This window comes from Salipiger sp. CCB-MM3 (assembly GCF_001687105.1).
Classification (GTDB): Bacteria; Pseudomonadota; Alphaproteobacteria; order Rhodobacterales; family Rhodobacteraceae; genus Salipiger.
In genome coordinates this window covers 57,672-114,301 of record NZ_CP014598.1, presented here as the reverse complement: position 1 = coordinate 114,301, position 56,630 = coordinate 57,672, and the positions used below count along the sequence as shown (strand labels likewise).

The 56,630-nt window shown below is 66.6% G+C and carries 49 protein-coding genes (2 of these 49 cut by a window edge); 23 read left to right on the top strand and 26 right to left on the bottom strand.

What is annotated here, in order from left to right; genetic code table 11:
* The 5 genes from AYJ57_RS22410 to AYJ57_RS22390 form a co-directional block, all read right to left on the bottom strand.
* Positions 1-29: the start of a GFA family protein gene (locus tag AYJ57_RS22410; RefSeq protein WP_066111255.1), read on the bottom strand. 334 nt of this gene lie to the left of the window's left edge; only the first 29 of its 363 coding nucleotides appear in the window; it begins with the start codon at positions 27-29; its stop codon lies beyond the left edge, outside the window.
* 83 nt (positions 30-112) lie between these two features.
* A complete protein-coding gene (locus AYJ57_RS22405) occupies positions 113-2,260 on the bottom strand; it encodes a pyrroloquinoline quinone-dependent dehydrogenase (RefSeq protein WP_066111253.1) in 2,148 nt (715 codons plus the stop codon).
* Positions 2,257-2,601 (bottom strand): hypothetical protein, encoded by a 345-nt coding sequence (locus AYJ57_RS22400; RefSeq protein ID WP_066111251.1) that lies wholly within the window; start codon positions 2,599-2,601, stop codon positions 2,257-2,259. The genes AYJ57_RS22405 and AYJ57_RS22400 overlap by 4 nt, the downstream gene beginning before the upstream one ends.
* 152 nt (positions 2,602-2,753) lie before the next feature.
* Positions 2,754-3,674, bottom strand: coding sequence for a TatD family hydrolase (locus tag AYJ57_RS22395; RefSeq protein WP_083191491.1), 921 nt, complete (start codon positions 3,672-3,674; stop codon positions 2,754-2,756).
* Complete coding sequence (locus AYJ57_RS22390; RefSeq protein WP_066111247.1) at positions 3,674-4,417, bottom strand: EboA domain-containing protein; 744 nt, start codon at positions 4,415-4,417, stop codon at positions 3,674-3,676. Before AYJ57_RS22390 ends, AYJ57_RS22395 begins: the two co-directional genes overlap by 1 nt.
* 108 nt (positions 4,418-4,525) lie before the next feature.
* Between AYJ57_RS22390 and AYJ57_RS22385 the strand changes: the two genes are divergently transcribed.
* Positions 4,526-5,911, top strand: a complete 1,386-nt coding sequence (locus AYJ57_RS22385) for an alkaline phosphatase family protein (RefSeq protein ID WP_066111245.1) — start codon at positions 4,526-4,528, stop codon at positions 5,909-5,911.
* Here AYJ57_RS22385 and AYJ57_RS22380 read toward each other — a convergent pair.
* From AYJ57_RS22380 to AYJ57_RS22360, 5 genes are all read right to left on the bottom strand, one after another.
* Positions 5,908-6,765: a UbiA family prenyltransferase gene (locus AYJ57_RS22380; RefSeq protein WP_066111243.1), complete on the bottom strand. Its 858-nt coding sequence runs from the start codon at positions 6,763-6,765 to the stop codon at positions 5,908-5,910. The genes AYJ57_RS22385 and AYJ57_RS22380 overlap by 4 nt on opposite strands.
* The gene (gene eboE, locus AYJ57_RS22375) at positions 6,762-7,952 is read right to left on the bottom strand and encodes a metabolite traffic protein EboE (protein WP_066111241.1); all 1,191 of its coding nucleotides are present in this window, start codon (positions 7,950-7,952) and stop codon (positions 6,762-6,764) included. Before eboE ends, AYJ57_RS22380 begins: the two co-directional genes overlap by 4 nt.
* The gene (locus tag AYJ57_RS22370) at positions 7,952-9,853 is read right to left on the bottom strand and encodes a 3-dehydroquinate synthase (protein ID WP_066111239.1); all 1,902 of its coding nucleotides are present in this window, start codon (positions 9,851-9,853) and stop codon (positions 7,952-7,954) included. Before AYJ57_RS22370 ends, eboE begins: the two co-directional genes overlap by 1 nt.
* A 235-nt stretch (positions 9,854-10,088) precedes the next feature.
* On the bottom strand, positions 10,089-11,531 hold the full coding sequence (locus AYJ57_RS22365; RefSeq protein ID WP_237220285.1) for a sensor histidine kinase: 1,443 nt from the start codon (positions 11,529-11,531) through the stop codon (positions 10,089-10,091).
* Complete coding sequence (locus AYJ57_RS22360; protein WP_066111237.1) at positions 11,528-12,259, bottom strand: response regulator transcription factor; 732 nt, start codon at positions 12,257-12,259, stop codon at positions 11,528-11,530. Before AYJ57_RS22360 ends, AYJ57_RS22365 begins: the two co-directional genes overlap by 4 nt.
* 216 nt (positions 12,260-12,475) lie before the next feature.
* On the opposite strand from AYJ57_RS22360, the gene AYJ57_RS22355 reads away from it, so the two are divergent.
* The 7 genes from AYJ57_RS22355 (at position 12,476) to AYJ57_RS22325 (ending at position 20,909) form a co-directional block, all read left to right on the top strand.
* Positions 12,476-13,720, top strand: coding sequence for an ABC transporter substrate-binding protein (locus tag AYJ57_RS22355; protein WP_066111235.1), 1,245 nt, complete (start codon positions 12,476-12,478; stop codon positions 13,718-13,720).
* Between the two features lie 87 nt (positions 13,721-13,807).
* Positions 13,808-14,680, top strand: a complete 873-nt coding sequence (locus AYJ57_RS22350; protein ID WP_066111233.1) for a carbohydrate ABC transporter permease — start codon at positions 13,808-13,810, stop codon at positions 14,678-14,680.
* Entirely contained in the window at positions 14,673-15,578 is a 906-nt protein-coding gene (locus AYJ57_RS22345) for a carbohydrate ABC transporter permease (RefSeq protein WP_066111230.1), read from the top strand. The genes AYJ57_RS22350 and AYJ57_RS22345 overlap by 8 nt, the downstream gene beginning before the upstream one ends.
* A 5-nt stretch (positions 15,579-15,583) precedes the next feature.
* Positions 15,584-16,681: an ABC transporter ATP-binding protein gene (locus AYJ57_RS22340; protein WP_066111228.1), complete on the top strand. Its 1,098-nt coding sequence runs from the start codon at positions 15,584-15,586 to the stop codon at positions 16,679-16,681.
* A 255-nt stretch (positions 16,682-16,936) separates the two neighbouring features.
* Positions 16,937-18,076 (top strand): isochorismate synthase, encoded by a 1,140-nt coding sequence (locus AYJ57_RS22335; protein ID WP_066111226.1) that lies wholly within the window; start codon positions 16,937-16,939, stop codon positions 18,074-18,076.
* A 19-nt stretch (positions 18,077-18,095) separates the two neighbouring features.
* Positions 18,096-18,743 (top strand): isochorismatase family protein, encoded by a 648-nt coding sequence (locus AYJ57_RS22330; protein ID WP_066111224.1) that lies wholly within the window; start codon positions 18,096-18,098, stop codon positions 18,741-18,743.
* A gap of 453 nt (positions 18,744-19,196) precedes the next feature.
* A complete protein-coding gene (locus AYJ57_RS22325) occupies positions 19,197-20,909 on the top strand; it encodes a hypothetical protein (protein WP_083191472.1) in 1,713 nt (570 codons plus the stop codon).
* A 61-nt stretch (positions 20,910-20,970) separates the two neighbouring features.
* Here AYJ57_RS22325 and AYJ57_RS22320 read toward each other — a convergent pair whose 3' ends face one another.
* Positions 20,971-22,092 carry a quercetin 2,3-dioxygenase gene (locus AYJ57_RS22320; RefSeq protein WP_083191471.1) on the bottom strand — a complete coding sequence of 374 codons (1,122 nt, stop codon included), beginning with the start codon at positions 22,090-22,092 and terminating at the stop codon, positions 20,971-20,973.
* A gap of 97 nt (positions 22,093-22,189) precedes the next feature.
* On the opposite strand from AYJ57_RS22320, the gene AYJ57_RS22315 reads away from it, so the two are divergent.
* The gene (locus AYJ57_RS22315) at positions 22,190-23,065 is read left to right on the top strand and encodes a LysR family transcriptional regulator (RefSeq protein WP_066111222.1); all 876 of its coding nucleotides are present in this window, start codon (positions 22,190-22,192) and stop codon (positions 23,063-23,065) included.
* Here the strand turns inward: AYJ57_RS22315 and AYJ57_RS22310 are convergent.
* Positions 23,062-24,024, bottom strand: coding sequence for a GlxA family transcriptional regulator (locus AYJ57_RS22310; protein ID WP_237220284.1), 963 nt, complete (start codon positions 24,022-24,024; stop codon positions 23,062-23,064). The genes AYJ57_RS22315 and AYJ57_RS22310 overlap by 4 nt on opposite strands.
* 112 nt (positions 24,025-24,136) lie before the next feature.
* On the opposite strand from AYJ57_RS22310, the gene AYJ57_RS22305 reads away from it, so the two are divergent.
* The 6 genes from AYJ57_RS22305 (at position 24,137) to AYJ57_RS22280 (ending at position 31,684) form a co-directional block, all read left to right on the top strand.
* A complete protein-coding gene (locus AYJ57_RS22305) occupies positions 24,137-25,417 on the top strand; it encodes a sarcosine oxidase subunit beta family protein (RefSeq protein ID WP_066111220.1) in 1,281 nt (426 codons plus the stop codon).
* 9 nt (positions 25,418-25,426) lie between these two features.
* Positions 25,427-25,717, top strand: a complete 291-nt coding sequence (locus AYJ57_RS22300) for a sarcosine oxidase subunit delta (RefSeq protein ID WP_066111218.1) — start codon at positions 25,427-25,429, stop codon at positions 25,715-25,717.
* Positions 25,714-28,659 carry a sarcosine oxidase subunit alpha family protein gene (locus AYJ57_RS22295; protein ID WP_066111216.1) on the top strand — a complete coding sequence of 982 codons (2,946 nt, stop codon included), beginning with the start codon at positions 25,714-25,716 and terminating at the stop codon, positions 28,657-28,659. The genes AYJ57_RS22300 and AYJ57_RS22295 overlap by 4 nt, the downstream gene beginning before the upstream one ends.
* Entirely contained in the window at positions 28,652-29,209 is a 558-nt protein-coding gene (locus AYJ57_RS22290; protein WP_066111214.1) for a sarcosine oxidase subunit gamma, read from the top strand. Before AYJ57_RS22295 ends, AYJ57_RS22290 begins: the two co-directional genes overlap by 8 nt.
* Positions 29,210-29,263: 54 nt before the next feature.
* Positions 29,264-30,148, top strand: a complete 885-nt coding sequence (gene purU / locus AYJ57_RS22285) for a formyltetrahydrofolate deformylase (protein ID WP_066111212.1) — start codon at positions 29,264-29,266, stop codon at positions 30,146-30,148.
* A 252-nt stretch (positions 30,149-30,400) separates the two neighbouring features.
* Positions 30,401-31,684, top strand: a complete 1,284-nt coding sequence (locus AYJ57_RS22280; protein ID WP_066111210.1) for an NAD(P)/FAD-dependent oxidoreductase — start codon at positions 30,401-30,403, stop codon at positions 31,682-31,684.
* Between the two features lie 35 nt (positions 31,685-31,719).
* Here the strand turns inward: AYJ57_RS22280 and amaB are convergent, their stop codons facing one another.
* The gene (gene amaB, locus AYJ57_RS22275; RefSeq protein ID WP_066111208.1) at positions 31,720-33,240 is read right to left on the bottom strand and encodes an L-piperidine-6-carboxylate dehydrogenase; all 1,521 of its coding nucleotides are present in this window, start codon (positions 33,238-33,240) and stop codon (positions 31,720-31,722) included.
* 183 nt (positions 33,241-33,423) lie between these two features.
* On the opposite strand from amaB, the gene AYJ57_RS22270 reads away from it, so the two are divergent.
* From AYJ57_RS22270 to AYJ57_RS22250, 5 genes are all read left to right on the top strand, one after another.
* Positions 33,424-34,326, top strand: a complete 903-nt coding sequence (locus tag AYJ57_RS22270; protein ID WP_157374374.1) for a LysR family transcriptional regulator — start codon at positions 33,424-33,426, stop codon at positions 34,324-34,326.
* A gap of 363 nt (positions 34,327-34,689) precedes the next feature.
* Positions 34,690-35,784, top strand: coding sequence for a phosphotransferase (locus AYJ57_RS22265; RefSeq protein WP_066111206.1), 1,095 nt, complete (start codon positions 34,690-34,692; stop codon positions 35,782-35,784).
* A 1-nt stretch (position 35,785) separates the two neighbouring features.
* Positions 35,786-37,066: an aspartate aminotransferase family protein gene (locus tag AYJ57_RS22260; RefSeq protein ID WP_066111204.1), complete on the top strand. Its 1,281-nt coding sequence runs from the start codon at positions 35,786-35,788 to the stop codon at positions 37,064-37,066.
* Entirely contained in the window at positions 37,059-37,766 is a 708-nt protein-coding gene (locus tag AYJ57_RS22255; protein ID WP_083191469.1) for a GntR family transcriptional regulator, read from the top strand. Before AYJ57_RS22260 ends, AYJ57_RS22255 begins: the two co-directional genes overlap by 8 nt.
* A gap of 37 nt (positions 37,767-37,803) precedes the next feature.
* Entirely contained in the window at positions 37,804-38,742 is a 939-nt protein-coding gene (locus tag AYJ57_RS22250; protein ID WP_066111200.1) for an aminotransferase class IV, read from the top strand.
* A gap of 54 nt (positions 38,743-38,796) precedes the next feature.
* Here AYJ57_RS22250 and AYJ57_RS22245 read toward each other — a convergent pair whose 3' ends face one another.
* The 10 genes from AYJ57_RS22245 to AYJ57_RS22200 form a co-directional block, all read right to left on the bottom strand.
* Positions 38,797-41,457 (bottom strand): Hint domain-containing protein, encoded by a 2,661-nt coding sequence (locus AYJ57_RS22245; protein WP_066111198.1) that lies wholly within the window; start codon positions 41,455-41,457, stop codon positions 38,797-38,799.
* A gap of 179 nt (positions 41,458-41,636) precedes the next feature.
* Positions 41,637-42,026, bottom strand: a complete 390-nt coding sequence (locus tag AYJ57_RS22240; RefSeq protein WP_066111196.1) for a RidA family protein — start codon at positions 42,024-42,026, stop codon at positions 41,637-41,639.
* 17 nt (positions 42,027-42,043) lie between these two features.
* The gene (locus tag AYJ57_RS22235) at positions 42,044-42,655 is read right to left on the bottom strand and encodes a TetR family transcriptional regulator C-terminal domain-containing protein (protein ID WP_066111194.1); all 612 of its coding nucleotides are present in this window, start codon (positions 42,653-42,655) and stop codon (positions 42,044-42,046) included.
* Complete coding sequence (locus AYJ57_RS22230) at positions 42,630-43,274, bottom strand: NAD(P)H-dependent oxidoreductase (protein ID WP_066111192.1); 645 nt, start codon at positions 43,272-43,274, stop codon at positions 42,630-42,632. The genes AYJ57_RS22235 and AYJ57_RS22230 overlap by 26 nt, the downstream gene beginning before the upstream one ends.
* 18 nt (positions 43,275-43,292) lie before the next feature.
* Positions 43,293-44,303 carry an ABC transporter substrate-binding protein gene (locus AYJ57_RS22225; RefSeq protein ID WP_066111190.1) on the bottom strand — a complete coding sequence of 337 codons (1,011 nt, stop codon included), beginning with the start codon at positions 44,301-44,303 and terminating at the stop codon, positions 43,293-43,295.
* Between the two features lie 26 nt (positions 44,304-44,329).
* Positions 44,330-45,721, bottom strand: coding sequence for an FAD-binding oxidoreductase (locus AYJ57_RS22220; protein WP_066111188.1), 1,392 nt, complete (start codon positions 45,719-45,721; stop codon positions 44,330-44,332).
* Complete coding sequence (locus AYJ57_RS22215) at positions 45,718-46,893, bottom strand: amidohydrolase family protein (RefSeq protein ID WP_066111186.1); 1,176 nt, start codon at positions 46,891-46,893, stop codon at positions 45,718-45,720. The genes AYJ57_RS22220 and AYJ57_RS22215 overlap by 4 nt, the downstream gene beginning before the upstream one ends.
* Before the next feature lies 1 nt (position 46,894).
* A complete protein-coding gene (locus AYJ57_RS22210; RefSeq protein WP_066111481.1) occupies positions 46,895-47,740 on the bottom strand; it encodes an ABC transporter permease in 846 nt (281 codons plus the stop codon).
* 10 nt (positions 47,741-47,750) lie between these two features.
* A complete protein-coding gene (locus AYJ57_RS22205) occupies positions 47,751-48,566 on the bottom strand; it encodes an ABC transporter ATP-binding protein (protein WP_066111184.1) in 816 nt (271 codons plus the stop codon).
* Between the two features lie 10 nt (positions 48,567-48,576).
* Complete coding sequence (locus AYJ57_RS22200) at positions 48,577-49,377, bottom strand: creatininase family protein (protein WP_066111182.1); 801 nt, start codon at positions 49,375-49,377, stop codon at positions 48,577-48,579.
* 405 nt (positions 49,378-49,782) lie between these two features.
* Here AYJ57_RS22200 and AYJ57_RS22195 point away from each other — a divergent pair, with 405 nt between their 5' ends.
* The 3 genes from AYJ57_RS22195 to AYJ57_RS22185 all read left to right on the top strand — a co-directional run bounded on the left by AYJ57_RS22195 (position 49,783) and on the right by AYJ57_RS22185 (position 54,654).
* Positions 49,783-50,706 (top strand): helix-turn-helix domain-containing protein, encoded by a 924-nt coding sequence (locus tag AYJ57_RS22195; RefSeq protein WP_066111479.1) that lies wholly within the window; start codon positions 49,783-49,785, stop codon positions 50,704-50,706.
* Between the two features lie 44 nt (positions 50,707-50,750).
* Entirely contained in the window at positions 50,751-52,865 is a 2,115-nt protein-coding gene (locus tag AYJ57_RS22190; protein WP_066111180.1) for a TonB-dependent receptor, read from the top strand.
* 88 nt (positions 52,866-52,953) lie between these two features.
* Complete coding sequence (locus AYJ57_RS22185; RefSeq protein ID WP_066111178.1) at positions 52,954-54,654, top strand: ABC transporter ATP-binding protein; 1,701 nt, start codon at positions 52,954-52,956, stop codon at positions 54,652-54,654.
* A gap of 66 nt (positions 54,655-54,720) precedes the next feature.
* Here the strand turns inward: AYJ57_RS22185 and AYJ57_RS22180 are convergent, their stop codons facing one another.
* The 3 genes in view from AYJ57_RS22180 to AYJ57_RS22170 are tightly spaced (at most 5 nt apart) and all read right to left on the bottom strand, a layout consistent with a single transcriptional unit that may run on beyond the window.
* Positions 54,721-55,374 carry a MotE family protein gene (locus AYJ57_RS22180; protein ID WP_066111176.1) on the bottom strand — a complete coding sequence of 218 codons (654 nt, stop codon included), beginning with the start codon at positions 55,372-55,374 and terminating at the stop codon, positions 54,721-54,723.
* Positions 55,375-55,379: 5 nt separating this feature from the next.
* Positions 55,380-55,745 carry a flagellar motor switch protein gene (locus tag AYJ57_RS22175; protein ID WP_066111174.1) on the bottom strand — a complete coding sequence of 122 codons (366 nt, stop codon included), beginning with the start codon at positions 55,743-55,745 and terminating at the stop codon, positions 55,380-55,382.
* Positions 55,729-56,630 carry the 3' portion of a flagellar motor switch protein FliM gene (locus AYJ57_RS22170; RefSeq protein WP_066111172.1) on the bottom strand. Its footprint extends 40 nt past the window's final position, so the window shows 902 of its 942 coding nt (coding positions 41-942); its start codon lies beyond the right edge, outside the window; its stop codon occupies positions 55,729-55,731. The genes AYJ57_RS22175 and AYJ57_RS22170 overlap by 17 nt, the downstream gene beginning before the upstream one ends.

Below are 56,630 nucleotides of genomic sequence, written 5' to 3'. Positions count from 1 at the left end.
TGGCAGGAGATCGCGAAGGGCTGGGGCATCGGGGCGCGTGTCCCTCGGGGTGTCGTCGCAGGATGCGCCCCGCCCGGATGTGGCTCCGGGCGGGGCTTGAACGGGGCTTGGATCAGCGCGGCAGGCGGTAGACCGAGACCATGTCGCCGACCGAGGGCTTCAGGATCGAGTTGCCGCCCGAGACAAAGGCCACATATTCGGCGCCGTCATGCTCGTAGATCGCCGGGTTCGACACCGAGGGCGCCTCTGTCAGGTCGCTCCACAGCTCTTCGCCGCTTTTGAGGTCATAGGCGCGGACCATGCCGTCCATCGTGGCGCCGATGAAGATCAGCCCGCCCGCGGTGATCGCCGGGCCGCCGATGGTGGGCGAGCCCCATGCTTCGGGCATGTAGAAGCCGTAGCGCTGCGACATGCCGAAGGGTTTGCGCCAGAGCGGCTCGCCGGTGGTCATGTCGATCGCCATGATCTCGCCGAACGGAGGCTCCCAGCAGGGCATGCCCCAGCGGTTCATCGCGGTCTTCAGCGACATGCCGTAGGGCGCGCCGGTCTGCGGGTGGAAGCCGCTTTCGCCGACCCCGGCCTCGCCGTTGATCTCGTCGTATTCCTCGCGCTCGTAGAGCTGAATGTACTGCACCACATGCGACAGGTTCACCACGGCGATCTGATTTTCGGGGTCATAGCCGACGCCGCCCCATTGCACGACGCCCGCCGAGTTCGGATAGGCGCCTGCGCCTTCGCCCTCGGTGGTGGGCGCGGTATACATGCCGTCGTAGATCAGCTTGCTCCACAGGTCCGAGCATTCCCCGAAAGAGGCGATGTCGGCGATGTTCCACACGTCGGGCATCTTCGACTGGTCGAGCAGCGGCGCGGGCGTCGTGGGGAAGGGCTGGGTCGGCGCGTAACGCTCGCTCTCGATTGTCCCCGCGGGGACAGGGCGTTCTTCGATCGGCCAGATGTCCTCGCCGGTCTCGCGGTTCACCACGAAGAGAAAGCCCATCTTGGTGGCCTGCATCAGCGCCGGGATTTCTTGCCCGTTCACCGTGATGTCCATCAGGGTGGGGGCGGAGTTGATGTCATAGTCCCAGATGTCGTGATGCACCCATTGCCGCGACCAGATCACCTCGCCGGTGTCCACGTCGAGCGCGGTGGTCGAGGTGGCATAGGGGATGTCCTCGGTGCGGTTGCCGCCCCAGTAGTTGGGCGAGGGCGAGGCCACGGGCAGATAGACGATGCCGCGTTCCTCGTCGGCGCTCATCGCGGTCCAGACGTTGGCGGTGCCGGTCTTTTCGCGGATCTCCTCGGGGATGGTGTCGAAGGTCCACTCAAGCTCGCCGGTCTGCGCGTTCACCGAGAAGACCGAGCCCGGAGGCGCTTCGGCCCAGTCCCAGTCGTTGCCGGCCCAGCCGATGATCACGTGATCGCCGACGATGGTCGGCGGCTGCAGCAGCGACAGCGGCCAGCGGTCGTTGACCGTGTTCCACTGGTTGACGTCGAGCACGCCGCCATCGGCGAAATCCTCGCAGAGCGCGCCGGTGTCGGCGTCCATGGCAAAGAGCCGCGCGTCCATCGTGCCGAGATAGACGATCTTTTGGCACGCCTCGCCCTCGGTGGGGTTCGCGGCTTCCCAATAGGCCACGCCGCGGTTTTTCAGGGCGGGCTGGGTGAGCGCCTCGAGCGTGGATTGGGTGTCGTAGGACCAGATCTCTTCGCCGGTCGCCGGGTCGAGCGCCAGCACGCGATAAAAGGGCGTGCCGATGTAGAGCATGTCGTTGGCGTAGATCGGCGTGGCCGACCAGACGGTGGCAGGCAGATCGCCCGAGCCGTCCGAGACGTCGCCGGTCTCGACCCGCCATGCCAGTTCCATGTCGCCGACGTTCTCGGGGGTGATCTGGGTCAGCGGCGAATATTTCGCGCCAGAGACCTGACCGTGGAAGCTGGGCCAGCCGGTGCCGGGGCTAGGCACTTTGGCATCCGACGAGGGGCGCGCGGCGGGCACTTCGACCACCGCCGTTTCGGCGTTGGGTTCGGGCTCGCTGTCGTCCTGCGAGGCGGTGTCTTCAGAGCTTTCCGGCTCTTCGACTTCGGCGGGTGTTTCGCCGCCCTCAGTGGCGGTTGCGCCGGGGGGCGGGGTTTCAGGGGCGTCGGTCTCCGGCGCAGCGCTTTCGGGCGCGGCAGGCGGGGTCGGCGTGTCGGCCTGCTGCGCGAGGGCAGGCCCGGCAAGCAGGGCAAGAAGGGCGGTGCTGCGGAGCAGATGGGTCATGCGTAAGCTCCTTCTTCGGGACCGGAGAGTGCCGCGATCCAGCCCAAGGCGCAGACGCCGAGCGCGGCCAGCATCACCCACTGGTGCATCAGGAAGGCGGCGAAGGCGGTCAGCACGATTCCGATGGCCAGCAGCAGCATCAGAATGACCCGTGCGCCGCGGCTGCGCGCCTTGACCATCAGCGCACCGCCGATCAGCAGGCAGAGCGCACCGAAGGCGGCGGCGAGGGGACCCCAGACACCGGTGACACCGGTGAGCGGGACGAAATAGGCGTAAAGGCCGCATCCGATGGCGACCAGTGCCGAGACCATTATGACGGTCAGGCCGGTTCGATAGGGCATGAGAGTGTTCCCGTTCAATTTCGCGGCGGGCCGCGCTGCGGGAAGCTCGCGACCGCGTCACAACAAGGAGTAGTGCGCGCGAGCGAACGGGCAAATTTTCGTGTGGAATTTGTGAGGTCTGCGCCCGCCCGAGGGCAGGCGCAGGAGGGGCGTTACTCGATGGTCAGTCCGGCACGGCGCTGCGCGCCCGGCTCTTCGATCACCGGCTCGCGACCGCCGCGCAGGATCGAATTGCCTTCGTAAAGCGTGCGCTGGTCGATCGCCGGAGGTTCGAGCCAGTCGCTTTCCTTCATCTGCCCGCTTTGGCCATAGGCCGCCAGCGCATTGCCATAGCAGACCGCGCGCACGGTGCTTTCGGGAACGCCGCTCTGCAGCGCAAGCTGCGCGGTTTTGGCGACGCCGAGGCAGTCGGAAATGCCCCAGTCGCAGGCGCTGTCGACGATGATGCGTTCGGACCCGTATTGCTTGAGCAGTTCGACCATCCGCGCGTTGCCCATCTTGGTCGAGGGGTAGATCGAGAAGCCCGCCCAATAGCCGCGCTGCAGCACCTCGCCGACGGTTTCCTCGTTGTTGTGGTCGATGATCACCATCGACGGGTCGAGCCCCATCTCTTCGCAGACATCCATGGAGCGGGTGGTGCCCTGCTTCTTGTCGCGGTGCGGCGTGTGCACCATCACCGGCAGGTCCAGTTCCTTGGCCAGCGACAGTTGCAGGCGGAAGTATTTGTCCTCGAGCTCGGTCTGCTCGTCATAGCCGATCTCGCCGATCGCCACGACGCCTTCCTTGAGGGCGAAGCGCGGCAGCCATTCCATCACGCCCTCGGCCAGTTCCTCGTTGTTGGCCTCCTTCGAGTTGAGCCCGATGGTGCAATAGTGGCGGATGCCGAACTGCCCGGCGCGGAACCGCTCCCAGCCGACGATGGTCGAGAGGTAATCTACGTAGGTGCCCACGAAAGTGCGCGGCTGGCCAACCCAGAAGGCGGGCTCGATGAGCGCCACGACACCGGCGGCGGCCATCGCCTGATAGTCGTCGGTGGTGCGCGAGATCATATGGGCGTGGGGGTCAATCAGCATCATGATACAAGATCCTCAAATGTACGGCCTTCGGCGCGGGCCCGGTCGAGCTCGGCACGGATTTCAGGGGTTTCGGCAAAGGGCGCCACGAGCGGCCAGAGCTCGGGCATGACGGGCCGTCCGGCGGCCCAGCGTTCGCGCGCATATTGCACGAGGATGCGCGCCAGTTCGGGGTTGGCGCGGGCCGCAAGCCCGGTGATCGGGCCAAGCTCGGCCCCGATGAACAGCGCCTTCAGGACCATGTGGTTCCAGCGGTGCTCGTCGAAATGATCTCGCGGGTAGGGGTTGTTGTGGGCGATCGCCTCGAACACCGGCTTGAGGTTCGAGCGCAGCCCCTCGCCAACCTCGAAATGCAGGCTCTCGGGCGCGGGGTAGAGCGGCAGGCCGCGATAGAGCGCGATCATCTCGGCAGCGTCCGACGTGCGGCGCAGGTCCTTGAAGGTCTCGGCGAAGGGACGGGTGCCGCTGTAGGTCAGCAGCCCCAGAATGCGCGCGGCACCGTCGATGCTCCAGCCCGAGGGGTCCCAGCCAGAGCGCGCGGCATCGGCCTGCGCCAGATCGTCCGGCGTCAGCGCGAGATCGGCCTTGCCGAGCCTGCGCGGCGCAAAGCCGAGGTACATATGCAGGTCGCGCTCGGTCGCGTCCGGCGCGGCGAGCTGCGCCAATTGCGCGTCGAGCCAAGGCCTTTCGTCCCCGGCGCGCTCACGTATCCATCCATACAAAAGGTCTTTCGGATCGGTCATCAAACTCTCTCCCGAATAATCAATGAAACACTGGACTGAGGGGATGGCGGCGCGTCATAGTTGCGCCCATATTCTTCTTGTTTTTTCGAATGGATTTTGGTTCACAGCATGAAACCGACCCTTGTTATTCTTGTCGTCGGCCTGACACCCAAACTTGTCGGAGCTCATACCCCCCACCTTGCAGCCCTTGCCGAACGCGGCGGAATGCGCCCGCTGGAGACGGTCACACCGGCGGTCACCTGCACCGTGCAGGCAACGCTGGCGACCGGCTTGCCGCCCTCGGGCCATGGAGCCGTGGCCAATGGCTGGCTGTTCCGTGATCTCAAGGAGGTGCTGCTGTGGCGGCAGCCCAACTCGCTGATCGAGGGAGAGAAAATCTGGGACGCGGGGAAGGCGCGCGATCCGGGTTTTACCTGCGCCAAGATGTTCTGGTGGTACAACATGTACGCCACCGCCGATTACTCGGCGACGCCGCGCCCGATGTATCCGGCGGACGGGCGCAAGATCCCCGACCATTACGCCTATCCGCCCGAGCTGCATGACGAGTTGGATGCCAAACTGGGGCGCTTCCCGCTTTTCACCTTCTGGGGGCCGACGGCGGATATCACCTCCTCGGCGTGGATCACCGAGGCGACGCTGCATGTGATGCAGACGCGGCAGCCCACGCTGACCCTGACCTATCTGCCGCATCTGGATTACGACCTGCAGAAGTTCGGCCCCGATCTGGCGCATCCCGAGGTGCAGAGCTCCCTCAAGGACATCGATGCGCTGGTCGGCAAACTGGTCGCCGCGGCGGATGCCGAGGGACGCCGGGTGCTGGTCGTGTCGGAGTACGGCATCACCCCGGTCAGCGAGGCGATCCACATCAACCGCGCCCTGCGCAAAGCCGGGCTGATCGCCGTGCGCCCCGAGGAACATGGGCGCGAGATTCTCGACGCAGGCGCTTCGGCGGCCTTTGCTCTGTCGGACCACCAGCTTGCGCATATCTACGTCAATGACGCTGCGCGTCTGGCCGAGGTGAAGGCGCTGGTCGAGGGGCTCGATGGGGTCGAGACGGTCTGGGACGAGGACGGCAAGCGCCAGAATGGCCTCGACCATCCGCGCTCGGGCGAGCTTGTGGCCGTCTCGAAGCCCGACCGCTGGTTCAGCTATTACTACTGGCTGGACGACGACAAGGCCCCGGACTTTGCCCCCACCGTCGATATTCACCGCAAGCCCGGCTATGACCCGGTCGAGCTGTTCCTCGATCCCAACCTGCGGTTTCCCAAGCTGGCGGCGGGCTGGAAACTGGCCAAGCGCAAGATGGGCTTTCGGCAGCTTCTCGACGTGATCTCTCCCTCGCGGACCGATCTGGTGAAGGGCAGCCACGGGCGGCTCACCGATGATCCCGGCGACGGGCCGCTGGTGATCTCCTCCGAGGCGGGCCTGCTGCCGGAAGGATCGGTCCGGGCGGTGGATTTCAAGGCGCTGACGCTGAGCCATATCTTCGACTAAGTCCCCGCAATGACCCGCTGCAGCGCGCGGGTGAGGCCAAAGCCGAGAACCGTCAGCAGCGCCGGGATCCATCCTCCGTGGACCCCGGCGATCAGCGCGGCGTCATAGAGCGAGATGGCGGCAATCAGCAGGGTGACGGCCTTCGGCACGTCGCCCTTTGCCCGGCGAAAGAGATAGTGCAGCGCCAGCCCGGTGGCGGCGAAGAACCCCAGCGCAATCAGCAGCGCCAGCGCGCTGCCCCAGCTGAAGATCAGCACCAGCAGGCAGGGAAAAGCCATCACCGCCAGCGGCCACGCGCGCTCGATCCGGTCGTAGGCCTCTTGTTTGGCGGCGTAGGTGAGGCCGACCACATAGGCCAGCAGCCCCAGCGCGCCCCAGATCGCCACGCCCGGAAAGCTGCCCGTCGCGCCGAAGGCAGCCAGCGCATAGCAAAAGAACCGGGTGACCCCCATGATCACCGGCGCCAGCGCAGTGCGTTTGTGCAGCCAGTCGTAGAGGAAGATGCTGATGCTCAGCAGCACCGCCGAGACCAGCGCCCAGCCTCCGAGCAGCAGGGTCAGCAAAATGCCGGTGCCCAGCATGACGAAACCGCCGACGAAAACATCGCCCTGACGGATGTCGCCGCGGGGGATGGGGCGGTCGGCCTTTTGCGTGCGGTCATGCTCGGCGTCGAAAGCATCGTTGAGCCACATGCCGCCCACGTAAAAGAGGGTCAGCGCCAGTGCGCTCAGCACGATTGGCCAGAACGCCGTGCCCGGGGCCGCCGAGAGCGCCAGCAGCGCCCCCGCCATGGCATTTGTCCAGACCGTCGGCAGGTTGGACACGCGGCCCAGTTCCAGAGCGGTGCGGATCATTGGCCCAGCCTTTCCAGAACCCAGCGCAACTCTCGCGCAATGGCGGCATCGACGCTGGAGGTGCGCAACTCGGGCGGCAGAACGTCCCAAGTGTAGGTCTCGACCTCGAGATGCGGCGAGATCGGCGCGGCGCGGTGCAGGTCGAGGATTTCCTTCAGAAACTCCTGTGTGCTGTCGAAGAGCCCAAGCGAGGCCAGAAACACCGGTACATGGAAGTGGATGCGCCACTCCTCGCCATCCGCCTCGGCGCCGCGCGCCAGTGCCTCTGGCAGATCGGAATAGGCGGTGATCGGCCCGTCGCCGCGCCGTGTCAGCACCTGATGCAGGTAGGTGGGTTCCGAGAAGGGTTGCAACGCCTCGCGCACCTTGGGCGAGACCTCGGCTGCCCGCAGCGCCGAGCTGAGCTGCAACTTATGGATCGGAATGCCCGCGGTTTTCAGCGCATCGAGGCTGCCTGCCGCATCCTCATATTCCACCGCCGCGTGGCAGACGTCGTAGCACAGGCCCAGATGGCGGCGCAGTGCCTCTTCGGCGGTCTCGCCCTTCAGCCCGGTAAGCTCTGCAAAGCGGGCGACAGCGGCGGAGGAGTAGAGCCAGTTTTCAAAGAAATCGACGCTGCCGGCGATGGTCTCCAGAAAGCAGAAAGGCTCGGGCTCGATCGCCAGCGCGACCGCCACCCCGGTGTGTTCGCGCACCGAGAGGCAATGCGCCGCGGCGCGCAGATAGTGCTCGGCCATCTCGGCCTCAGCACCGCCAGCGAGGGTACGGAAGGTGCCCGGCACGGTGCTGAGGCTGACGTTGGCACCCGGCTCGGCCAGTTCGGCCATCAGTTCGGTCAGCCGGTTGGTGTAGGCCAGCCGCTCTTCGGTCCGCCAGTCGGGCTGATAGACCTGCTCCTTCACGCGGGTGCCGTGGAAGGGGCCATAGGGAAAGCCGTTCATCGTCAGCGGGATCAGGTCGTGGCGGGTCAGAAACTCGCGCAGCGCGGCACGCCGTCCGCCCTTGTCCAACCCTTCCAAGGCCTTGGCCGAAAGGCGCAGACCCACGGCGAAGGGCGCGTCGGGGCTCAGCTCTTCCTTTACCGCCAGCAGCGGACCGGTGAGCGCGGCGGAACATTCCTCCCAAGTCTCTGTGGGATGGATGTTGAGGCAGTACGTCAGGCTGCCCAGCCCGTTGCCGAGCTGCATCAGTCCTGTCCCTGCGCCGCCAGCCAGCCGAGCGCTTCGGCCACCAGTTCCGGCTTCATCTCGTGCATCTCGACGCCCGTGCCGAGCCCGAGCAGCAGCGTGACGGTCAGCTCGCCGCCCAGATGCTCGCGGAATTCCTCAAGGCCGTTGAGAATCTCCAACTGGCCGCCCGCATCACGCTGTTCCAGTGCCGGATGCCAGACCGGCAGATCAAGCGCCTGCAGCAGCGCCAGCACGCGCTCTTCTCCGCCTTCGGGCAGCAGCCCGGCCAGAACCGAGTAGCGGGTGTCGAGGGCGATGCCCATGGCCACCGCGTCGCCGTGACTGACCGCGTAGTGCGTCAGCCCCTCGAGCTTGTGCGCCGACCAGTGACCGAAGTCCAAGGGCCGGGCCGAGCCGCGCTCGAACGGATCGCCGCCATGGGCGATCTGATGCATGTGCAGCTCTGCCGAGCGCCGGATCATATACTCTTCGGCGGCGGGCTCGAAGCGGCGCAGCGCCTCGGCGTTCGTCTCCAGCCATAGGAAGAACTCGGGATCGCGGATCAGCGCCACTTTCACCGCCTCGGAGATACCGGCGCGGCGGATGGCGGGCGGGAGAGTTTCGAGCATGTCGAAATCGTTGAGCACCGCCCAAGGCGGCGCGAAGCTGCCGGCGAAATTCTTCGAGCCCTCGAAGTTCACCGCGTTCTTCACCCCCACGCCGCTGTCGTTCTGCGACAGCACGGTGGTGGGCACGCGGATGTGGCGGATGCCCCGGTGAGCGGTGGCGGTGGCCATGCCCACCGCGTCGAGCACTGCGCCGCCGCCGATCGCCATCACGTAGCAGTGCCGGTCGATGCGGTGGCGCAGGATCAGGCGGTAGATCTCGAAGACCTGTTCGAAGCCCGCCTTGATATCCTCGCCGCCGGTAATCGGACGCGGCGCGGTGGCCAGCGTGGCCTCTGTGCCGAGACGGTCGAAACAGGCGGTGATCTCATCTGCCAGCGCGGGGCGCTGGCGCAGCATGTCGGCATCGACGAAGACGAGGCAGCGTTGCGCCCGGCCATCGGAGGCCTCGCGAAAGACCTCGCCCAGCGTGTCGTTGCCCGGCGCAAAGAGGCCGCGGGTGAAGACCACGCGATAGCTGTAATCGACGCTGAAGCGCTGCAGCACCGAGGTGCCCTGAGGCGGCGCGGTGGGGCGCAGCGCCGGACGGGTGATCGGCGTGGGATCGGGTGCTTCGGCCATGGCGAGCGTGCCGCTGAGCGGCTGGCTCTCGGGGCGCATCTGCGCGTAGATCAACCGCCCGCCGAGGCCCGCCACCGGCAGGGCCAGCGCGGCGCAGAACGCGAGCAGGAAGGAGTCGGCCTCGACGGCCATGGCGCCCAACGTGGCGTAGGCGGCGGCGATGCCGAGGTTGGCCAGCGCCACCACACCAAGGAAACGGCGCAGCGGCAGCCGGGCGATCCCGGCGGCGATGGTCGAGGTCTCGGCCAGCACCGGCACCGCGCGCAGCAGCAGCAGCGAGCCAAAGGCGAAGCGGTTCGACATGCGGGTCGAGCGGGCCAGTTCCTCGGCGCCGAGCAGCCTGCGCAGCGCGCTGGTGCCGCCGGTGGCGCCGATCCAATAGCCCAGCAGACAGCTCAGCGTCATGCCAAGCCAGCAGGTCAGCGTGCCGCCCGCAACCCCCAGAACGGTGCCAGCGGTGACATTGACCACGCTCGAGGGGACCGGCAGCGCCACATCAAGCGCCAGTGCCCCCACGATGAGGGCGGACAGCCCCGCAAGGCTCTGCGCGCCGGACATCATGCCCAGCACGATCTGTTGGGTCTTTCCCTCGAAGAGCAGGAACGAAAAGGCGATCACGAGCGCCGGAATCCCAAGGATCGCAAGCCGGCGCAGGGTGAGGGAAATTGACATGTAAAATATCCTTTCTAAACCTCACAAGGTTGCCCGACATGCTGCGGCCAACCGTAAAACAAATGCATTCAAATACTTATCGTATACTCCGGAGAGAAAATTCCGGGGCGGGCGGGCAATAAACCGCTGATTCCGCACAATCAGGTTAGGCAAGACTGAGGCAGCAAGCCAGAAGTATCGCGGCTTTGCCTGCGGGAATGCGCATATGAGCGGCGTCGGTGCCCGCCTTCGCGGCTCAGGCGCGCTGGATGGTCAGCACCGCGCGCAGCCCTTTGGGCGCGGTTTCGAAACGCAGCGTGCCCCCGTGCAGCATGGCGATGGTCGACACGATGCTGAGGCCGAGCCCGGTGCCGTCGCTGGAGCGCGCATTGGCACCGCGCCGGAAGGGGGCCATGAGCGCCTCGATCTGTTCGGTGGAGCGCAGGCCGCTTTCATCCTCGACGATGATCGTCGCGGTGTCGGCGGTGGCCTCGAGGTGCAGCTCTGCCCGGCGCCCGTATTTCAGCGCATTGTCCACGAGGTTCGAAATCGCGCGCTGGATCGACACGGGCCGGGCGGTGACGAGGATGCGATGCGCGCCCTCGATCACCTGTGCGCCGCGCCGCGCCGAGAACAGCGAGCGCCCGCCGCGCAGCACCATCGGTTCGACACGGGCGAGGGTCACCGGATGGCCCATGTCCTGATAGTCGTCGACCAGCGCCTCGACGAGCGCCGAAAGCGACAGCTGGCGCGGGTCTTCGACGCTGAGCTCGGCGCGGGTGTAGGTCAGCGCGCTTTCGATGATCGCGGTCATCTTATCGATGTCGGCCTCGAATTTGCCGCGCAGCGCCTCGTCCTCGATCAGCGCGCTGCGCAGCCGCAGGCGAGTGGCCGGGGTGCCGAGGTCATGGCTCACCCCCGACAGCACCACGGCGCGTTTCGCCAGTTGCTCGCGCTCGTCTTCGAGATAGGCGTTCACCGCGTCGACGATGGCGCGCAGTTCGGCGGGGCCTTCGGTCTCATAGCTTTCCGGCCCGCCGAGCCGCCGCCGCGTGGCCAGCGCCTGCGCGAAGTCCGAGAATTGCGCAGCGGTGCCGGTAACGCGGGTGAAGAACACGCCAAGGGTGATCAGTGCCAGCGCGATGGCGGGCAGACGCAAATCGCGCGGCGCCGCCTCGCAGCCCCAGACGCCGGGCGCCTCGACGCGCTGCCAGCCGCTTTCGCCCGAGCGGGCGATGATCTGCGGGTGCGAGCAGTAACGCGCCATCAACCGGGTGAGCTGGCCCAGCGTCTCTTCGGGGCGCTGGCCGGGACGCGAGGGCAGATCGGCGACGCGGTATTGCAGCCCGTCCGAAATCACCGCCAGTTCGATCCCCTCGCCGCCAGTGCCGTCGGGCAGGATCGGGGCGAGCGTCACATAGCGCGGTTTGGGCAGGCCCGAGACCAGTGAGAAATTACCGACCGCGGCGGCATTGGCGTCGATCTCGGCCAGCGGCGTGACGGTAACGCCCTCGGGCGGGGCCGCGCCGCGGGTCAGCGTGTGGTGGAGCAGGATCCCGGCCCGCTCGGCGTGGTCGAGATGGCTGGTCCAGCGGGTCTGCGACAGGCTCCACATGCCGGTGATCACCATGCCCGCCAGCGCCGCGCCGATCATCAAGACGAGGCCCGAGACGCGCAGAGAGAGGCTGCGGCGGCTCACGTCTCTTCCGTCGTCACGTCGACCGCGAAGACATAGCCGACACCGCGTTCGGTGCGCAGCATCTGCGGGTCTTTGGGCGACTTCTCGATCTTCGAACGCAGGCGCCCCACCAGAACGTCGATGGCGCGGCCCTGCGTCTCTTCGGCCCCCTCGCCGGTGACGTCGAGCGCGGCGGCGATCTCGTCGCGGGTGAGCGGGATGAAGGGATTGGCCAGAAGCGCCTGCAGCAGCATCGTCTCGCGCCGCGACAGCGCCACTTGGAACCCCTCGGGCGAGATCACCTCGTCCCGCTTTGCGTCATAGCGCCAACCCGCAAAGCGGAAGGTCTGGGTGCGCCGCCGGTGCACCAGCGAGGCCGAGCGCCGGGCGCGCGCCAGCACGGCGCGCACGCGGGCGACCAGCAGCTCGGGGTTGAACGGTTTGGCGATATAATCGTCGGCGCCGACCTCATAGCCTGCCATGCGCTGGTGATCCGCCGACAGCGCCGAGACCATGATGATCGGCACATCCTGCTCGCGGCGCAGGCGCGCGCAGATCTCGATGCCGCTTTCGTCGCCGAGCATCACGTCGAGCAAGATGAGATCGATCCGGCCCGCGTCCATCGCGGTGGCGATCTCGGCCATGGACTGCGCGCCAAGCGCGATGAAGCCCTGCTTTTGCAGGAACTGGGTCATCATCATGCGCATCTCGGAATCGTCGTCGACGACCAGTAGTCTGAAGATGCTCACTTGACCCTCCGTCGCAAGTGCCCGGCCAGACCGGATTTTTCGCCGCAGCGCAGCGATTTCCGCCGCCCTGTAACAGCCTGTAACAGATCGCCGCTATTTTAGCGCCACCAGCGTTCTGGCGGTGGGTCTACACCCTTGCGAAGGCGGCGGCCAGCAGCGCAGGATTTATGCCACATCTGCCCCGGGGAGGGGCAAGACCAACGGGAGGACTACCTGATGAAATTCACCGCTAAGGCGGCAATCTCTGCCGCTGCCCTGTCGATTGCGGGCGCAGCCTATGCCGAGCCGCAGGCCGAAGTTCTGCACTGGTGGACCGCGGGCGGCGAGGCCAAGGCCGTGGCCGTGCTGCAGCAGGAATTCTCGGACCAGGGCGGCACCTGGACCGACATGCCGGTCGCGGGCGGCGGCGGCGATGCCGCGATGACCGCGCTGCGCGCCCGCGTGCTGTCGGGCAATGCGCCCACCGCCGTGCAGCTGAAAGGCCCGGCGATCCAGGAATGGTACGAAGAAGGTGTGCTGGCGGATATCTCGTCGGTGGCCGAAGAACAGGGCTGGGCCGACGTGCTGCCCGCGCAGATCGCCGAGCATATGAAGTGCGAAGGCAGCTGGTGCGCGGCGCCGGTCAACGTGCACCGCGTCGACTGGATCTGGGCCAATAAATCCGTGCTCGAAGACAATGGCATCGAGATGCCGACCACCTGGGACGAGTTCAACGCCGCGGCCGAGAAGCTGCAGGCGGCGGGCGTGATCCCGCTGGCGCACGGCGGCCAGTCCTGGCAGGACGCGACCGTGTTCGAGACCGTCGTTCTTGGCCTTGGCGGCCCCGAGTTCTTCCAGAAGGCGCTGGTCGATCTCGATCAGGACGCGCTGACCTCGGACACGATGGTGCAGGTGTTTGACCAGATGCGCACCCTGCGCGGCTTTGTGGATGACAACTTCTCGGGCCGTGACTGGAACCTCGCCACTGCCATGGTGATGAACGGCGAAGCCGCCTTCCAGATCATGGGTGACTGGGCCAAGGGCGAGTTCCTGGCCGCGGGCAAAGTGCCGGGCGAGGACTTCCTCTGCGCCTCCACGCCGGGCGATGGCTTCCTCTACAACGTCGACAGCTTCGCCATGTTCGAAGTGGACGGCGACGCCAAGAAAGCCGGTCAGAACCTGCTGGCAGAGCTGATCGTCGGCCCCAACTTCCAGAAGGTGTTCAACCTCAACAAAGGCTCGATCCCGGTGCGCACCGACGTGTCGCTCGACGAGTTCGACGAATGCGCGGTGAAATCCTCCGAGGACATGAACGCCGCTGCTGAAAATGGCGCGCTGCTGCCGTCCTACGCCCATGGCATGGCGCTGCGCGGTGCGCAGTCCGGCGCGATCACCGATGTGGTGACGGCGCATTTCAACTCGGACATGAGCTCCGAGGACGCGGTGCAGATGCTCTCCGACGCTGTCGCGAACTCCATGTAACCGTCCCCGGTCTCGGGCTTAACGTCTCTGACCAAACTCACGCGGGCCCGTCTCCGATCCGGGGCGGGCCCGTCATAGGAGAACACCATGGCCAAATGGTTCGAAACCCATTTGCCGAAGATCGTGCTGGCGCCCAGCTTCATCGCGGTCCTGATTTTCGTCTACGGTTTTATCGGCTGGACCGCATGGGTGTCGCTCACCCGCTCCAAGCTGCTGCCCAAATACGAAATCGACGGCTTCATCCAATACGAACGGCTTTTCGCCTCGCCGCGCTGGGATACGGCGATGGACAACCTCTACATCTTCGGGGGCATGTTCATCGTGATCTCGATGCTGCTGGGGCTGATCCTCGCGATCCTGCTCGACCAGCAGATCCGCGTCGAGGGCGCGATCCGCACTATCTACCTCTACCCGATGGCGCTTTCGATGATCGTCACCGGTACCGCGTGGAAATGGATCCTCAACCCCGGTCTCGGGGTGCAGGCCATGGTGCAGGGCTGGGGCTTCGAGAACTTCAAGTTCGACTGGCTGGTGAACCCCGACATGGCCATCTACACGGTGGTGATGGCGGCGATCTGGCAAAGCTCGGGCTTCGTCATGGCGCTCTTCCTCGCGGGGCTGCGCTCGGTCGACACCGAGATCATCCGCGCCGCGCAGATCGACGGCATCCCGACGTGGCGCGTCTATACCGCGATTATCATTCCCTCGATGGCGCCGATCTTTCTGTCGGCCTTCATCGTGCTGGCGCACCTCGCCATCAAGAGCTTTGACCTCGTCATCGCACTGACCGGCGGCGGCCCCGGCTATGCCACCGATCTTCCGGCCACCTACATGTACGCCATGGCGTTCTCGCGCGGCGACGTGGGGCAGGCGGCAAGCTCGGCGATGATCATGATGATGGTGATCTTCATCATCGTGGTGCCCTATCTCTACTCCGAACTGAGGGCGAAAAATGACTGATGTCTCGACAACGCCCGCCGCAGGCGCGGCCCGCCGACAGGGCGCGGGCATGAAGACCGCGCTGCGCTGGGGCCTCTATGTCATCCTCGGGCTCTTCGCGATCTACTACCTGATGCCGCTCTTCGTGATGCTGACCACCTCGCTCAAAAGCCTCGAGGAGATCCGCACCGGCGATCTCGTGGCGCTACCGCGGGAGGTCACCTTTGACGCATGGGCCAAGGCATGGTCCGGCGCCTGCACCGGCATCCAATGCGAAGGCGTGCGGCCCTACTTCTGGAACTCGGTGCTGATCGCGGTGCCGGGCGTGCTGATCTCGACCCTGCTGGGGGCGGTGAACGGCTATGTGATCGCGCAATGGCGCTTCAAGGGCGCCAACATCATCTTTGCGCTGATGCTCTTTGGCTGCTTTATCCCGTTCCAGGTGGTGCTGCTGCCCATGGCGCGGCTGCTGGGTCTGCTCGGCATCGCCGGCACCATTCCGGGGCTGATCTTCGTGCACGTGATCTACGGGCTCGGGTTCACCACGCTGTTCTTCCGCAACTACTACGTCACGATCCCGCAAGAGCTGGTGAAGGCGGCCAAGGTCGATGGCGCGGGCTTCCTGCGCATCTTCTGGTCGATCTTCCTGCCGCTCAGCGTGCCCATCGTCGTGGTCAGTGTGATCTGGCAGTTCACCCAGATCTGGAATGACTTCCTGTTCGGTGTGTCCTTTAGCTCGGCCGGCACCCAGCCGGTGACCGTGGCGCTCAACAACATCGTCAATTCGACCACCGGCGTGAAGGAATACAACGTCGACATGGCTGCCGCGATCATCGCCGCGCTGCCGACGCTCCTCGTCTATGTCGTTGCCGGCAAATATTTCATCCGCGGCCTGACCGCCGGATCCGTCAAAGGATGATCCCCATGGCTCCCATTCTCGACATCCAGAACCTCTATAAGAACTACGGCGCGACCGAGGTCCTCAAGGACATCAACGTGTCGATCGAACCGGGCGATTTCCTCGTGCTCGTCGGCCCCTCGGGCTGCGGCAAGTCCACGCTGCTGAACTGCATCGCCGGGCTCGAGCCGATCTCGGGCGGCACGCTGAAGATCGGCGGCGAGGACATGACCCATGTCTCGCCCAAGGACCGCGACATCGCCATGGTGTTCCAGTCCTACGCGCTTTACCCGACGATGAGCGTCGCCAAGAACATCACCTTCGGCATGAAGGTGCGCGGCGTCGATCAGGCCACGCAAGAGAAGAAGCTCGCCGAGGTGGCCCGCCAGCTGCAGATCGAGCCGCTGCTCAAGCGCCGTCCCGGCCAGCTTTCGGGCGGCCAGCGACAGCGTGTGGCCATGGGCCGGGCGCTGGTGCGCGATCCCAAGCTGTTCCTCTTCGACGAGCCGCTGTCGAACCTCGACGCCAAGCTGCGGGTCGAGATGCGCACCGAGATCAAATCGCTGCACCAGCGTCTCGGCGCGTCGATGGTCTATGTGACGCACGACCAGATCGAGGCGATGACGCTGGCCACCAAGATCGTCGTCATGAAGGGCGGCATCATTCAGCAGATCGGCACCCCGGCGGAGATCTACAACCAGCCCGCCAACCTGTTTGTCGCCGATTTTATGGGCTCGCCCGCGATGAACCTGATCCCGGCCAAGGCGCAGGCGGGCGGCAATGGCACGCAGATCGAGATCGCCCGCGACGGCGCGGCGCCCATCGTGCTGACCGATCCCGGCGCGGCGGGTCTGCCCGAGGATGTGATCCTCGGCCTGCGCCCCGAGGACATTTCGGAGCCGGGCTTCCGCAGCGGCACGGCGGTGCAGCAGGCCGAATGCCAAGTCGAAATCGTCGAGCCCGCGGGCGCCGACACCTACGTGATGACCACGCTGGGCGGCAAACAGGTGACCGCACGCCTGCATGCCGAGACCGAGGCCAAGCCGGGCAGCGCCCATACCTTCGCCTTCGATCTGGGCAAGGTCTCCTACTTCAATCCGGGCACCGGCGAGCGTATCGCCTGACCCCGCGTTCAGTGCCGAACCAAAGGCCTCGCGCGTGATCGCGGGGGGCCTTTTCATGTCGCGCGGCGTGTCCCGAATGGGGCGGGCGTAAGACCGGATTGCGGAATGTCGCGCAGGCACGGTAATTCCCGACTTATTTACTTGCCTACTCCCCTCCTGATTGCGTACCACGCCCCCGGCAGCCAAGCGGCTCTCTTCGAGTCGGTCAGCCTCCAAGCCACCCAGATCCGTAACGGTCATGATGGAGGAGGACTGATGACGCGCCCTCTCACGCATTTCGACACCCGTCCCGAGTTGCCCGGCCCGGGCCTTGCCTTTCTGAACGGTCGCGACACACGCATCGCGCGCGGCCCCCTGCAGCCCGTGCCGCGCGGCGATGCGGCGAGTCTCGGCGCGCGGCTGGCACCGGCGCTGGCGGCTCTGCCGCAGGGCGGGATGATCGGCGGCGCCCTGCCGTTCGACCGGGCGGCGGAGGATTGCCTCTGGAGCGCCGAGGCGCAGGGCGGGCACCTGCCTGTGGGCGCGCCCGCGCCAACGGGCCAGCTGCGCCTGACTCCGGAGCCGCAGGCGCGGGACTATGCTGCGGCGGTCGCCGCCGCGCTGGCCGAGATGCAGGCCAACCCCGCGCTCGAAAAAGTGGTGCTGGCCCGGACCCTGAGGCTTGAAAGCACGCGTCCCATCGACCGCGCCGGATTGCTCGCCCGGCTCGCCGCTGACCCCGCGGTCACCGCCTTTGACGTGGCGCTGCCCGGCGGGCGGCACCTCGTGGGGGGCACGCCCGAGCTGCTGCTGGACAAGCGCGGCGCGGAGATCCTCTCGCATCCGCTGGCAGGGTCGGCGCGCCGCAGCACCGATGCCCGCGAGGACCGTGCCGCCGCCGAGGCGCTCGCAGGATCCGAGAAGGACCAGCGCGAACATGCGCTGGTGGTCGAGTTCATCCTCGACACGCTGGCACCGCTCTGCCGCACCCTTGGCGCGCCCGAGGGCACTTGCATCACCTCGACGGGCAGCATGTGGCATCTTGGTACGCGCATCGCGGGACAGCTGCGCGAAAAGGATCAGCCCGCCCCCGTGCTGGCCGCCTGTCTGCATCCGACCCCCGCGGTCTGCGGCTTGCCGCGCGATCCCGCGGCCGAGCTGATCCGCCAGCTTGAGCCGGTGCAGCGTGACTTCTACGCCGGGGCTGTGGGCTGGTGCGACGCCCGCGGCGATGGGGCGTGGCATGTGGCAATCCGCTGCGCCGAACTGCAGGGGACGCACGCGCGGCTCTACGCCGGGGCCGGCATCGTGCCCGGCTCGGACCCCGACAGCGAAACCCGTGAGACCGGCGCCAAGTTCGGCGCCATGCTGAGCGCTTTCGGCCTCGCGCCGGATGCCGCCCTCAACCTGACCTGACACTGAAAGACTGACCACGATGGCCCTGCCCGGAATTGCTCCCTATCCGCTTCCCACCGCCGCCGAACTGCCCGCGGCCCGCGCGCCTTTTGCGCCGGAGCGTGATCGCCTCGCCCTGCTGGTACACGACATGCAGCGGTATTTCTGCGCGCCATACCCCGACGATGCGCCGCTGCGGCCGGCGGTGGCCAATATCGCCCGGCTGATCGCGGGGGCGCGCGCGGCGGGTATCCCGGTGTTCTACACCGCGCAAAAGGGCAATCAGTTCCGGCCCGACCGGGGTCTGCAAGCCGATCTCTGGGGGCCGGGCATGGCGGCAAAACCCGAGCATGAAGCGATCCTTCCCGATCTTGCGCCCGCGCCGGAAGACAACGTTCTGGTCAAGCACCGCTACAGCGCCTTCCAGCGCTCCAACCTCGAGACGCTGCTGCGCGCGCGGGGCCGAGACCAGCTGATGATCACTGGGATCTACGCCCATATCGGCTGTCTGTGCACCGCGACCGAGGCCTTCCAGCGCGATATCGAACCTTTTGCCGTGGCCGACGCGCAGGCCGATTTCGACCGCGCGAAACACGACATGGCCATGCAGTGGATCGCCGCCACCTGCGGCGGCGTCACCTCGACCGGGCAGATGCTCGATGCCATTGGGGTCAGTGCCGCGGCCTGACGCCACCCGCTGCAAACTCGGACGGCAGCCCGTGCCATAGGCGCGGGCTGGCAGAGACCTGCGCATGCGGTGATCCTGGCACAATCGCGCTTGCAGGACCGCATCGGACACACTACCCTAGATTGCAGGGCGCCGTGGGGTTTTGCGCCTTTCAGCCTAGTAGAAAATAGCTTTTCCAAATCACGACGGTGCCGCAGATTTTGCGGCCTCTCTACGCATACACGCAAAACGAGCGACCATTCGGCCTCCCTCTGACGCGGGGACCGGCGCTTTCGGCGTACCCGCCCGTCTTTTTGCCCGCCTGCCGGGCCTGTGTCCGATCCGCGGCCTCGCTGGCTGATCGGTTCGAGCGAGTTTTCCCCGGTTTTCCTGATCTTCGCTGAGCGTGCGCGGCCTGCGGCACCTTGGTGCCGCTGCGGGCCTGCCTGCGTGGCGACTTGCCCGGAGAATGCCATGGTCGATAGTCTGCCCCTTGCCCTTGCGGCCACCGGCGCGCCCGTCGGCGCAGCGCTGTTCGGAGGCAATATCCTCGCGCCGCGCGGCGAGATGACCGGCACGGGGTCTTATGCCGAAGCGGTCTCGCAGCTTGGGGTCACGGGCCTGCGCTATCCCGGCGGGTCGCTGACCGAGTATTATTTCGATCTGGCCGATCCCGATGCGACGCTGGCAAGCCATGCGATGACCGGCGCGGAAACCACCTTCATTCCGCTGTCGGAGTTCATGGGCTACGCCGCCCAGACCGGCCACGCGGTGACCATCGTGCTGCCGACACGCGACCAGCTTTCGGATGTGCGCGACGAGACCGGCAACCGCCTGCCGGATATCGACGAGGAGGTGCTGCGCGACTTCGTGCATGATCTCGCGTCGGGTGGCTACGGCGCGGCAGAGATCGCGGCGCTGGAGATCGGCAACGAATACTGGGGCTCGGGCGAGATGACGGCGGTGGAATACGGTCGCCTCGCCACGGACATGGCCGAGATCATCGCCGACGAACTGGCGCTGGTGGCCGAGGTGCAGGGGATCGACACTTCGGGCATCCGCGTCTTGGCGCAGATGGGGCAGAACTACGGGTTCTCGAACCTTTCCGAAAGCTACGAGGGATGGGACGCCGAGGAGGTCATCGCCGATCTGACAGCGCTCTACCCCAATGCCGGGCTGAGCGAGGCCAATATCCGCGGCAGCGGCGAGGTCAATTGGTCCGAGGTGACCAACGCCTTGGTGCAGATGGGGTTCGAGACCGAGGCAGAGCGCGATGCGCTCGACGGGATCGTCACCCATGTCTACGCCCGAGGGACAGAGGCCAGCCGATCCTATGCGCTCGAGACCATCCAGAACACTTGGCTCGAGCACGCGGGGTTCGAGCACCTCGAGATCCATGTCACAGAGTGGAACTTCAAGTCGACACAGGGTCTCGACCGTGCAAGCGACTACGGGCTGTTTCAGGCGCAGGAGATGCTGCAGATCGTCGAGGAGTTCATCCTCGCCGGGGTCGATCAGGCGCATGTCTGGCCGCTGATCCAGAACACCGCGAACGCCCTGTCGACCGGGTTTACCTTCGAGGCCGCCACGGTGCCCGGCGAGATGTTTGCAATGATGGCCAGCGCGCTGCCCGGTAAGACCTTGTTGGATTTTGTCGCCGGCGATGACGACACCGACGCCGAAGCTGGGGCGGTGACAGTGCATGCCTTTGCCGGATCGGGCGAGATGGTGCTCTATCTGATGTCGCAAAGCGATGCGGCAAGCGTGTCGGATCTCGATCTGTCGGGGCTGGTGAGCGGTTTCGGCGCGATGGAAATTACCGTGCTTGGCGTGGCCGAGGGGGAGGCTGTTGGAGACACCGGCTCTGTGCCCGATGTGCAGAGCCTCAATGCCGAAGAGGTCTATGCGGACGGCGTGCTGGAGGTCGATCTGGACCCGCGCGAGATCATGCAGGTGGTGATCCGCGACCTGCAACCGAGCGAGGCCTTCGCGCCCGTGCTGGCCGAGATCGACGGGAGCGCGGCGGAGGAGATCGAAGCGGCGGTCTCCCTCGACATGTTGCTGCCGGAGACGCTGGTGGAGGAGGACGCACCTGAGCCGGAGGAAGAGGAGGGCGATGCGGGCGGCTGGGGCAGCTTTGGCATGATGCTCGCGCTGCTGCCGCTGGCCGGGCTTTTGGGGTTCTGAGCGCCAGAGGTCCGATCCCGCCCGAAGGCGGGATCGCGCTGCTGGCCGGTCAGTTGGCAGCTCAGTCCCTGACGGTCAGCACGTTCAGGTCAAGCTCATCGAGCTTTGCCATCACCCGATCAAAGCGGAAGGCGGGCGGCTCGACGGGGAAGACATGCGCCTCGGTCGGATCGCCGATGGTGCGGAAGAACGGCTCGAACACCGCGGGCACAAGCCAGCCGTAGAAGCGGGTATAGGGCGAGTCTAGGCGGTAGCTATGTACCGTGCGCGCCGTCACCTGACAGAAATCGCCCGGGTGCAACGTCAGTTCGGTGCCGTTCACCCAGAGCGTCATCTGCCCTTCGAGACAGAAGAAATTCTCGGTGTGATGCTCGTGGTAGTGCCATGGGATCGGCTGCCCCGCGGGGCCCTCATCGAGCACCGCGAAAAATGCGCCATCGGTCGAGGCGGCGGTCTGGGTGAAGCTGAAAAGCTGATCGGCGGCGACCAGCCGCTCGCCTTCACCGTCTTGCAGCACATAGGGCACCCGCTCGGACGGCACGCCGGTGGCGGTGACCAGAACCGGCGTCATCTCGGGCAGGGCGCCGAGCCATTCCACATCGGCGCTTGCGGCGGCCGCATCGAGCCGCTCCTGAGCGATCGTGTGGTCGGGGAGGTCGGGCTGCACCGGGCGGCTGAAGGGGGTGCCGAGGCTTTGGTAGAATTGACCCAGCCCATCCCCGATCGACCACGTCAGCACCCGCGTGCGCCATCCCGCCATGCGGTAGCCATGCGCTGTCCCCGCGGGGACATAGGCGTAATCACCCTGTGTCAGCAGATGCGCCTTGCCATCCATGTAAAGCTCCAGCCGCCCGGACATGACGTAGATCGCCTCGTCGGTCTTGGCGTGGCGATGCATGGGCAGCTCTGCGCCGACGCCGCCGGTGAGAATGGCGGCGGTGCAATCGCCCGCGGATTCCTCGGGGCGCATGATCAGCGTGGCGACATGGCCGCCGATCAGATGGAACTCGCCCTCGCCGTCGCGCAGCGCGTAAAGCTCATGCTTGCCCGGCAGCGTGCCGGTGGCCACCGGCTGCGGCAGCATCCCCAGCGGCTGGTCGGCAAGCACCATGTCTCCGGTCAGCGCGGCGGCGGCCCCGCCAAGTGCGGCGCGGCCCAAGAAGGCTCTGCGTGAAAAACCCATATCGATACCTCATCAATTCTCTATGGGTTGCACCTACCGCGCGCCGTTGATCAGTTCTAATATCGAGTTTTTACCCTATGATCAGTTGGAGTGATCAATGGAGCTGCGTCACCTGCGCTATTTCACCGTGCTCGCCGAAGAGCTGCATTTTGGTCGCGCGGCGGCGCGGCTCAATATCGTGCAGCCGGCCCTCTCGATGCAGATCCGCGCGCTGGAGGCAGAATTGGGCGCGACGCTCTTTCTGCGCGAGCGGCGGCAGGTGTCGCTCAGCCCGGCAGGCGCGCAGTTTCTGCCAGAGGCCCGGCGGGTGCTGTCGCAGGCAGAGTTCGCCGCGCAGGTCGCGCGTGACGCGGCGCGCGGGGTAATCGGACACTTGCGGCTCGGGTTTTCGGCGAATGCGGTGTTTTCGGGGGTGCTGTCCGATGTGGTGGCGCGGATGCGCGAGGCGCACCCGAGGGTCGAGATCACGCCGGTGGAGGGCCATCCGACGGAGCTGACCGAGGCGCTGCTGCGCGGCGAGCTGGACGCAGCGGTCAGTACGGTGCTCTCGGGGCCGGTGCGCGACGGCTTGCGTTCGCGAAAGCTGGCAACGTTTGCGCCGCGGCTCGTAGCGCCAAAGGGCAACGACTTGGCGGCGCGGGGGCCGGTCGCGCCCGAAGCGCTGCGCGCCGAAGCCTTCATCGGATATTCGGGCAGCGGCGATGTGGACGGCATGGGGCTTACGGCGCAAGTGCTGGGCTTCATGCCGCGGCTCGCCTGCACCAGCTCGTCGCCGTCCATGGCGATCGGATTGGTGGCGGCGGGCTTTGGGCTCACCGTGGTGCCGGAAAGCCTCGCGCTGCCGGGGCAGGGGGTCGACTTCGTGCCGCTGGTGGGCGCGGCGGAGGTGCTGGACGTGTCGGTGATCTGGCCCGAGGCGCAGGCAGGGACGGGAGTGACCGGCGCTTTCCTCGACCTGTTGCACGGCGGCTAACCGCGGGTAGCCTTGCGCCGCGCGGCGGGGCTGCTGCCAAAACGGCGGCGGAAGGCGCGGCTGAACGGGCTGCGCTCGCCAAAGCCGGTGGCCTGCGCGATGGCGTCGATGCCTAGGCTCGAGCGGCGCAGGATCTCATCTGCCTTGTCCAGCCGCAGCCCGCGGTAGAAGGCCATCACGCTTTGCCCCAGTTGCGCCCGGCACAGCCGTTCGAGTTGCCGTGTGCTGACCCCGCTGAGCTTGGCGAGGTCCTCCAGCGTCAGCGGGTCGGCGATATGGCTGCTCATGAGGTCGAGCATTGCCTCCAGCGCCGGGTGGGTGACCCCAAGGCTCCGCGCGGGGCTTTGCTGCTGCGGGGCCTCGGCGCTGCGAATGCCGGTATGGATGAACCAGTCGCTGACCGCGCGCGCCAGTTCGGCGCCATGCTCGGCGGTGATCAGGGCGTGCATCATGTCGAGCGGCGCCATGCCGCCCGCGCAGGTATAGCGGTCGCGGTCTATGACGAAGAGGCGGCGCTCGATCATCGCCTCGGGATAGAGGCTGCGCATCTCGTCCACATGCATCCAGTGGATGGTATAGCGCCGGTCCTGCATCACCCCGGCGGCGGCAAGCAGCGTGGCACCGCCCGAGATGCCTCCCAGCGGCACGCCTTGCCGGGCGAGACGGCGCAGCGCGGCAAGCGTGGCGGGATCGGTCGCCTGCATCGGATCGCCGCCCGAGACCACGAACAGCAGATCAAGCTGGCCCGGCATCTCGCTGAGGGCGCGCGTCTCGAAACCGCCCAGCACCGAACTGCGCAGCCATCCGCCTTCGGACGAGAGAAAGATTAGCTCGTAAAGATCCCGTCCGCTCAGCAGGTTGGCGGCGCGCAGCGGCTCGACCGCCGAGGCCGCCGACATCAGCGCAAAATCGGGGGTGAAGAGAAAGCCGATGCGGCGGGCGGGGGATCTGCGGGACACGATGGCGCCAATTTCTGTCGTGGTATGTCCTGAAATGTCACAAATTCGGCTGCTATGGAACCGGATTTCGGCAGCACTCCTGTCATTTTGCAACGCAACAAGGAGTACGCGCATGAGATTCTCCGGCTCTAGATCGTCCGGCCCTAAATTCTCTGGCCTTCGCGTCATCAAGGAAGCCCTCACCGGCCACAGAGGCTGGAAACCGCTCTGGCGCGATCCCGAGCCGAAAGCGGCCTATGATTTCGTTATCGTGGGGGGCGGCGGTCATGGTCTGGCCACGGCCTTCTACCTCGCCAAGACCTTTGGGCAGGCGAAAGTGGCGGTGCTGGAAAAGGGCTGGCTTGGCTCTGGCAACATCGGGCGGAACACGACGATCATCCGCTCCAACTACCTGCTGCCGGGCAATGAGCCCTTCTACGAGTTCTCGATGAAGCTCTGGGAAAATCTCGAGCAGGAGACCAATTTCAACTCGATGGTCAGCCAGCGCGGGATCATCAACCTCTTTCATTCCGACGCGCAGCGCGATGCTTACCGGCGGCGCGGCAACGCTATGCGGCTGGCCGGAGCGGACGCCGAGCTTCTGGGGCCGGAGGATCTGCGCGCGCGGCTGCCGTATCTGAACTTCGACAACGCGCGCTTCCCGATCAAGGGTGGGCTGCTGCAGGCCCGCGCCGGGACCGCGCGGCATGATGGCGTGGCTTGGGGCTATGCGCGCGGCGCGGATATGCGCGGCGTCGACATCATCCAGAACTGCGAGGTCACCGGGTTCCGCATCGAGGGCGGCGCGGTCATGGGCGTCGAGACATCCCGCGGCTACATCGGCGCGGGCAAGGTCGGCGTGGCAGTGGCGGGCTCGTCCAGCCGGGTGATGCAAATGGCCGGGATGCGCCTGCCGATCGAAAGCCACGTGCTGCAGGCCTTCGTGTCGGAGGGGCTGAAGCCGCTGATCGACACGGTGATCACCTTCGGTGCCGGGCATTTCTACATCAGCCAGTCCGACAAGGGCGGGCTGGTCTTCGGCGGCGACATCGACGGGTATAACTCCTATGCGCAGCGCGGCAATCTGCCGGTGGTCGAGGATGTGGCCGAGGGCGGCATGGCGCTGATGCCGATGATCGGACGGGCGCGGCTGCTGCGCAGCTGGGGCGGCATCATGGACATGTCGATGGACGGCTCGCCGATCATCGACGCGACGCCTGTGGACGGGCTCTATCTCAACGCAGGCTGGTGCTACGGCGGTTTCAAGGCGACCCCGGCGTCGGGCTACGCCTTCGCGCATCTGCTGGCGACGGGCCGCCCGCATGAGACCGCCGGGGCCTTCCGCCTCGACCGTTTCGCGCGCGGCCATCTGATTGACGAAAAGGGCGCAGGCGCCCAGCCGAACCTGCATTGAGGTGACACGATGCTGATCCCGCACCCGCTTCTTGGTCCGCGCGACGCGCAGGAGTTCACCTATCTTGGCGACGCCGCGCTGCTGGATCGCCCCTCGCCCGACGGAGAGGGCGCGGAGGCTGCCTTTTGCGACTATGTCTTCCTGCGCGGTAACCCGGCGGGGGTCCATCGCGAGCTGTGGTTCCACGAGCAGGGCGACCGCTCTTGGCTGGTGGTGACCCGCAACACGCTGACCCATGAAATCATCAAGGCCGAACTGGCCTCGGACGTGGCGCTGGCGCGCAAGGGAGCCCAAGAATGACCCGCATCCCCGGCGGCCTGATCGACCGCAGCCAGACACTGACCTTCACCTTCAACGGCAAAAGCTACACCGGCCACCCCGGCGACACGCTTGCCTCGGCGCTGTTGGCCAATGGCGTGCGCCTCATGGGCCGCAGCTTCAAGTATCACCGTCCGCGCGGCGTGGTCTCCGCAGGGTCCGAAGAGCCCAACGCCCTTGTCACCCTGCGGACCGGCGCCCGCGCCGAGCCCAATACCCGCGCCACCGTGGCCGAGCTGTATGACGGGCTGACAGCGCGCAGCCAGAACCACATCGGTCCGCTCGGTTTCGATGCGCTGGCGGTGAACGATCTGCTGTCGCCCTTCTTCGCGGCGGGCTTTTACTACAAGACCTTCATGTGGCCTCGCGCCTTCTGGGAGAAGCTCTACGAGCCGATGATCCGCCGCGCCGCGGGCCTTGGCGCGCTCTCGGGCGAGGCCGATCCCGACGCCTACGACCGCGCCAATCTGCATTGCGACCTGCTGGTCATCGGCGGCGGCGCGGCGGGTCTTGCCGCGGCGCTGACCGCCGGGCGGGCAGGCGCGCAGGTGGTGCTGGCCGATGAGGACTTCCGCCTCGGGGGGCGCCTTCTGGCCGAGAGCGATCCGCTGGACGGCGGACCCGCAAGCGATTGGGTGGCTGAGGTCGAGGCCGAGTTGCGCGCGCTGCCGAACGTGCGCATCCTGACGCGGACCACCGTCTTCGGCACCTATGACCACGGTATTTTCGGCGCGGTCGAGCGGGTCGCCGACCATCTGCCCGAGCCCGGCGCGCGCGTGCGCCAGACGCTCTGGCGGATCACTGCAAAGCGCAGCGTGCTGGCGGCGGGCGCGACCGAGCGGCATATCCCCTTCGCCAGCAACGACCGTCCGGGCATCATGCTCGCGGGCGCCATGCGCGCCTATGCCAACCGCTGGGCGGCGCTGCCAGTGACCAAGCCGCAGGACCGGATTGCCATTTTCACCAGCACTGACGACGGCCACCGCACCGCGCTCGACCTCATTGCGAAGGGGGCCAACGTCCTTGGTGTGATCGACCCGCGTGCGGATGCCCCGCGCTTCGGCGACTACCAGCTCTTTGCCGGGGCGCAGGTCACCGGCACGCACGGGCGGCTGGGATTGAGCTCGATCGAGATCACCCGCGACGGCCGCGCCGACTGGCTCGAATGCCATGCACTTGGCGTCTCGGGCGGCTGGAACCCCAACGTGCATCTTGCCTCGCACCACCGCGGACGCCCGGTCTGGAACGAGCAGCTGCTGGCCTTCGTGCCGGGCGAGGGCGGGCCGCAGGGCGTCATTCCCGCCGGTGCCTGTGCCGGGCGCGGCTCGACCTCTGCCGCGCTCGGGGATGGCGCGCGGGCGGCGCAGGCGGCCCTGTCGGAGCTTGGGATCAGCGCGGCGCTCCCCCGCCTGCCCAAAGCCGAAGACAGGCCCCTGCGCCAGACCGCCCTTTGGCACGTGCCGGGCAAGGCGCGCGCCTGGGTGGATTTCCAGAACGACGTGACGGTCAAGGACATCGCGCTGGCCCACAAGGAGAACATGCGCCCCGTCGAGCACCTGAAGCGCTGGACCACGCTCGGCATGGCCACGGATCAGGGCAAGACCGCCAATGTCACCGCGCTCGCGGTGATGGCCGAGCTGACCGGGAAGAGCGTCGCCGAAACCGGAACCACCATCTACCGCCCGCCCTATACCGGCGTCTCGCTCTCGGTCCTCGGCGGCGGCGACACGGGCAAGGACTTCCGCCCGACACGCCTGACCCCGACCCACCGTTGGGCCGAGGCGCAGGGCGCGGCCTTCGTCGAGGTCGGGCCGTGGCTGCGGGCGCAGTATTTCCCGCGCCCCGGCGAAACCCATTGGCGCGAAAGCGTCGATCGCGAGGCGAAGGCGGTGCGCAGCGCCGTCGGCCTCTGCGACGTGACCACGCTGGGCAAGATCGACGTGCAGGGCCGCGATGCCGGGGAATTCCTCAATCGCGTCTATTCCAACATGATGGGCACGCTGAAGGTCGGCCGCGTCCGCTACGGGCTGATGCTGCGCGAGGACGGGCATCTCTACGACGACGGCACCTGCGCACGGATGGCCGAGGATCACTATGTGGTCACCACGACCACCGGCAACGCCGGGCTGGTCTTCCGCAACATGGAATTCGCACGGCAGTGTCTCTGGCCGGAGCTCGACGTGCAGATCATCTCGACCACCGATGCCTGGGCGCAGATCGCCGTGGCGGGGCCGCGCTCGCGCGAGCTGCTGTCGCGGATCGTGGATGATTTCGATCTGTCGAACGAGGCCTTCCCCTTCATGGCCTGCGCCTCCCTCACCGTCTGCGGAGGATTGCGCGCGCGGCTCTTTCGCATCTCCTTCTCCGGCGAGCTGGCCTATGAGATCGCCGTGCCCGCCCGCTATGGCCATGCGCTGATGCAGCGGCTGATGGAGCAGGGCGCCGATCTGGGCGTCACCCCCTATGGCACCGAGGCGCTCGGCGTGCTGCGCATCGAGAAGGGCCACGCGGCGGGCGCTGAACTCAACGGGCAGACCACGGCGGCGATGATCGGGCTGGGGATGATGGTGTCGAAGAAGAAGGACTCCATCGGTGCCGTCATGTCGCGGCGCAAGGGGCTCGCGGGCGACACACGGCGGCTGGTCGGACTGCAGCCGGTGGACCCAGAGGCCAAGGTCGTGCCGGGCGCGCATCTGTTCACCAAGGGCGCGGCGCAGGACATGGCACATGATCAGGGCTGGGTCACCTCGGCCTGTTTCTCGCCGCATGTGGGCAGTTCGATCGGTCTGGGGTTCCTCGAAGATGGGGACAGCCGCACCGGCGAGGTGATCCTTGCCGCCAACCCGCTCGAGGGCAACAGCGCCGAGTTGCGCGTCGTCCCTGCGCATTTCATTGATCCCGAAGGAGAGCGTCTGCGTGGCTGATCTCATCCCCCTCACGGCGCTTGGTGCCGAGGCGCCGCGCCGCGCGAGCTTTGCGGCGCTCACCCTCACCGAACGCCCCGACATTGCCCTCGCGTCGCTTGCGCTGCGCAAGGGCGGCACCGCTCCGCAGGTCTTCGGCCTCGCGCTGCCGGGACCGGGCGGCATGGTGACCTCGGGCGGAACCGCCGCCTTCTGGACCGGGCCGGGTCAGTGGATGGTTATGGCGGACGAGCGCGCAGAGGAGGATTTCGCCGCAGCGCTTTGTGCCGCCGCGCCCGGCTGCTCGGTCACCGAACAGACCGACGGCTGGGTCGCCATCGAGATGGACTGCCGCACGCCCATCGCTGCCGAGCGGTTTCTAGAGCGGCTCGTGAACCTGCCGCCAGAGGCATTGGCGCCGGGCCGGGCCACGCGCAGCATGTTGCACCATATGGCGGTTTATATGCTGCGGCACTCCGAGACACGGCTGCTGATCTGGGGCATGCGCTCCGCCGCCGACAGCCTTTGGCATGCGCTCGAAAGTGCCGCCGCCCGCCTCACAGCTGACTGAGCCGAAACCAGAATACCGCTGCAAGGCGGCCGATCCGATCGACCGGAGACCCCCATGTCCTCCTACGCCCTCACCGTGCAATGCCCCTCGACCCGCGGCATCGTCGCCGCCATCTCCGGCTTTCTGGCCGAGCAGGGCTGCAATATCACCGACAGCGCCCAGTTCGACGATCTGGCCACCGGGAATTTCTTCATGCGGGTCAGCTTCCGCAGCGAGACCGGCGCCGAGATCGCCGCGCTGGAAGAGGCTTTCGCCGCCGTGGCCGAGAGCTTTGGCATGAATTTCGCCTTCCACGACGAGGCGGCGAAAATGAAAGTGGTGGTGATGGTCAGCCGCTTCGGCCATTGCCTCAACGATTTGCTTTACCGCTGCCGCATCGGCGCGCTGCCGGTGGAGATCGTTGCGGTGATCTCCAATCACATGGATTACCAAAAGGTGGTGGTGAACGCCGACATCCCCTTCCACTGCATCAAGGTCACCAAGGAGAACAAGCCGCAGGCCGAGGCGGCAATCATGCAGGTGGTCGAGGACGCAGGCGCCGAGCTCATCGTGCTGGCGCGCTACATGCAGATCCTCAGCGACGAGATGTGCCGCAAGATGTCGGGGCGGATCATCAACATCCACCACAGCTTCCTGCCCAGCTTCAAGGGCGCCAACCCCTACAAGCAGGCCTATCAGCGTGGCGTGAAGCTGATCGGCGCGACCTCGCATTACGTCACCGCCGACCTCGACGAGGGCCCGATCATCGAGCAGGACATCGTGCGTGTCACCCATGCGCAATCGCCCGAGGATTACGTCTCGCTGGGCCGCGACGTCGAGGCGCAGGTGCTCGCCCGCGCCATCCACGCGCATGCCCACCGCCGGGTCTTCATCAACGGCGACAAGACCGTGGTCTTCCCCGCCTCGCCGGGCAGCTACAGCTCGGAACGCATGGGCTGAGACGCGGCGCTATTTGCCCGATATCCCCGCCCGCGGCACGCTCCGGCCTGCCTCCGGCGGGGATATTTCTGCCAAGAGGAAGGCGCGGACCCGCGCCCCACCCCGCCGCTCCTCTTGGCTCAAATATCCCGGGGGAGATGTGCCGTCATGCGCATCCGGTCTTGCCTCATGCGCAATCTGCACTGGACGTTGCCGTGAGCGGGTCGCAAGATTTGGCAGGCCCGCCGAGGCGGCAGTTAACGGACGGAAGCCATGGCAGATTTTCCCCGCAGCAATCTTTGGCACGCCAGCGCGCAGGAGCAGTTTTCCGGCGCGGCTCTGGCGGAGGATTTGAGTGCCGAGCTGATCATCGTCGGCGGCGGCTTCACCGGCTGCGCGGCGGCGCTGGAGGCAGCGCGGCGCGGGGCCAGCGTGGTGCTGCTTGAGGCGCATGTGATCGGGCACGGCGGCTCGGGGCGCAACGTGGGGCTGGTGAACGCAGGCCTCTGGCTGCCGCCGGATCAGATCATCGCGCAGATGGGCGAAGCGGCGGGCGGGCGGCTGATCGAGGAGTTGGGGCAGGGGCCTGAACGGGTCTTTGCGCTGATCGACCGTGAGGACATCGCCTGCGAGGCGACGCGGGCCGGGACCCTGCATCTGGCACATGCGCCTTCCGGCGTGGCCGATCTGGAGAGCCGCTTCCGGCAGGGCAACCGCATCGGTGCGCCGGTGCAGCTGCTGGACGCCGAAGAGACGCAGCGGCGCAGCGGCTCGGGCGAATTTCACGGCGCGCTTCTCGACCCGCGGGCGGGCACGGTGCAGCCGCTGTCCTATTGCCGGGGGCTTGCCCGCGCGGCCGCGGCGGCTGGGGCGCGCATTTTCGAGGGTGCGCAGGTCAGCGAGATCAGCCGGGATGGTTCGGGCTGGCAGCTGCGCTGCAATGGCCACCGCCTGCGCGGCGCGCGGTTGCTGATTGCCACCAACGCCTATCATGAGGGGCTGCCCGCCGCCTATCGCCCCAGCTTCGTCACCGTCAGCTACAGCCAGTTTGCCACCGCGCCGCTGCCGGAGGCGCTGCGCGAGAAGGTGCTTCCGGGGGGCGAGGGGTGCTGGGATACGGCGCTGGTCATGTCCTCCTTCCGCATCGACCGCGCCGGGCGGCTGATCCTGGGCGGCATGGGAGACGCCGAGGGCCCGGCGCGCGCGCTGCATGGCGATTGGGCGCGGCGCAAGCTGCGCCGGGTGTTCCCCGAGCTTGCGGATATCGGCTTTGAACATGCGTGGCGGGGGCAGATCGCCATGACCCGCGACCATGTTCCGAAGATTGTGCGCCTTGGGTCGTCGGCGCTGTCGATCTTCGGCTATTCCGGGCGGGGGATCGCGCCGGGAACGGTCTTTGGCACCGCCGCCGCCGAGGCGCTTCTGGAAGGGTCTGAGGCGGCGCTGCCCATCGCGCCCGTCGAGGGCTATTCGGAGCGGTTCACCCGCGTCATGGGCGGCTATTACGAGGCGGGCGCGGCGCTGACCCATGCGCTGAAGCCGGGGCTTCTGGGGTAGGGGCGGGTGACCAGTTCCGGCCACCCGCCCTTCTGTCACTCGATGTCGAACACCACGCCCTGCGCCAGCGGCAGCTCGCTGGAGTAGTTGATGGTGTTGGTCGCCCGCCGCATATAGGCGCGCCATGCGTCAGAGCCGCTCTCGCGTCCGCCGCCGGTCTCTTTTTCACCGCCGAAAGCTCCGCCGATTTCAGCCCCCGAGGTGCCGATGTTGACATTCGCGATGCCGCAGTCGGAACCGCGCGCCGACAGGAAGCTCTCCATCTCGCGCAGGTCGGTGGTGAAGATCGACGAGCTGAGCCCGCCGCCGACGTCGTTGTGCAGTTCCAGCACCTCGTCGAAGTCGCTGTATTTCATCACGTAGAGGATCGGGGCGAAGGTCTCGCGCAGCACCGGGCCGGTTTGCGCGGGCATCTCCACCAGCGCGGGTTTGACGTAATAAGCCGCCTCGCCCTCGACCGCCTCGCGTTGGCCGCCATGGACGGTGCCGCCGAGGTCTGCCGCTTCTATCAGGGCCGTCTGCATGCCGTCGAAGGCGGCGCCGTCGATCAGCGGGCCGACCAGCGCGTCGGTCTGCAGCGGGTTGCCGACGGTGACGCTGGCATAGGCGCGGCGCAGCGCGGGCACCAGTTGATCGTAGACGCTCTCATGCACGAAAAGGCGGCGCATGGTGGTGCAGCGCTGGCCCGCCGTGCCCATGGCGCCGAAGGCGATGGCGCGCAGGGCCATATCCATATCGGCGGAGGGGCAGACGATTCCGGCGTTGTTGCCGCCCAATTCGAGGATGCATTTGCCGAAACGCGCCGCCACTTTCGGGCCGACGATGCGGCCCATGCGAGTCGATCCGGTGGCCGAGATCAGCGCGACTTTCTCGCTCTCCACCAGCGTCTCGCCCAGTTCGGGGCCGCCGACCAGCACTTGGCTCAGCCCTTCGGGGGCGTCGCCGAAACGGGCGATGGCGCGGTCGAGCACCGCTTGGCAGGCGAGCGCGGTGAGCGGGGTCTTCTCGGAGGGTTTCCAGATCACCGGATCGCCGCAGACCAGCGCCAGCGCGGCGTTCCAGCACCACGGCGCACAGGGGAAGTTGAAGGCGGTGATGATGCCCACCACGCCCAGCGGGTGCCATGTTTCCATCATCCGGTGGCCGGGGCGCTCGGTGGCGATGGTCAGCCCGTAAAGCTGGCGGGAGAGGCCGACGGCGAAATCGCAGATGTCGATCATCTCCTGCACCTCGCCAAGCCCTTCGGAGGGCGATTTGCCGGCCTCGATCGAGACCATGCGGGCAAGCTCGTCCTTTGATTTGCGCAGTTCCTCGGCGAAGAGGCGCACCAGCTCGCCCCGGCGCGGCGCGGGCACCATGCGCCAGCTGCGGAAGGCGGCGCGCGCGGTGTCGATCGCGGCGGCGGCGTCCTCGGCGGACTGAGGCGCGAGCTGCGCGACGCTCTCGCCGGTCACCGGAGAGACGATCTGCAGTCCATCTGCGGCATCCAGCGCGGCGGTGACGCCGCAGCGCTCAAGGGTTTCGGCGGTGAGGACGGGAAGCGGTTTGCTCAGCATCGGGGGGCTCCTTCGCTTGGGTATCGGACGCTTGGGTTATCTGCGGTCGTTGCTTGCGGGCAGGATATCAGCGCAGGGCCATGCACCCATAACGCCAAGTCCGGCTGACCTCATGCGGGTTTGGCATGGTCCTTGGCCGGGGCGGGGCCTATCGTGCGCCGCAGCATGACAAGAGGACCCACCGTGCCCCTGCAAAGACGCCTGCTTCCAGACATGAAGGTGCTGCAGACCTTCGAGCTTGCCGCGCGGCACGGCAATTTCACCCGCGCTGGCGAGGAACTGGCGCTGACCCAGAGCGCGGTGAGCCGCCATGTGCGCGAGCTAGAAGAGCAGATCGGCAAGCCGCTGTTCGAGCGGCTGCGGGGCCGGGTGGTGCTGACGCGGGCGGGCAGCGAATTGCTGCCAGAGGTGCAGCGGCTTTTGCGCATGGCCGAAAGCACCATGCGCCATGCCACCGCCGGGGCGCAGGGCGAGAGCCTGCTGGCGGTCAACGCCCCGCCGACCTTCGCGACGCGCTGGCTGATGCCGCGGCTGCCGGAGTTTCTGGCGGCGCATCCGCAGCTGCGCATGGACGTGGGCACCAGCACCGGTGTTTTCGACCTCGACAGCCGGCAATGTGATCTTGCGCTGCATTTCGGGCAACCGCTCTGGCCCGGCGGGCAATGTCGCTATCTCTGCAGCGAAATCGTCCTGCCGGTGGCTGGCGGGGCGCTGCGCGAGGTGGCGATCACGGCACCGGAGGATCTGCTGGCGCAGCCCCGGCTGCACATCACGCCGCGCGCCACCATGTGGGGCGATTGGTTCGCCCGGCAGGGCATGGCGCTGCCCGATGCCCAAGGCGGGCATTGGTTCGACGAATTCGCGCTGAGCATCGAGGCAGTGAAGGCCGGTCTGGGCTTTGCGCTGCTGCCGCGCTACCTGATCGAGGCAGAGCTTGCGCGCGGCGAGCTGACCGTGGCGCTCGATGTGCCGCATGGCACTGATCTGGCTTGGTATATCGTCACGCCTGAGGGGCGGGCCGACAAGGCCGCAGCGTTTTCCGAGTGGCTGCTCGGGCAGGTGTCGTTCCGGCCCTTGGAGGGGTGACATAGCAAGCTATGCGCTGGAGGCAGGGCGGGTCTTCCCTTTCGGAAGTTGTTCCGAAGCGCTTCGAATGGCATCTTTGATCCATCGACGCCACGCTGCGACGATAGAGTTTTCTAGAGGCTCTCTCCTCCTCCCTGAGCCTCGGAAATCGGCGGCGACCCTTCTCCTCCTCCCTAGGGTCGCCGCCACACTCACTCCTCCAGATGCCCCTTAGAAATCAATCGCTTCGCGAAGCGTGTGCTTGCGTGCATGCCTTTTGTGCAGTCGCATTCTTCGCTGCGCGGCGCGGCCATTCCGGCCTATATCGCCGCCTTGCGCACTCTCAATTTATAAAATATAAATTTCGGGAAAAGCGAGGCTTACATGGCGATCGACGCGCTGCAGACCGCTCTCTTTGAGTTTGAGAATCCGCTCCTGCGTGCGGCCGCTGTCGGATTCTCGACGCCGAAGCCCTCGCTCCCCCTCACACAGCTTGCGGGCATCCTCTTTGAGGGCTGGGGCCTCGACGGGCGGCTCACCGACCTTGGGGGAGAGCGGGACAGCAACACGTTGGTCGAGACAGAGCAGGGCGCGCGCTATGTGCTCAAGGTCTTCAGCCCCGAAGACGGCGAGGACATCCGGCAGCTGCAGCATTGCGCCATGCGGCATCTGACCCAGCACAGCCCGGTGCCGACCCCTGCGCTGCACCCGACCTTGGCGGGTGCGCAGGAACATCCGGTTCAGCATGTTGGAGGCACCCCGCTCTTTGCCGCGCTGATCGACATGATGACGGGCACCGCGCCGCAGCCGGATGGCAGCGAGGCGCAGATGCGGATGATCGGGCGCAGCATCGGGGCGCTGCAATCGGGTCTTTCAGGGCTGCGGCATCCGGCGGCGCGGCGCGTCCTGCTGTGGGACCAGATGAACGTGCTGAGGCTGCGCGAGCTTTCGGCGCTGATCGCGGATGCGGACCTGCGGCTGCGCGTGCAGCGAGCCATGGATCACCTCGAAGGCCGGATGGACGCGCTGGCGGCGCTGCCGAGCGCGATCATCCACAATGACCTGAGCCCAAGCAACATGCTGGTCGATCCCGCCGACCCGCTGCGGCTGACCGCGATCTTCGACTTCGGCGATCTGGTCGAGGCTCCGCTGATCAACGATATCGCCATTGCCGCCAGCTATTTCATCCGCCCCGCAGCGCCCTTGGCGCCGCAGCTTGCCTGCTTTGTCGCGGGCTATGAAGAGCACCGCCGCCTCGGCGATGACGAACTGGCGGCGCTGCCGGATGCGCTGCTGTCGCGGCTGCTGTTGCGGCTGGTCATCCCGCTGTGGCGCAGCACGCTTTTCCCGGCCAACCGTGCCTATCTTCTACGCCATTTCGAGGCGGCGCAGGCGCTGGCCGAGCCGCTGTTGCCGCCGCGATCCGGGCCGATCCATCCGCCGCTGCGCTTCTCCCGTTCCGATCTGAAAGGGGTCTGACATGACCGATCTCGCCACCCGCCGCGCGCGCACGCTGGGGCCCGCCTACCGGCATTTCTATGACGCGCCGCTCTATCCGGTGCGGGGGCGGGGCGTCGAGCTTTGGGACGCCGAGGGGCGGCGCTATCTCGACGCCTACAACAACGTGCCATCCGTGGGCCATTGCCACCCGCGCGTGACCGAGGCGCTGGCACGGCAGGCAGAGATCCTCAACACCCACACGCGCTACATGCACGAGGCGGTGGTGACCTATGGCGAGCGGCTCACCGGGCTCTTCGATCCTGCGCTGTCGCAGGTCATGTTCACCTGCACCGGCAGCGAGGCAAACGATCTGGCGCTGCGTCTGGTGCGGGCGGTGACCGGGCGCAGCGGCATCATCGTGACCTCGAACGCCTATCACGGCGTGACGCTGGCGCTGGCCGAGATGTCGCCCTCGCTGGGGGCGCACAACCCGCTTGGCGCGCATGTGCGCACCGTCGCACCGCCGAGCGGCGCAGACGGGGGCACGCGCTTTGCCGCGGATGTGCGCGCGGCGATCGCCTCGCTCGAAGAGGCGGGCATTCAGGCGGGCGCTCTGCTGTTCGACACGGCGTTCGCGTCGGATGGGCTGCGGCTCGACCAGCCGGGCTGCATCGCCGGGGCGGTTGCCGAGATCAGGGCCGCGGGCGGGCTGTGGATCGCCGACGAAGTGCAGGCCGGGCTCGGCCGCATCGGCAGCCACATGTGGGCCTACGAGCGCCACGGCGTGCGGCCCGATATCGTCACGCTGGGCAAACCACTGGGCGCGGGGCATCCGATCGCCGCCATGGTCACCCGCCCCGATCTGCTGGCAGAATTTGGCAAGAAGACGCGGTATTTCAACACATTCGGCGGCAATCCCGTCTCTGCGGCGGTGGGTCTTGCGGTGCTCGACGTGATCGAGGAAGAGGCGCTGATGCAGAACGCAGCCCAAACTGGCGCGCGGCTGCTGAGCGGGCTGCGGGATCTGGCGGCCCGGCATCCCGAGGCTGTCGCCGACGTCCGCGGCACCGGGCTCTACGCGGCGCTCGAACTGCGCGGCACGCCCGAGGCGGCGGGGCAGGGGATCACGTGGCTGACCAATGAGATGCGCCGTCGCGGCATCCTTCTTGGCAGTTGCGGTGCCCATAGCGAGGCGCTGAAAATCCGTCCGCCGCTGCCGTTCTCGTCGCAGAACGTCGAGGAACTGGTGACCGCGCTGGATGCCGCCCTGTCCGACGATGCGCTTCTGCAGACGCTGGGCAAAAGCGCGCAGAATGTCTGAGACGCGGGACCTCTCCACAGCCAGCGGGGCGGGTATGAAGCCCATTGCCTCGGGGAGCCTTTCGGCCCGCGCCTATGAGGCCATGCGGCAGGGGCTGATCGACGGCGCGTTTCACCCGGGCCAGCGCCTCATCCTGCAGGATCTGGCCAATCACTTCGGCACGTCGATCACTCCGGCCCGCGAGGCGGCGATGCGGCTGGTCAGCGAGGGCGGGCTGGAATTGCGCTCGGGGCGGTTCCTGCATGTGCCGGGGATGGATCGGGACCGCTACCTCGAAGTGCGCGCCATGCGCATCGAGCTTGAGGGGCTCGCCGCGCGTATGGCGGCAAGCGCCTGCACCGCCGCTGATCTGATGGAGTTGCGCGAAATACAGGACCGCTACGCCGCTTCGGATGCGCCCGGTCAGGCCGCCGAGGCGGCATTGCTCAACCGACGCTTCCATGCCGGTGTCTACAAGCTGTCGCGGATGCCGCTGCTCATCGGCCATATCGAGCAGCTGTGGGTGGCCATGGGGCCGATGCTGAACGTTTTCTACGACCTCTCGGAGCGGCGTTATTTCGGGGCCGAGGTGCATGAAGCCGTGCTGGCCGCATTGGCCGCGGGGGACGGCGCCGCCGCCGAGCTGCAGATCCAGACGGACATCGCCAATGGCACCTCCAGCTTCCTGCAGCATTTCGATCAGCTCAGCGAAGGCAGCTGATCCCCAGTCCGGCCAAGCGCCGAAGGAGACACCGAACATGGACACGCATCTCGACCTGCAGCCTGCACCGCCCCGCGAGGACGCGCAGTGGCCTAAGGGCGCCGCCTATCTCGACGGCACCTTCATGCCCGCTGCCGAGGCGCGGATCCCGGCGGGCGACTGGGGCTACCGGCGCTCGGATGTCACCTATGACGTGGTTGGGGTCTGGGATGGCTGCTTTTTCCGGCTCGACGATCATATCGCGCGGTTCCGGGCCTCGATGACCCGGCTGCGCATGCAGCCACGGGAGAGCGACGCTGAGATCCGCGAGATCCTGATCGAGACCGTGCGCCGCTCTGGCCTGCGATCGGCCTATGTGTCGATGGATTGCCTGCGCGGCACGCCCGCGCCCGGTGCGCCGCGCATTCCCTCGTCGGCGCGCCCGTGGCTGCTGTGTCAGGCGCTGCCATGGGTCTGGGTCGCCAGCCTTGAGCAACAGCGCAAGGGGGTCAGCCTGATGATCCCCGAGGTCCGGCGCATCCCGGCGGAGAGCTTCGATCCGCGGGTGAAGAATTTCCACTGGGGAGACCTGACCGACGGCCTGTTCGAGGCCGAAGCCGCGGGAGCCGATTTCCCGATCCTTCTCGACGGCGCGGGTCATGTGACCGAGGGGCCGGGGTTCAACGTCTTCTGCGTTGTCCAAGGCAAGGTGCTGAGCCCGCGCAGCGGCGCGCTCGAAGGGATCACCCGCCGCTCGGTGCTCGAGCTGTGCGAGGATCTGAGGCTGCCCTTCGAGGTGCGCGATATCCCCGCCGAGGAGTTCCGCGGCGCCGATGAGATCTTCTGCGCGACGACAGCGGGAGGGGTCTGGGGTGCGCGGCGCATAGACGGGCGCGCTCTTGGCAATGATGCGCCGGGCGAGATCACCGAGCGCCTGCGCACGCGCTTCTGGCGCAAGCGGGCCGAAGGCTGGCACGCAACTCCTGTCACAGCGTGAGCGTGCCCTGGGCTGCGGGACGACCCGTGTAATCTGTCTTATGGTTAATTTTCTTTAAGCCTTCGCGCGCCGTGGTAGGCCATAGTCCGGCCCGGGCAGCAACGGCAGCAGCGGGCCGTCGCCGCTGCGCATATCGGCGCCGGGCAACACCGGCAGCACGGCGGGACCATAGAGGGCGCTCACCGGCTCGAGGCCCCAGATGGCAGGCGCGAGCTCGGGTTTGACCGAGGCGAGTTCAAGCTGTGCCTTGGGGCCGAGCGCGCGCAGCGCCGTGGGACCGGGCCAGAGGCTTTCGACCAGCAGACCGCCTGCATTCAGCAGCGCGTGGCTGGGCAGCAGCAGATGGTGGTAGCTGACCCCGCGCACCCCACGCGCAAGCCGCAGGCGGCTGCCGCGGCGCTGCGCCAGATGCCCGGCGCGGGCCAGCGCGGGCTGGCCGCTGGCGGGGTCGGTGACCGCGATGCAATGCTGGCGCGACAGGCGCAGCTCGGCAGCATTGCCAAGCGCGCCGGGCTGGATCACCACCGGGGCAAGCATCGGGTCGGCCTCGATCTCATCGCCGGTCACGCTGCGCGCCCCGGCCCAGAGGATCGGTTGCGCGCCGCTTTCGGTCATCACCAGATCGCCGGACTGCAGATCCTCGACCGGGGTCCAGCCGCCCGGTGTCGCAATCGGTGTGCCCGCCACCAGACAGGGCACCCCCATGGCATAAAGCGTCTGATCGGCGGTGACGCTTGCCGGGGAAACCCCCATCAGCACAACGCTCTCGCCGGTCGGGAAGGTCAGTACGGCATTGCCCGAGCCGTCGTCGCTGACCACGACATCCCATGTGTTGACCGTCTCGCCCGCGTCGTCGAGAAGCCCGCTGGTGTTGAGCTGGTCGATGGTGCGATTGTCACCGTCCAGCGTCATGTCGAAGTCGGTGATCGTGTCGGCGCCGCCGTCGGTGGTCAGGGTGAAACTGTCGCTGCCCGCGCCGCCGGTCAGCGTGTCATCGCCCTCGCCGCCGGTGATCGTGTCGCTGCCATCTCCGCCGCTGATCGAATCCGCGCCGCTGCCACCGGTGAGGCTGTCGTCGCCCGCGAGACCATAAAGCTCCGCGTCGGCGTCGCTGGCCGAGGCGTCGATCGTGTCGCTGCCGGACCCGCCGACAACCTGCTCGATTTCCCAGAACTGGCCGGTGGAGCCAGCGGCACCCACCTCGTAGCTGCCGAACTCCCAGCCGTCGAAGGTGACCGAGACCGGGTCCGTCGCATAGCTGAAGTCGAGCGCGTCTGTATCGCTGTCGTCGCTGTCCTCACCGCCGTAGACCATGTCGAAGTCTTCGGTGTCGGTGAAATAGAAACGGTCCGAGCCGGTGCTGCCCCACAGCCAGTCGTCGCCGGCGCCGCCCCAGAGCAGGTCGTCGCCAGCGGCGCCGTCCATCGAGTCGTTGCCGTCCTCGCCGAGCAGGTAGTCGTTGCCGTCCGCGCCCCAGATGGTGTCGGCCCCGGTGCCACCCCAGAGCGTGTCGCTGCCAAGGCCGCCATCGAGTGTGTCGGCACCATCTTCGCCGTAGATAAGATCGGTGCCGCCGTTGCCTTGGAGCGAGTCGTCGCCGGTCCCGCCCCAGAGCTCGTCAGCACCCGTGCCGCCGGAGATGCTGTCGTTGTCGGCGTCGCCATAGACCGTGTCATTGCCCGACCCGGCGGTGACCGTGTCGTTGCCGCTGCCGCCCCAGATGCTGTCGTCGCCGCCCTCGGCGTTGAGCTGGTCGGCCCCGGCGTCGCCATAGACCGTGTCCGCGCTGTCGCCCGAGAAGATCGTGTCGTCGCCGTCGCCGCCGTGGAACTCGTTGCCGCCGGTCAGGATCGGGCCGGTTTCGTCGTCGATACGATCGTTGCCCGCGCCGCCATAGACGGTGTTCGAGCCACTGCCCGCGTCGATCGTATCGTTGCCGTCGCCGCCATCGATATAGTCGTCGCCCGCGCCGCCCTCGATCGAGTCGTTGTCGCCCTCGGCGTAGATCGTATCGTTGCCGGCGTCGCCGTAGATGGTGTCGTTGCCGTAGCCGCCGTAGATCAGGTCGTCGCCCGCGCCGCCGTGCAACTCGTTCGCGCCGTAATATTGCGAGCCGGAAATATCGTCGATGTAGTCGTTGCCATCCCCACCGTAGACGGTGTCGGCGCCCTCGCCATAGATGATCGTGTCGTTGCCGCCGCCGCCTTCGATGGAGTCGTCGCCCGCCCCGCCATCGAGGGTTTCCGAAAAATTCCCGCCTTCCATGGTGTTGGCGTCGTCGCGCTCGTAGGCTTGCGGATCCAGCGCGCTATAGGCGACACCCTCGGCGGGCAGCGTGCCCGCGCCGCCGTAGGTGTAGGTGACGCCGGGCGTGATCGGCTGGTCGGTGGCATAGCCGACAACGCCGTAGCCTTCGATCGCCAGCTCATAGACGTTGATGGCGGTGCCATCGGGCGCGTAGACGATGTTGACGCTGCTGACGTAGAGCTTGCCCGTGGCGAGGACCGTGCCGTCGGCGTCGGTGGCCGTGGCGGTCTGCTGGCTGCCGTCGAGCGCGGCGCCGCCACCGCTGAGGTAATCCTCATCGTCGGTGACCGCGACGGTGACCCGCTGGCTCTGTTCCCAAGTGGGCGTGACGCCGGCACCAGCCACACCATCTTCGGAAAGGTAATAATAGTCGCCTACTGAAAAGGCGCTGATTTCGTAACTTGCCACAACACACTGCCTCTCATTCGGAAGCGCGGCCGCTGTACCCGACCGTTGCGGCAGCACTGGCACGCAGCCTGTGATTTCGCAACGTCAGGCAGCCAAACGGCGCCCACAGCGTCACCGGCGCGAGAGGGTTGTTGCACGAAAGTGTCTAACTTTGCCTTAAATGCTGGCGGCACTCGCCCTTAAGAAGAAGGGCTGCGCAAAGCAATCGCCTCAATCTCGACAAGGAATTCCGGACGGGTGAAGCCGGAGACGATCATCAGAGTCGAGGCAGGCTTCACTTTCAGGTCCGCACAGGCGCGGTCGCGGGCGGCCATATAGCCCTTCATGTCTTCGCGCCGGGTGACATAGGCCGAGACCTTAAGCACATCCGAGAAATTCAGCCCGTCTTCGGCGAGGATCGCGCGCAACGCGTCAAAACAATAGTCGGCCTGCGCCTCGACGCCTTCGGGGATCGAGCCATCGGGGCGCAGCGCAAGCTGGCCCGAGGTGACGGCGATGGGCCCGGCAGAGATGCCGTGCGAGTAGTGGCCGAAGGGTGCGGCGATGGTGTCGGGGGTCAGGGATTTCATCGGGGTCTCCTTGGCGCTCAGGCCAGTCCGGCGCGCATCAGGAACAGCTGCACCGCCTCATCCGCGATGCGCTCGAACTCCAGCGCGCCCTCATCGGGCACGTCGAGCACGCGGCGGCTCTGCAACTGATAGTCGGCGTAATGCTGGGTGACGGCCCAGATGTTCATCATGAAAAGCACCGGATCCACCGGCTTCATCCGGCCCTCGTCGATCCAGCGGCGAATCACGCCCGAGGCTTCGTCAACCGAGGCGCGCAGCCCGGCCCAGTGATCCTCCATTTCGGGCGCGCCGCGCAGCAGTTCCTGCACAAAGAGCCGCGAGCCCTCCGGCTGATCGAGGCAGAGCTTCAGCTTGCGGCGCACATAGCCGGTGATCACCTCGGCGGGATCATCCTGCTCACCCTCAACGAAGAAGATGTCGCGCCACTGCGCGATGATCCCTTCGAGCACCTCGCGGTAGAGGTCCTCTTTCGAGGTGATGTAGTAATGCAGCTGCGCCTTGGTGATCCCGGCGGCCTTGGCCAATTGCTGCGTCGAGGTGCCCGCCAGCCCGGTGGCGGCAAACTCGCGCAGCGCGGCCTCACGGATCGCGCCGTGGATCTCCTTACGCTTCAGACTTGCGGCATTCATCGCCCCTACCCCTGTTCTTTTCGCCTCTAAGCCGCGACAGGCGGCGGTCGACCTTGGCCAGAAAGGCCTTCAGGTCCTTGGGCTTGCGGTGGTTCATGTCGTGTAGCTGCAACCACGTGATCCGGCAACGCGGATGAAACAGCACCCGGTAGCCGCGCGTCAGCATAGAGCGTCCGGGATCGCGGATCAGCCGCAGCCACCACCAAGGAGAGCCCGAGGTGGTGATCACCGCCAGATGGCGGATGTTCTGCAGCTTGCCGGTGGCGCGCTTCTTGGTGGCACTGGCCACATCGAAGGCGACGCCGGGCAGCCAGACCCGCTCCATCCAGCCCTTGAGGATGGCAGGCGGGCCGTACATCCACGTCGGATAGACCATCACCAGCGCCTCGGCCCGGCGCAGGGCCGAGACATGGCGGTCCAGTTTGGCGACCAGCCGGTCGGTATCGTTCAGGTAGTCGGCCCAATCCTCGGCGGTGAGCACCGGATCGAAGCCTTCGGCGTAGAGGTCGATCACCTCGACCTCATGCCCGGCGCGCAGCAGGCTCTCGCGCGCGGTGGCAAAGAGGGCGGCGCCATAGCTTTCGCGGCCCGGATGGGCAAAAATGATCAGCACACGCATGACGCCGCCCTCTGCCGGTCAGTTGCCTTCGGCGGCGGCTTTGATGTCCATGCCGTGGCGCTGGTTGACGAAGGAGGTGTTGGCCACTTTGGTCAGATCAACCGAGCCCTCTTCGAGGATGCCGCTGTTCACCGCCGTCTCGTAGAATTTGGCGATCCGCGCCTCGGTCAGCGCGCCAATGCCCAGATCCAGCGCGTCGCCGCTGTCGATGATGCCGAGCTTGGCCATCTGCGCCATTTCGGTGTCCAGTTTCTCGACGGTCAGATCGGGGTTGGCCTCGATGATCGCCTCGTACCCGGCGGTGTGATCGCCGTAGAGGAAGGTGTACCAGCCTTCGATCGAGGCATCGACAAAGCGCTGCACCACGTCCGGGTTCTCGTCGATCATTTGCTGGCGGGTCTCGATGGTGGTGGCGTAGGTGTTCCAGCCATAGTCCGCCATCAGATAGGTCGCCACATCCGCGCCCTCAGCGGCGGCGTAGAGCGGCTCGGCGGTGGCATAGGCCTGCTGCACCATCTTCTCGTCGCCGAGGAACTGCGCGAGATTATAGCCATAGGGGCGCACCTGCTCGTCGCGGAAGCCAAAGTCCTGCACCATCCACTTCCAGTAGGAGAACTGGCCGTCCTTGCTGAGCAGGATCTCGGGCGCGCTGGCGAGGTCTTCCCAGCTCTCATAGGCACCTTCATGGGCGATCAGCGCCTGCGGGTCCTTCTGGAAGATCGCGGCGACGACCGTGGTGGGGATGCCATTGCGCACGTTGTCGAACGACAGCAGCAGGTTGCCCGCCATCAGGAAATCGAGTTTGCCCGCGATCAGCATGGGGCGGTTGTTCACCTGCGGGCCGCCCTGACGGATCTCGACCTCAAGGCCGTATTTCTCGTAGGTGCCGTCCGCCAGCGCCTGATAGAAACCGCCGTGGCCGCCCTGTGCCAGCCAGTTGGTGCCGAAGACAATCTTGTCACCGGCGAAAGCGGCGGAGGCGGCCAGCGATGCGGCGAGTGCCGTCAGCGAAATTCCGAGTTTGGTCATGGTTTTGGTCCTGTTGGTGGGTCTTGTTATGCGCTGCGCGCCATGTCGGGGCGCCAGCCCCGGGTCTTGCCCGGGTTCATCAACCCGTAGGGATCGGCGCGTTTCTTGAAGTCGATCTGCGCCGTGTCGATGGTTTTCATGCCGCCATCCTCGATGGTGACCACATGCGGATCGAAGATCGTGCAGCCGTCGGCCTCCAGCTCTGCGATCAGCGCGTACATCGCGTCCTTGCCGCGGAAGCGCACCAGCGGCAGGGCGAAGATCTGGATCTCGCCGTCCTGCCGCGCCATCTCGTGGTGCCAGAACATCTCGTCGCCGTAGCGCGCCATCTGGCGCATCACCAGATCGATGTCGAAGGGCCGCGGATAGGCGACCTGCAGGTAGGTCCAGCCCTTGTCCACCTTCAGCGCCTGCAGCGTGGTGTGGTTCCAGCCGCATTCATAAGCGGGCTGCAGGCGGTTGGCGTGAATCTCTTCCATGCTCATGGCAAAGGAGATCGTGGCGCCCTCGGCCTCGGCCCTTGCGCGGAAACGGTCCATGTCGCTGGGAGCGACCATGGCGAAGACGGCGTCGCGATCTTCGGGGAAATAGCCCTCGAACTTACGATAGTAGGGGGCAAAGCGGCGCTCCACCGGGGTCAGCAGGTAGCAATCCAGCCCGTCCTCCTGCGCAGCGGTGGCAAAGCGCAATGCCTTGTCGTAGCCATCAAAGAGCGCGGCGGTGTGCAGCCAGTCGGTCGAGGGGGTGAGCGCAAGGCCGACCTCCAGCACGATGCCGTTGGTGCCATAGGCGTGGTGCACCTTCTGCACGTCCGCACCGCGCAATTCGATCACCTGCGGCTCTTCTTCGAGCGTCAGCACCTTGAGATAGGTGAGGTTGCCCTCATCCCGCAGCATCCCGTGGCGCAGCGAGCCAATGCCGCCCGAGCCGCCCGCGATGAAGCCGCCGATGGTGGCGAGGCTGCGGGTCGAGGGATACATGGTCAGCTCCTGCCCGGTCTCGCGCGCCGCATCGTCGAGCTTGGACATGCGGATGCCCGCCTCCACATGGGCGTGGCCGGGGGTGATCTCAAGGATCCGGTTCAGCCGCGTGAGGTCGACAACCAGCCCGCCTTCGAGCGGCACGCATTGCCCGTAGTTGCCGGTGCCGCCGCCGCGCAGGGTGACCGGCACCTTGTGGCGCGCGGCGGCAGCGGCGACGCGGATCACCTCGTCCTGCGTTTGCGGGATCACCACCAGTTCGGCGCGCTTGTCCTTCAGTTCGGCTTCAAGGATCTGGCTGTACCAGAAGTAATCCTTGGACCTCGCTTCGAGCGCACGTTCGTCGTCATAAAAGCGCAGCCCGTCGAGTTCCTGTCGCAGCGCGGCGAGCGCCTCGGCGTGGCGGCCCTGTGGTTCGGCCAGTTGCGTATCGGTCATGCGGGGTCTCCGGAGGTCTCGGGGATGGGGGCGCCATCGCGCCAGACGGTGCGGACCGCGCGCGGGCGGTTCAGCGCATCGTCAAGGCTGCTGGCGGCGATATGGATGAAATCGGCGGGGGCACTGGCCTTGATCTGAACGTCATGCCCGAGCCACTGCGCCGGGGTCTCGGTGACGCTGGACAGCCAGCCTGCCGGGTCGAGGTGCCCGGCGAGCACGGCCATCCGATAGACGTCGAAGAGGTCGTAGTCGCCCTGCGGGTAGAACGGATCGCACACATTGTCCGAAGCCAGCATCACCGGCATCCCGGCAGCGCGCGCCTCATGCACCGGCGCCAGCCCGCGCAGCCGCGGCGTGCGACCGGGGGTGGCGTCCTGCAAAAAGGCGTTGGTGGTCGGCAGGGTGCAAAGGGCCATCTCAGCCTGCCCTGCCCGTCCCAGTAGATCGGCGACCTCGCCCTCGGAACGAACCGAAAGCGCACAGCAATGGCCCACCAGCACCCGGCCCCCCATGCCCCGCGCTTCGGTCTCGTGCAGGATCGCGTCGAGCCCCTGCGCTTCCGGGTCCAGCCCCTCGTCCACGTGGAAATCAAGCTGCAGGTCGTGCTTTTCGGCCAGATCGAAGACCGCGCGCAGCTTTCCGGGGATGTCGTCGTTGCGGTAGACGAAGGCACCCAGTACGGCGCCGGTCCCGGCGATCTCCTGCGCGATCCGCGCGCCAAGATCGGCAAAGGCATCCAGCGGGGTCAGCGTGGCAAGCTGCAGATCGACGCTGCCGCGCCATTCCTCGGCCAGTGCGCGCAGCACCGGCAGCGCCTCGGGCATCTCCGCCTCGGTCCAGTCCACGTGGCTGCGCATTGCCTTGGTGCCATTGGCGAAGGCGCGGCGCAGCCCGCGCGCGGCGCGCTGGCGCAGGTCGCTGGCGGTCCAGTTTGGCTTGTCCCCGGCCATCAGCTCGATGGCGTCATGCAGCGACTTCGGCCGGCTCGGCACGCGGGCGACGGTGAAAGTCTTGTCGAGATGCACATGCGCGTCGGCAAAGCAGGGCAGCAGCAGCCCGCCCCCCTGCGCTTCGGACGGGGCGAGCGCCGTGATCCGTGCGCCCTCCAGCGTCACGTCCCACTGCCCCTCGCGCCCGGGCAGCGCGACGCCGTTCAACGTGGTCACGCTCATCTCAACCCTGCCGCTTGATCTCGCTCTCGTGCCAGTGACCCAGCACGGCGCGCGAGAGCCACGAGGTGGCGAGGAAGATCACAATGCCCAGCATCGACACCAAGAAAAGCGCCGCGAACATGCGGGGGATCTCGCCCCGGAAGCTGCTTTCGAGGATGCGCGAGGCCAGCCCCGTGTTCTGCCCGGCGGTGCCCGCGACGAACTCGGCCACCACGGCGCCGATCAGCGCGAGGCCCCCGGCGATCTTCAGCGCGGCCATGAAATAGGGCAGCGCCGAGGGGATCAGCAGGTAGCGCAGGCGCTGCCATTTGCTGGCACCGTAGAGGGTAAAGAGGTCGCGCAGGTTGTGGTCGGCGCTGCGCATGCCGATGGCGGTGTTCGACAGGATCGGAAAGAAGGCGACGATCCACGCGCAGATCAGCAGCGCCGCGAAGGTGCTGTCCACATAGATCAGGATCAGCGGCGCGATGGCCACCACCGGTGTCACCTGCAGGATCACCGCGAAGGGAAAGAGGCTGCGCTCGACGGTGCGCGAGAGCGCAAAGATCATTCCCAGCGCCACGCCCCCGATGATCGCGAGCCCTAGCGACAGCAGCGTCAGCTTCACGGTGAACCATGCGCTCGACAGCAGCGAAGGCCCGTCGGTCCAGAGCGTCTTGGCGATGAGGCTGGGCGCCGGGATCAGGTAGTGCGGGATCTCGTTATAGCGCACGAGGAATTCCCACAGCCCAAGCGCGCAGAGCAGCGCGGCGCAGGGCATGAGGATTTGCAGGTGCCGCTCGCGGCGCGCAGCGCGCAGCGCGGGGTATTCTGCGGTGTCTTTTGCGGGGGTGGCCTGCGGGGCCATGGTCACGGGGTCAGTGGTTGAGGTCGACATCGTCCATGGTCCCTTCCAGTGCATCGGAGACGAGACGGCAGGTCTCGGCATATTCAGGCGTGGTGCGGTAGTGCGCGTCGCGGGCAGAGGCATCGGGCAGCGCCACGTCGTGCACCACGCGGCCCGGACGCGGCGCCATCACCACGACGCGGCTCGACAGGTAGACGCTCTCGAACACCGAATGGGTCACGAAGATCACCGTCAGCCCGTTGCGCCGCCAGAGGTTCAGCACGTCGTTGTTGAGCTTGAAGCGGGTCATCTCGTCGAGCGCCGCAAAGGGCTCGTCCATCAGCAGCAGCTTGGGCTTCGTCACCATGGCGCGGGCGATCGAGACGCGCATCTTCATGCCGCCCGACAGCTCGCGCGGGTAGCTCTCGGCGAATTTCGCAAGCCCGACCATCTCCAGCGCCTCGGTCACCTGCGCTGCAGCCTCGCGGCGGCTGAGCCCGCGCAGCTTTAGCGGCAGATAGACATTGTCGAAGACCGTGGCCCAAGGCATCAGCGTCGGCTCTTGGAAGACGAAGCTGACATCGCCGCCCTGCACGCCCTCTCCGGGGGCGTGGCCGTTGACGGTGATCTGGCCCGAGGACGGTGCCAGCAGCCCCGAGATCATCCGCAGCGCCGTCGACTTGCCGCAGCCTGAGGGCCCGAGAAGACTGACGAACTCGCCTTGCCGGATGGTGAGGTCCATGTCCTGCAGCGCCAGCGTGCCATTGTCGAAACGCTTGAAGACGTGGGACATCTCGATCTGCGCGGCGGCCTGCACAGAGGGGGTGGCGGAGGTGTCGAGGGGCATGGCGGGCTCCTTACCAGTCGGGATGCGCATCAAGGCGCGACAGCGGCGCGCGGTCGATCTCGTCGAAGATCCGTGTGAGCTGTGTCACCGCGTGATCGAGCGTCGCCTCGCCTTTTTCGGCGCTGGCGAGATGTGCCTCGCCGCAGGCTCCTGCGCTACTGAGATCCTGCGTCAGCCACGCCGGTTTCGCCGGTCCGGGCAGCGCGATCGAAGGGGTCTCCTGCGCCCAGACCTCTGCCTGAGAGGGGAAATCACGGGCCTGCGACATGTCGACGTTCGCAGGGTCCAGCGTCAGCATCACCGAGGTTTCCATGTCGCCCGCGTGAATGCCGTGGCGGCGCTCACGCTCGGAATAGACCCCCTCGGGCATCCCGGCGGCGAACCAACTCAGGGCAAAGGCCATCATCTGGTGCTTCTCGCGCAGCTCGCGGGCGACGATGTCCATGGCGGGGATATTGCCGCCGTGCCCGTTGAGCAGGACGATCTTGCGCACGCCCGAGCGCGCGACGCAGGCGCCGATCTCGGTCCATGCGCGCAGCAACGTCTCGGCCGAAAGCGTCAGGCTGCCGGGAAAGGCGCTGTGCTCATTGCTCTTGGTGATTGTCTGCGTGGGCAGGAAGACGACCGGGCTGGTCTCCGGCAGCGTCTCGGCAAGGCGTGAGACCACGCCGTTCACCGTGCAGCTGTCGACCGACATGGGCAGATGCGGGCCGTGCTGTTCAATGGCGCCCAGAGGTAGCACTGCAACCAGCTTCTCGCGGTCGAGCGCGGCAAACTCGCGGCTGCTGTAATCGGCCCAGTATCGTTTCATGCGTGCCCCTTCATCTGTCTGCCCACTCTGATTGCCCAGTGTGCTTGCCTGCGCTGCTCTATGTCGGCTCATAGCAAGTGATCAAACCAATTGGTATGAAAATGCCGGTTGCCGCAACGGCGCAGCGGGAGCTTGGCTGTGCCACGGGCAAAAGATGCATTGAAATTGTGCAAAACGCGGGCGCGTCGCGCGGTTCCGCAGGGCGGGGTGCGACAGGATCAGCCGAATCGAGCCGCGAAAAGGCTGGATGGGGCAGCGCGAAGGTCCGTTGCTTGACCAAACTACTCAGGAAAGGATATGGCGGGGTGACCCTACGGACCTGTCGGCCCGTGCGGGATCCTCTCCACGACGCTCCGCGGGGTCCCGGCCCAGCCCGGCCACCACCCTTCTTCGATGCAGGCCGCCATGACCTTCATGCCTCGCATGACCTCTCAGACCCGAGCCATCCACCCGCTGCGCCCCCTGCGCTGGCGGCGCTGGGGCGGTGCGATCGCCGATGTCTGGCACGTGCGGGGCGAGGCGGGCGGAGGCGGATTCTACAGCTCTCCCGATCCGCGGCTGGTGGTATTTCTGGGCGCGCCGGACAGCGCGCTGCGCTTGCGCACCGGCCCGGATGCGGCGTGGATGGAAGGGATCGCCGCCTTCTACATTCCAGCGGGGATGCCGCTCTGGAGCGAACTGACCGAGGGTCGGGACTATGCGCATCTCGATCTGCATCTGGAGGCGGGCCCCTTGGCGCAGCGGCTGCGCGCCCCCGGGGGCGGATCGCAGATGGAGCGTGCGCATTTCCTCTCCGGCGGCACCCGCGCTGCGGCGCTGGCGGCGATGCTGGCCGATGAGGTGCAGGCCCCTGCCCGGCCCGAGATGATGCTCGACGGGCTGCTGTCGGCCCTGCTTTGCGAAGTGCTCGACCTTGGCGTGACCGAGCAGGCCCCGCGCCGCGGCGGCCTTGCGCCGCATGTGATCCGCGATCTGCGCAGCCATGCCGTCGCGGCGCTGCACCGCCGGATCGAGGTGGCGGAACTGGCGGAACTGGCGGGCCTGTCGGAAAGCTGGCTGACCCGCGCCTTCAAGCAAAGCCTCGGCACCACGCCGCAACGCTGGCTGACGCAATTGCGGCTGGAGGCGGCGATGGCGCTGATGACCGACAGCCCCATGCCGCTTGCCGAGATCGCCGCCGAAGTGGGCTTTGCCGATCAGGCGCATCTCACCCGAGCCTTCCGCAGCGCCCATGGCGTGACGCCCGGAGCATGGCGGCGGGCGCGTTTGAGCGCGATTTCGTCAAATCGCGACGGTCTGGTTCAAGCGAGCGATGATTTCCCGAGTTAAATGCTCGGAAAATCAAAACAGACATCCGTATCGTGGGACGTGACATGACCAGCACCCTCCGCCTGTCCTTTATGGCCAGCGCCAGCCTGATCGCCATTGCCGGCGCGGCGCAGGCGCAATCCACCGCAGACCTCTTCGATCTCGGCGAGATCGTTCTTGAAGGCGAATATGATCCCTCGGATCCGGTGCCGGGCTATGTCGCGACCACCGCGCAGACCGCCACCAAAACCGGTACGCCGATCCTCGAGACGCCGCAGTCGATCTCGGTGATCACCGGCGAGCAGATCGAGGATCAGGGCGCCACCACTCTGGGCGACACGCTGGGCTATACCTCGGGCCTGCTGGCGCAGCCCTATGGCACCGACCCGCGCTTCGATGCGCCGACCATCCGCGGCTTTGATGGCAGCAACGCGCAATATCTCAACGGCCTGCGGCTGCTGCGCGACTTCGGGGCGCCTGCCTTCGAGATCTATTCGCTGGAGCGTGTCGAAGTGCTGAAGGGCCCGGCCTCGGTGCTTTATGGTGCTGGCATTCCCGGCGGCGTGATCAACCAGATCCAGAAGCGCGCGCAGTTCCTCAGCTTCGGCGAGGTCGGCGTTGGTCTCGGTGATCCCAAGGCGACCGAAGGCTTCATCGACTACAACCACGCCTTCAGCGACACCTTCGCCGCCCGCGTCACCGCCGTGGCGCGCGACAGCGAGGAAGACGTCGAGGACCTGGAAAATTCCCGCAAGTACCTCGGCCTTGCCACCCGCTGGGAGCCGACCGAAGGCACCTCGCTGCAGTTCCTCGGCTCGTGGCTGAAGGACAGCCCGATCACCCCGGCCGGTGTGCCCTATGATCTGATCGGCGATGCAGACGATGAAGACCTGCGCGAGTTCTACGCGGGCGACAGCAGCGACGATGAAAGCGAGCGCGAGACGCTTAACCTCGGCTTCGAGCTCAATCAGGAACTGAGCGCGAACTGGGAGCTGGACGTCAATTTCCGCTACCAGAAGTTCGACTGGGACTATACGGGCTTTTACGTCAACAACGGCGTGACCGACGGCGACACCATCACCCGCGGCGCCAATATCACCTCCGAGGACAGCTTCACCCAGAACCTCGACGCGCGGATCACCGGCACCGTCGACACCGGCCCGGTGGCGCATACGCTGCTCTTCGGCATGGACCTGCGCCGCTACGGCATCAAGGAATCCACCGGCTTTGCCTATGCCGACGACATCAGCTTCTCGAACCCGTCCTATAATGGCGCGAACCTTTCCGATGCGTGGTACGTCGAGACCAACGACCTGACGCTCGAGCAATTCGGCATCTACGCGCAGGACGAGATGGCCTTTGGCAACTGGCGCGCGTCGCTGGCGCTGCGCCACGACTGGGCCAGCCAGGAAGGCACCAACTGGAACAACTTCGGCGGCGCGACCGAAATTGACCAGGACGACGAGGCCACCACTGGCCGCGCGGGTCTGAGCTATGTCTTCGCCAATGGCGTTGCGCCCTACGTCAGCTACGCCACCTCTTTCGATCCCGAGATCGGGGCGGACAACAGCGGCAACACCTATGAGCCGACCAAGGGCGAGCAGTGGGAACTGGGCGTGAAATACCAGCCGCTCGGCTTCAACGGCTTCTTCAGCGCGGCGATCTATGACCTCAAGCAGACCAACCTGCTGACCGCGACGACCGACGCGAACGGCGTGGGCGATTACAATCAGATCGGCGAGGCGCGCTCGCAGGGGCTGGAACTGGAAGGCTCGGTCGATCTCGACAACGGCTGGAACCTCCGCGGTGCCTATAGCTGGAACCTCGCCGAGCAGACCGAGGGCGACAACGAGGGCAACGATCTGCCGAACGCGCCGATGCACAACGCCAGCCTCTGGGCCAACTACAGCTTTGCGCCCGATACGGTGCTGGCGGGTCTGACCGTTGGCGGTGGCGCGCGCTACATCGGCGAGCGCTACGGCGATGCGGCCAACACCTACCATATGGAAGATGTCACGCTGCTCGATCTGCAGGCGGCCTATGCGATCACCGAGGACATGCAGGTCTCGGTCAACGTCAGCAACCTGACCGACGAGGCCTATGTGGCCAACTGCGGCTCTTTCGGGTGCTACTATGGCGACGGTCGCACGGTGCAGGCGCGCCTGACTTACAAGTGGTGATCCGCGCCAGCTGACACTTCGGGGCGCCGCACGACAGGTGCGGCGCCTTTTGCCGTAGAAAGACCATACCGCCTCAGGAGACAGCCGGATGCTTCGCCAGTTCTTCGCCTACTATCGCCCCCATATGCGCCTGTTCTGGCTCGACTTCGGCTCGGCCGTCGCCTCGGGGCTGCTGGAGCTAGCTTTCCCGCTGGCCATCGCGGGCTTCATCGACCATCTGCTGCCGGGGGGCGACTGGACGCTGACCATTCTGGCGGCGATCGGGCTGGTGCTGGTCTATCTGGTCAACGCCGGGCTGATGATCGTGGTCACCTACTGGGGTCACAAGCTGGGCATCAACATCGAGACCGAGATGCGCAGCCGCGCCTTCGCCCATCTCACCAAGCTCAGTTGGCGTTGGTACGACCGCGCCGAGACCGGCAAGCTGGTGGCGCGGGTGACCCGCGACCTCGAAGAGATCGGCGAGGTCGCCCACCACGGCCCCGAGGATCTCTTTATCGCGATTATGACCTTCGCCGGGGCCTTTGGCCTGATGGCGTGGATCCATCTGCCGCTGGCGCTGATGACGCTGGTGATCGTGCCGGTGATGGTCTGGCTGGTGGCTGTCTACGGCGGGCGCATGACCCGCGCGTGGCAAGAGATCTATGGCAGGGTCGGCGCCTTCAACGTGCGTCTGGAAGAAAGCCTTGGCGGCATCCGCGTGGTGCAGGCCTTCTCGAACGAGCCGCATGAGCGCGCGCTTTTCGAAGAGGACAACCGGCGCTACCGCGAAACCAAGCTCGACGCGTACCGTGTCATGGCCAAGCTCACCGCCCTGCATTACGGCGGCATGCGGCTGGTGCAGGTGGTGGTGATGGTGGCGGGCGCGGGCTTCGTCTTTGGTGGCTCGCTCAGCGAGGGCGGATTTGTCGGCTTCCTGCTGCTGGTCAACGTCTTCTTCCGCCCGCTGGAGAAGATCGCCGCGGTGATGGAAACCTACCCGCGCGGCATCGCTGGCTTCCGCCGCTACACCGAATTGCTGGAAACCGAGGCCGATATCGCTGACGCACCGGACGCGCAGGAAGCCCCGAAATTTCGCGGCGAAATCACCTTCGATCAGGTCAGCTTTGCCTATGACGGTGCGCGCGGGGTGCTGCATGATGTCTCGCTCGACATCCATCCCGGCGAGACGGTGGCGCTGGTCGGGCCTTCGGGCGCGGGCAAGTCGAGCCTGATGGCGCTGCTGCCACGGTTCTACGAGCCCACGGGCGGCGAGATCCGCATCGACGGTGTGCCGGTCCACAAGATGACCCTCGCCTCGCTGCGCAGCCAGATCGGGCTGGTCTCGCAGGATGTCTTTCTGTTCGGCGGGACGCTGCGCGACAATATCGCCTACGGCAAACTCGGCGCGACCGAAGCGGACATCCTCGCCGCCGTGGCGCATGCCCAGCTTGGCCCGCTGGTCGAGTCCCTGCCCAAAGGGCTCGATACGGTGGTGGGCGAGCGCGGCGTGATGCTGTCGGGCGGCCAGCGCCAGCGGGTGGCCATCGCGCGGGTCTTTCTGAAGAACCCGCCGATCCTGCTGCTCGACGAGGCGACCTCGGCGCTCGACCGCACGACAGAGCGCGAGGTGCAGGCGGCGCTGTCTCGGCTGGCGGTCGGGCGGACCACGCTGGTCATCGCGCACCGGCTCAATACCGTGCGCGACGCGGATCATATCGTGGTGCTGGAGCAGGGCCGTGTGGTCGAGCGCGGCAAGCACGAGGCGCTGATCGAGGCGAAAGCGGCCTATTACGAACTGGCGAGCTGATCGCGAGCCCAGCAAAAAGCGCCGACCCACATGCGTGAGCCGGCGCTTTTCACGAGGGAAACCCGTTCAGAGTTTGATGTCGTCGAGCCGCTGGTCGCCCGGCAGCTTCGAACGCTCAAGGATGATCTGCGAGATCGCCCGCGCCCGCACCGGGTTCAGCGCGGCAAGGATCGGCGCGGCGTCGCGCTCGTTCATCGTGCCCAGCACCATGACGGAAACCTCGATGTCGAGATCGTCCATGATCACCGCCGCATCCTTGGGCTTCATGTTCCGGTAGAGCGCCACCAGCCGGTCCACATCCGATGTATGCGCGGCCTTCACCTTCTCCAGCAGACCATCGAGTTCGACCTTCAGGTCGGCCAGCCGCTGCTGTTCGACCTCCAGCGTCTCGGACGCGAGATCGAGCTCGGCTTCGCGGGCGTCGTTGCGCTCTTTCTGGGAGACCAGAAGCGCACGTTCTTCGCGGATCTCGGCCAGCAGTTCCTCGGGTCCGTCTTCGCATTGCAGCGGCGCGTCGCTGGCGGCGCTGACCTTGGGTTTGGCGGCGGGTTCCGGCTCTTCGCTGGCCGCAGCCGCCGCCGCACCGACGAAGAGCGTCTGCTCGGGTTCTGGCGGCGTGTCGGTGAGCAGCGCCAGTTTCGGCTGTTCGGCCAGTGTCAGGGCGATCTTCGAGACCACCGCGACCGCAAGGCCGATCATGACGAAGGATATCGGTCGCATTGGCATCAGGCCTCGCGGTTGCGCACGGTTTCGAAGAACCCGCGCACCAGTTCGGATTTGCCAGACACAGACGCCGTGCCATTGGGCCGCGACGGCCGTTCGCGGGTGGTGCGGAACGAGGGCGCCTCGTCACGGGACACCTCGGGTTCACGCTGGCGGCGCGCGCGCTGGTCGGCGACCTGCTCGCCCGCGCTGCGCAGGGCGGTGACCGTGCTTTCGGATTTGTCCACCGCGGCCGAGAAACTGCCGATCATCGGCTCGAGGTCCTTGAGCGCCGCCATCAGCACCCGCACCCGGCGGTCAACGACCCACGCATAGGTGAGCGTTCCGACGAGCAGCACCAGAATGGCAATGTCAATCAAGAAGGACATCTGGCAATTCCTCTTCTTCGTACAATTTATCTGAAACTTTGAGGGCGATCTTGCCGTTCTTCCGGCGCCCCACTTCGGCCTTCGCGATATCCTTGCCGATCACCGAAATGGTGACCGGGTCATCCACCTGCATGCCCAGATCGAGCACCTGCCCCGGCATCCACGACAGCACGTCGCGCAGCGGCATCACCGCCTGCCCCAGCACCGCCGAGACCGGGATCGCCGTGGTGCCCAGCTTCTCGGTGAGCTTCAGGCGCCAGCCCGTGTCGCCGCCAAGCTGGCCCCCGGTGAAGTTCTGCGAAAGCACGTCGCCGACGCTGTCGAAGGCGGTGTTGGGCAGCAGGAAGACCATTTCGCTTACCCGGTCCTCGATGTTGAGGCTGAGCACCGCGCGCGCGCAGGAACTGGTCGGCGGCGCCAGAAGCAGCGCCTTGGGATTGGTCTCGAGGTGGCTAACCTCGAACTTCACGGGCGTGACCTTCTCGAAGGCCGACGAAAGCTCGCCCAGCGTCTTCTCGCAAAAGCTCTTGCCGACGCGCTTTTCGATCCCGGTGAAACTGCGGGCGCTGCGCGGGCTTTCCGGCACGGTGCGTCCGCCGAAGGTAATCTCCAGAACCGAATAGAGCAGATCGGGGCGCATGACCGCGGCGATCGTACCGTTCCATTCAAGGGCCTCGGTGACGGCGATCAGCGAGGGATCGGGCAGCGCGTCGATGGCGTCCTGACAGGTCAAATAGTCGACCTGTTTGAGCGTCACATCGACCATCGCGCCGAGGTAGCTTTTCAGCACCTGCGCCAGCGACAGAGCAAAGCGGTCAAAGACCACCTCGAGCATGGGCAGCCGGGTGTAAGAGCGTTTCGCGCGCTCGACGATCAGTTCTTCGA

What these genes read in the sequence shown, in the direction of transcription:
- AYJ57_RS22405 (WP_066111253.1), bottom strand. Translation starts at nt 2,260, where the DNA reads ATGACCCATCTGCTCCGCAGCACCGCCCTTCTTGCCCTGCTTGCCGGG.
- AYJ57_RS22400 (WP_066111251.1), bottom strand. Translation starts at nt 2,601, where the DNA reads ATGCCCTATCGAACCGGCCTGACCGTCATAATGGTCTCGGCACTGGTC.
- AYJ57_RS22395 (WP_083191491.1), bottom strand. Translation starts at nt 3,674, where the DNA reads ATGCTGATTGACCCCCACGCCCATATGATCTCGCGCACCACCGACGAC.
- AYJ57_RS22390 (WP_066111247.1), bottom strand. Translation starts at nt 4,417, where the DNA reads ATGACCGATCCGAAAGACCTTTTGTATGGATGGATACGTGAGCGCGCC.
- AYJ57_RS22385 (WP_066111245.1), top strand. Translation starts at nt 4,526, where the DNA reads ATGAAACCGACCCTTGTTATTCTTGTCGTCGGCCTGACACCCAAACTT.
- AYJ57_RS22380 (WP_066111243.1), bottom strand. Translation starts at nt 6,765, where the DNA reads ATGATCCGCACCGCTCTGGAACTGGGCCGCGTGTCCAACCTGCCGACG.
- eboE (WP_066111241.1), bottom strand. Translation starts at nt 7,952, where the DNA reads ATGCAGCTCGGCAACGGGCTGGGCAGCCTGACGTACTGCCTCAACATC.
- AYJ57_RS22370 (WP_066111239.1), bottom strand. Translation starts at nt 9,853, where the DNA reads ATGTCAATTTCCCTCACCCTGCGCCGGCTTGCGATCCTTGGGATTCCG.
- AYJ57_RS22355 (WP_066111235.1), top strand. Translation starts at nt 12,476, where the DNA reads ATGAAATTCACCGCTAAGGCGGCAATCTCTGCCGCTGCCCTGTCGATT.
- AYJ57_RS22350 (WP_066111233.1), top strand. Translation starts at nt 13,808, where the DNA reads ATGGCCAAATGGTTCGAAACCCATTTGCCGAAGATCGTGCTGGCGCCC.
- AYJ57_RS22345 (WP_066111230.1), top strand. Translation starts at nt 14,673, where the DNA reads ATGACTGATGTCTCGACAACGCCCGCCGCAGGCGCGGCCCGCCGACAG.
- AYJ57_RS22340 (WP_066111228.1), top strand. Translation starts at nt 15,584, where the DNA reads ATGGCTCCCATTCTCGACATCCAGAACCTCTATAAGAACTACGGCGCG.
- AYJ57_RS22335 (WP_066111226.1), top strand. Translation starts at nt 16,937, where the DNA reads ATGACGCGCCCTCTCACGCATTTCGACACCCGTCCCGAGTTGCCCGGC.
- AYJ57_RS22330 (WP_066111224.1), top strand. Translation starts at nt 18,096, where the DNA reads ATGGCCCTGCCCGGAATTGCTCCCTATCCGCTTCCCACCGCCGCCGAA.
- AYJ57_RS22325 (WP_083191472.1), top strand. Translation starts at nt 19,197, where the DNA reads ATGGTCGATAGTCTGCCCCTTGCCCTTGCGGCCACCGGCGCGCCCGTC.
- AYJ57_RS22320 (WP_083191471.1), bottom strand. Translation starts at nt 22,092, where the DNA reads ATGGGTTTTTCACGCAGAGCCTTCTTGGGCCGCGCCGCACTTGGCGGG.
- AYJ57_RS22315 (WP_066111222.1), top strand. Translation starts at nt 22,190, where the DNA reads ATGGAGCTGCGTCACCTGCGCTATTTCACCGTGCTCGCCGAAGAGCTG.
- AYJ57_RS22305 (WP_066111220.1), top strand. Translation starts at nt 24,137, where the DNA reads ATGAGATTCTCCGGCTCTAGATCGTCCGGCCCTAAATTCTCTGGCCTT.
- AYJ57_RS22300 (WP_066111218.1), top strand. Translation starts at nt 25,427, where the DNA reads ATGCTGATCCCGCACCCGCTTCTTGGTCCGCGCGACGCGCAGGAGTTC.
- AYJ57_RS22295 (WP_066111216.1), top strand. Translation starts at nt 25,714, where the DNA reads ATGACCCGCATCCCCGGCGGCCTGATCGACCGCAGCCAGACACTGACC.
- purU (WP_066111212.1), top strand. Translation starts at nt 29,264, where the DNA reads ATGTCCTCCTACGCCCTCACCGTGCAATGCCCCTCGACCCGCGGCATC.
- AYJ57_RS22280 (WP_066111210.1), top strand. Translation starts at nt 30,401, where the DNA reads ATGGCAGATTTTCCCCGCAGCAATCTTTGGCACGCCAGCGCGCAGGAG.
- amaB (WP_066111208.1), bottom strand. Translation starts at nt 33,240, where the DNA reads ATGCTGAGCAAACCGCTTCCCGTCCTCACCGCCGAAACCCTTGAGCGC.
- AYJ57_RS22265 (WP_066111206.1), top strand. Translation starts at nt 34,690, where the DNA reads ATGGCGATCGACGCGCTGCAGACCGCTCTCTTTGAGTTTGAGAATCCG.
- AYJ57_RS22260 (WP_066111204.1), top strand. Translation starts at nt 35,786, where the DNA reads ATGACCGATCTCGCCACCCGCCGCGCGCGCACGCTGGGGCCCGCCTAC.
- AYJ57_RS22255 (WP_083191469.1), top strand. Translation starts at nt 37,059, where the DNA reads ATGTCTGAGACGCGGGACCTCTCCACAGCCAGCGGGGCGGGTATGAAG.
- AYJ57_RS22250 (WP_066111200.1), top strand. Translation starts at nt 37,804, where the DNA reads ATGGACACGCATCTCGACCTGCAGCCTGCACCGCCCCGCGAGGACGCG.
- AYJ57_RS22240 (WP_066111196.1), bottom strand. Translation starts at nt 42,026, where the DNA reads ATGAAATCCCTGACCCCCGACACCATCGCCGCACCCTTCGGCCACTAC.
- AYJ57_RS22235 (WP_066111194.1), bottom strand. Translation starts at nt 42,655, where the DNA reads ATGAATGCCGCAAGTCTGAAGCGTAAGGAGATCCACGGCGCGATCCGT.
- AYJ57_RS22230 (WP_066111192.1), bottom strand. Translation starts at nt 43,274, where the DNA reads ATGCGTGTGCTGATCATTTTTGCCCATCCGGGCCGCGAAAGCTATGGC.
- AYJ57_RS22225 (WP_066111190.1), bottom strand. Translation starts at nt 44,303, where the DNA reads ATGACCAAACTCGGAATTTCGCTGACGGCACTCGCCGCATCGCTGGCC.
- AYJ57_RS22220 (WP_066111188.1), bottom strand. Translation starts at nt 45,721, where the DNA reads ATGACCGATACGCAACTGGCCGAACCACAGGGCCGCCACGCCGAGGCG.
- AYJ57_RS22215 (WP_066111186.1), bottom strand. Translation starts at nt 46,893, where the DNA reads ATGAGCGTGACCACGTTGAACGGCGTCGCGCTGCCCGGGCGCGAGGGG.
- AYJ57_RS22210 (WP_066111481.1), bottom strand. Translation starts at nt 47,740, where the DNA reads ATGGCCCCGCAGGCCACCCCCGCAAAAGACACCGCAGAATACCCCGCG.
- AYJ57_RS22205 (WP_066111184.1), bottom strand. Translation starts at nt 48,566, where the DNA reads ATGCCCCTCGACACCTCCGCCACCCCCTCTGTGCAGGCCGCCGCGCAG.
- AYJ57_RS22200 (WP_066111182.1), bottom strand. Translation starts at nt 49,377, where the DNA reads ATGAAACGATACTGGGCCGATTACAGCAGCCGCGAGTTTGCCGCGCTC.
- AYJ57_RS22195 (WP_066111479.1), top strand. Translation starts at nt 49,783, where the DNA reads ATGACCTTCATGCCTCGCATGACCTCTCAGACCCGAGCCATCCACCCG.
- AYJ57_RS22190 (WP_066111180.1), top strand. Translation starts at nt 50,751, where the DNA reads ATGACCAGCACCCTCCGCCTGTCCTTTATGGCCAGCGCCAGCCTGATC.
- AYJ57_RS22185 (WP_066111178.1), top strand. Translation starts at nt 52,954, where the DNA reads ATGCTTCGCCAGTTCTTCGCCTACTATCGCCCCCATATGCGCCTGTTC.
- AYJ57_RS22180 (WP_066111176.1), bottom strand. Translation starts at nt 55,374, where the DNA reads ATGCGACCGATATCCTTCGTCATGATCGGCCTTGCGGTCGCGGTGGTC.
- AYJ57_RS22175 (WP_066111174.1), bottom strand. Translation starts at nt 55,745, where the DNA reads ATGTCCTTCTTGATTGACATTGCCATTCTGGTGCTGCTCGTCGGAACG.